This window comes from uncultured Tateyamaria sp., assembly GCF_947503705.1.
Taxonomy (GTDB): domain Bacteria; phylum Pseudomonadota; class Alphaproteobacteria; order Rhodobacterales; family Rhodobacteraceae; genus Tateyamaria.
Genome location: NZ_CANNES010000015.1, coordinates 1 through 56960, shown reverse-complemented (window position 1 = coordinate 56960; position 56960 = coordinate 1). Strand labels below are relative to the sequence as shown.

Annotated in this window: 56 protein-coding genes (1 of these 56 running past the window's edge); 6 read left to right on the top strand and 50 right to left on the bottom strand. The window is 58.3% G+C overall.

Annotated features, from left to right (window positions below; translation table 11 throughout):
* The 32 genes from hypD to Q1A44_RS20840 all read right to left on the bottom strand — a co-directional run.
* On the bottom strand, positions 1-543 hold the start of the coding sequence (gene hypD, locus Q1A44_RS21000) for a hydrogenase formation protein HypD (RefSeq protein WP_299629211.1). 603 nt of this gene lie to the left of the window's left edge; only the first 543 of its 1146 coding nucleotides appear in the window; the start codon lies at positions 541-543; the stop codon falls past the left edge of the window.
* Positions 540-845, bottom strand: a complete 306-nt coding sequence (gene hypC, locus Q1A44_RS20995) for a HypC/HybG/HupF family hydrogenase formation chaperone (protein ID WP_299629209.1) — start codon at positions 843-845, stop codon at positions 540-542. Before hypC ends, hypD begins: the two co-directional genes overlap by 4 nt.
* A 3-nt stretch (positions 846-848) precedes the next feature.
* Positions 849-2327 carry a sigma-54 dependent transcriptional regulator gene (locus Q1A44_RS20990; RefSeq protein WP_299629208.1) on the bottom strand — a complete coding sequence of 493 codons (1479 nt, stop codon included), beginning with the start codon at positions 2325-2327 and terminating at the stop codon, positions 849-851.
* On the bottom strand, positions 2324-3148 hold the full coding sequence (gene hypB / locus Q1A44_RS20985; protein ID WP_299629206.1) for a hydrogenase nickel incorporation protein HypB: 825 nt from the start codon (positions 3146-3148) through the stop codon (positions 2324-2326). Before hypB ends, Q1A44_RS20990 begins: the two co-directional genes overlap by 4 nt.
* A gap of 1 nt (position 3149) precedes the next feature.
* Complete coding sequence (gene hypA, locus Q1A44_RS20980; RefSeq protein WP_299629203.1) at positions 3150-3491, bottom strand: hydrogenase maturation nickel metallochaperone HypA; 342 nt, start codon at positions 3489-3491, stop codon at positions 3150-3152.
* Positions 3484-4350, bottom strand: a complete 867-nt coding sequence (locus Q1A44_RS20975; RefSeq protein ID WP_299629201.1) for a hydrogenase expression/formation protein HupK — start codon at positions 4348-4350, stop codon at positions 3484-3486. Before Q1A44_RS20975 ends, hypA begins: the two co-directional genes overlap by 8 nt.
* A gap of 49 nt (positions 4351-4399) precedes the next feature.
* Positions 4400-5119, bottom strand: a complete 720-nt coding sequence (hybE, locus tag Q1A44_RS20970) for a [NiFe]-hydrogenase assembly chaperone HybE (protein WP_299629227.1) — start codon at positions 5117-5119, stop codon at positions 4400-4402.
* A 68-nt stretch (positions 5120-5187) separates the two neighbouring features.
* Positions 5188-6033 (bottom strand): hydrogenase expression/formation protein, encoded by an 846-nt coding sequence (locus Q1A44_RS20965; RefSeq protein WP_299629199.1) that lies wholly within the window; start codon positions 6031-6033, stop codon positions 5188-5190.
* 12 nt (positions 6034-6045) lie between these two features.
* Positions 6046-6429 (bottom strand): hydrogenase accessory protein, encoded by a 384-nt coding sequence (locus Q1A44_RS20960; protein ID WP_299629197.1) that lies wholly within the window; start codon positions 6427-6429, stop codon positions 6046-6048.
* Between the two features lie 9 nt (positions 6430-6438).
* Complete coding sequence (locus tag Q1A44_RS20955; RefSeq protein ID WP_299629196.1) at positions 6439-6759, bottom strand: HypC/HybG/HupF family hydrogenase formation chaperone; 321 nt, start codon at positions 6757-6759, stop codon at positions 6439-6441.
* Between the two features lie 4 nt (positions 6760-6763).
* Positions 6764-7372 (bottom strand): HyaD/HybD family hydrogenase maturation endopeptidase, encoded by a 609-nt coding sequence (locus Q1A44_RS20950; protein WP_299629193.1) that lies wholly within the window; start codon positions 7370-7372, stop codon positions 6764-6766.
* Positions 7373-7646: 274 nt separating this feature from the next.
* On the bottom strand, positions 7647-8402 hold the full coding sequence (cybH, locus tag Q1A44_RS20945; protein WP_299629191.1) for a Ni/Fe-hydrogenase, b-type cytochrome subunit: 756 nt from the start codon (positions 8400-8402) through the stop codon (positions 7647-7649).
* The gene (locus Q1A44_RS20940; protein ID WP_299629189.1) at positions 8399-8572 is read right to left on the bottom strand and encodes a hypothetical protein; all 174 of its coding nucleotides are present in this window, start codon (positions 8570-8572) and stop codon (positions 8399-8401) included. The genes cybH and Q1A44_RS20940 overlap by 4 nt, the downstream gene beginning before the upstream one ends.
* 13 nt (positions 8573-8585) lie before the next feature.
* Positions 8586-10379: a nickel-dependent hydrogenase large subunit gene (locus Q1A44_RS20935; protein ID WP_299629187.1), complete on the bottom strand. Its 1794-nt coding sequence runs from the start codon at positions 10377-10379 to the stop codon at positions 8586-8588.
* A gap of 2 nt (positions 10380-10381) precedes the next feature.
* Positions 10382-11482, bottom strand: coding sequence for a hydrogenase small subunit (locus Q1A44_RS20930; protein WP_299629185.1), 1101 nt, complete (start codon positions 11480-11482; stop codon positions 10382-10384).
* Positions 11483-11707: 225 nt separating this feature from the next.
* Entirely contained in the window at positions 11708-13978 is a 2271-nt protein-coding gene (hypF, locus tag Q1A44_RS20925; protein ID WP_299629183.1) for a carbamoyltransferase HypF, read from the bottom strand.
* On the bottom strand, positions 13963-15396 hold the full coding sequence (locus Q1A44_RS20920) for a nickel-dependent hydrogenase large subunit (RefSeq protein WP_299629181.1): 1434 nt from the start codon (positions 15394-15396) through the stop codon (positions 13963-13965). The genes hypF and Q1A44_RS20920 overlap by 16 nt, the downstream gene beginning before the upstream one ends.
* Positions 15393-16385 (bottom strand): HupU protein, encoded by a 993-nt coding sequence (locus Q1A44_RS20915; protein WP_299629179.1) that lies wholly within the window; start codon positions 16383-16385, stop codon positions 15393-15395. Before Q1A44_RS20915 ends, Q1A44_RS20920 begins: the two co-directional genes overlap by 4 nt.
* A complete protein-coding gene (locus tag Q1A44_RS20910; RefSeq protein ID WP_299629177.1) occupies positions 16382-17701 on the bottom strand; it encodes an ATP-binding protein in 1320 nt (439 codons plus the stop codon). The genes Q1A44_RS20915 and Q1A44_RS20910 overlap by 4 nt, the downstream gene beginning before the upstream one ends.
* A 51-nt stretch (positions 17702-17752) precedes the next feature.
* A complete protein-coding gene (locus tag Q1A44_RS20905) occupies positions 17753-18100 on the bottom strand; it encodes a YciI family protein (RefSeq protein WP_299629175.1) in 348 nt (115 codons plus the stop codon).
* Between the two features lie 8 nt (positions 18101-18108).
* Positions 18109-20025: a TRAP transporter large permease subunit gene (locus Q1A44_RS20900; protein WP_366942621.1), complete on the bottom strand. Its 1917-nt coding sequence runs from the start codon at positions 20023-20025 to the stop codon at positions 18109-18111.
* Positions 20026-20079: 54 nt separating this feature from the next.
* Positions 20080-21165: a C4-dicarboxylate TRAP transporter substrate-binding protein gene (locus tag Q1A44_RS20890; RefSeq protein ID WP_299629172.1), complete on the bottom strand. Its 1086-nt coding sequence runs from the start codon at positions 21163-21165 to the stop codon at positions 20080-20082.
* 60 nt (positions 21166-21225) lie between these two features.
* Positions 21226-21882: a malonic semialdehyde reductase gene (locus Q1A44_RS20885; protein WP_299629170.1), complete on the bottom strand. Its 657-nt coding sequence runs from the start codon at positions 21880-21882 to the stop codon at positions 21226-21228.
* Positions 21883-21902: 20 nt separating this feature from the next.
* A complete protein-coding gene (locus tag Q1A44_RS20880) occupies positions 21903-22727 on the bottom strand; it encodes a 3-keto-5-aminohexanoate cleavage protein (RefSeq protein ID WP_299629168.1) in 825 nt (274 codons plus the stop codon).
* Positions 22724-23605: an intradiol ring-cleavage dioxygenase gene (locus tag Q1A44_RS20875; RefSeq protein WP_299629166.1), complete on the bottom strand. Its 882-nt coding sequence runs from the start codon at positions 23603-23605 to the stop codon at positions 22724-22726. The genes Q1A44_RS20880 and Q1A44_RS20875 overlap by 4 nt, the downstream gene beginning before the upstream one ends.
* Before the next feature lie 9 nt (positions 23606-23614).
* Positions 23615-25369 (bottom strand): FAD-dependent monooxygenase, encoded by a 1755-nt coding sequence (locus tag Q1A44_RS20870; protein ID WP_299629164.1) that lies wholly within the window; start codon positions 25367-25369, stop codon positions 23615-23617.
* 2 nt (positions 25370-25371) lie between these two features.
* Entirely contained in the window at positions 25372-26427 is a 1056-nt protein-coding gene (locus tag Q1A44_RS20865) for a branched-chain amino acid ABC transporter permease (protein ID WP_299629162.1), read from the bottom strand.
* On the bottom strand, positions 26427-27290 hold the full coding sequence (locus Q1A44_RS20860; RefSeq protein ID WP_299629160.1) for a branched-chain amino acid ABC transporter permease: 864 nt from the start codon (positions 27288-27290) through the stop codon (positions 26427-26429). Before Q1A44_RS20860 ends, Q1A44_RS20865 begins: the two co-directional genes overlap by 1 nt.
* Positions 27287-27994 carry an ABC transporter ATP-binding protein gene (locus Q1A44_RS20855; RefSeq protein ID WP_299629158.1) on the bottom strand — a complete coding sequence of 236 codons (708 nt, stop codon included), beginning with the start codon at positions 27992-27994 and terminating at the stop codon, positions 27287-27289. The genes Q1A44_RS20860 and Q1A44_RS20855 overlap by 4 nt, the downstream gene beginning before the upstream one ends.
* Entirely contained in the window at positions 27994-28764 is a 771-nt protein-coding gene (locus Q1A44_RS20850) for an ABC transporter ATP-binding protein (RefSeq protein WP_366942620.1), read from the bottom strand. The genes Q1A44_RS20855 and Q1A44_RS20850 overlap by 1 nt, the downstream gene beginning before the upstream one ends.
* A gap of 31 nt (positions 28765-28795) precedes the next feature.
* Positions 28796-30070, bottom strand: coding sequence for an ABC transporter substrate-binding protein (locus Q1A44_RS20845; RefSeq protein WP_299629156.1), 1275 nt, complete (start codon positions 30068-30070; stop codon positions 28796-28798).
* 45 nt (positions 30071-30115) lie between these two features.
* Positions 30116-31180: a maleylacetate reductase gene (locus Q1A44_RS20840; RefSeq protein WP_299629154.1), complete on the bottom strand. Its 1065-nt coding sequence runs from the start codon at positions 31178-31180 to the stop codon at positions 30116-30118.
* Positions 31181-31270: 90 nt separating this feature from the next.
* Between Q1A44_RS20840 and Q1A44_RS20835 the strand changes: the two genes are divergently transcribed.
* Positions 31271-32221 carry a LysR family transcriptional regulator gene (locus tag Q1A44_RS20835; RefSeq protein ID WP_299629152.1) on the top strand — a complete coding sequence of 317 codons (951 nt, stop codon included), beginning with the start codon at positions 31271-31273 and terminating at the stop codon, positions 32219-32221.
* A gap of 69 nt (positions 32222-32290) precedes the next feature.
* On the opposite strand, the gene Q1A44_RS20830 is transcribed toward Q1A44_RS20835, so the two are convergent.
* From Q1A44_RS20830 to Q1A44_RS20810, 5 genes are read right to left on the bottom strand one after another with little or no spacing between them, the layout of a single operon-like run.
* Positions 32291-34012, bottom strand: a complete 1722-nt coding sequence (locus Q1A44_RS20830; protein WP_299629149.1) for a carbamoyltransferase C-terminal domain-containing protein — start codon at positions 34010-34012, stop codon at positions 32291-32293.
* 9 nt (positions 34013-34021) lie between these two features.
* Complete coding sequence (locus tag Q1A44_RS20825; RefSeq protein ID WP_299629147.1) at positions 34022-34273, bottom strand: acyl carrier protein; 252 nt, start codon at positions 34271-34273, stop codon at positions 34022-34024.
* Complete coding sequence (locus tag Q1A44_RS20820) at positions 34270-35484, bottom strand: cytochrome P450 (protein ID WP_299629145.1); 1215 nt, start codon at positions 35482-35484, stop codon at positions 34270-34272. Before Q1A44_RS20820 ends, Q1A44_RS20825 begins: the two co-directional genes overlap by 4 nt.
* A 14-nt stretch (positions 35485-35498) precedes the next feature.
* Complete coding sequence (locus Q1A44_RS20815) at positions 35499-37106, bottom strand: AMP-binding protein (protein ID WP_299629143.1); 1608 nt, start codon at positions 37104-37106, stop codon at positions 35499-35501.
* Positions 37103-37798 carry a hypothetical protein gene (locus Q1A44_RS20810; protein ID WP_299629141.1) on the bottom strand — a complete coding sequence of 232 codons (696 nt, stop codon included), beginning with the start codon at positions 37796-37798 and terminating at the stop codon, positions 37103-37105. Before Q1A44_RS20810 ends, Q1A44_RS20815 begins: the two co-directional genes overlap by 4 nt.
* A 330-nt stretch (positions 37799-38128) precedes the next feature.
* Between Q1A44_RS20810 and Q1A44_RS20805 the strand changes: the two genes are divergently transcribed.
* The 4 genes from Q1A44_RS20805 to Q1A44_RS20790 all read left to right on the top strand — a co-directional run bounded on the left by Q1A44_RS20805 (position 38129) and on the right by Q1A44_RS20790 (position 42308).
* A complete protein-coding gene (locus Q1A44_RS20805; RefSeq protein ID WP_299629139.1) occupies positions 38129-39202 on the top strand; it encodes a replication initiator protein A in 1074 nt (357 codons plus the stop codon).
* Positions 39203-39639: 437 nt separating this feature from the next.
* Positions 39640-39984, top strand: a complete 345-nt coding sequence (locus Q1A44_RS20800) for a copper resistance CopC family protein (RefSeq protein WP_299629137.1) — start codon at positions 39640-39642, stop codon at positions 39982-39984.
* 151 nt (positions 39985-40135) lie between these two features.
* Positions 40136-40867 (top strand): CopD family protein, encoded by a 732-nt coding sequence (locus Q1A44_RS20795; RefSeq protein WP_299629135.1) that lies wholly within the window; start codon positions 40136-40138, stop codon positions 40865-40867.
* 13 nt (positions 40868-40880) lie between these two features.
* On the top strand, positions 40881-42308 hold the full coding sequence (locus Q1A44_RS20790) for a multicopper oxidase family protein (protein WP_299629133.1): 1428 nt from the start codon (positions 40881-40883) through the stop codon (positions 42306-42308).
* Positions 42309-42419: 111 nt separating this feature from the next.
* On the opposite strand, the gene Q1A44_RS20785 is transcribed toward Q1A44_RS20790, so the two are convergent.
* The 13 genes from Q1A44_RS20785 to Q1A44_RS20725 form a co-directional block, all read right to left on the bottom strand.
* Positions 42420-43037, bottom strand: coding sequence for a hypothetical protein (locus Q1A44_RS20785; protein WP_299629131.1), 618 nt, complete (start codon positions 43035-43037; stop codon positions 42420-42422).
* Positions 43037-43771 (bottom strand): ParA family protein, encoded by a 735-nt coding sequence (locus Q1A44_RS20780; protein ID WP_299629129.1) that lies wholly within the window; start codon positions 43769-43771, stop codon positions 43037-43039. Before Q1A44_RS20780 ends, Q1A44_RS20785 begins: the two co-directional genes overlap by 1 nt.
* Before the next feature lie 801 nt (positions 43772-44572).
* A complete protein-coding gene (locus Q1A44_RS20775) occupies positions 44573-45589 on the bottom strand; it encodes a nucleotidyl transferase AbiEii/AbiGii toxin family protein (protein WP_299629127.1) in 1017 nt (338 codons plus the stop codon).
* Between the two features lie 2 nt (positions 45590-45591).
* Positions 45592-46188: a DUF6088 family protein gene (locus Q1A44_RS20770; protein ID WP_299629125.1), complete on the bottom strand. Its 597-nt coding sequence runs from the start codon at positions 46186-46188 to the stop codon at positions 45592-45594.
* Positions 46189-46474: 286 nt separating this feature from the next.
* Complete coding sequence (locus Q1A44_RS20765; protein WP_299629123.1) at positions 46475-48091, bottom strand: MFS transporter; 1617 nt, start codon at positions 48089-48091, stop codon at positions 46475-46477.
* Between the two features lie 97 nt (positions 48092-48188).
* Complete coding sequence (locus tag Q1A44_RS20760; protein WP_299629121.1) at positions 48189-50387, bottom strand: molybdopterin cofactor-binding domain-containing protein; 2199 nt, start codon at positions 50385-50387, stop codon at positions 48189-48191.
* A gap of 1 nt (position 50388) precedes the next feature.
* Positions 50389-50841 carry a (2Fe-2S)-binding protein gene (locus tag Q1A44_RS20755; RefSeq protein ID WP_299629119.1) on the bottom strand — a complete coding sequence of 151 codons (453 nt, stop codon included), beginning with the start codon at positions 50839-50841 and terminating at the stop codon, positions 50389-50391.
* A gap of 76 nt (positions 50842-50917) precedes the next feature.
* Entirely contained in the window at positions 50918-51967 is a 1050-nt protein-coding gene (locus tag Q1A44_RS20750) for a porin (RefSeq protein ID WP_299629117.1), read from the bottom strand.
* 16 nt (positions 51968-51983) lie between these two features.
* A complete protein-coding gene (locus tag Q1A44_RS20745) occupies positions 51984-52283 on the bottom strand; it encodes a GNAT family N-acetyltransferase (protein ID WP_299629115.1) in 300 nt (99 codons plus the stop codon).
* A 15-nt stretch (positions 52284-52298) separates the two neighbouring features.
* Positions 52299-54158 (bottom strand): amidohydrolase, encoded by a 1860-nt coding sequence (locus Q1A44_RS20740; protein ID WP_299629112.1) that lies wholly within the window; start codon positions 54156-54158, stop codon positions 52299-52301.
* Between the two features lie 92 nt (positions 54159-54250).
* A complete protein-coding gene (locus Q1A44_RS20735; RefSeq protein ID WP_299629110.1) occupies positions 54251-54943 on the bottom strand; it encodes a hydrolase in 693 nt (230 codons plus the stop codon).
* A 26-nt stretch (positions 54944-54969) separates the two neighbouring features.
* Complete coding sequence (locus Q1A44_RS20730; RefSeq protein WP_299629108.1) at positions 54970-55215, bottom strand: DUF1427 family protein; 246 nt, start codon at positions 55213-55215, stop codon at positions 54970-54972.
* Positions 55212-55916: a pirin-like bicupin family protein gene (locus Q1A44_RS20725; RefSeq protein ID WP_299629105.1), complete on the bottom strand. Its 705-nt coding sequence runs from the start codon at positions 55914-55916 to the stop codon at positions 55212-55214. Before Q1A44_RS20725 ends, Q1A44_RS20730 begins: the two co-directional genes overlap by 4 nt.
* A 119-nt stretch (positions 55917-56035) precedes the next feature.
* On the opposite strand from Q1A44_RS20725, the gene Q1A44_RS20720 reads away from it, so the two are divergent.
* Positions 56036-56960: LysR substrate-binding domain-containing protein (locus Q1A44_RS20720; protein WP_299629103.1), on the top strand; the 925-nt coding region annotated here is incomplete at its 3' end.

Sequence of the window (56960 nt, the reverse complement as noted above, 5' to 3'; positions counted from 1 at the left end):
CGGGGGCGGGACAGTGATGTGATTGCAGAATACGCTGAAATTTCTCAGAGCTTCACGGGAGGCCTGTTGGATCGACAGCGCTGTTGACGGCGTCGTCGTCTCGAACCCCAATCCAAAGAACACTACCTCGCGGTCAGGGTTGCGGCGCGCCAGTTCCAGCGCATCCAGCGGGGAATAGACCATGCGGATATCGGCCCCATCCGCTTTGGCCTGCATCAGCGACTTGCGCGACCCGGGCACCCGCATCGCATCGCCGAAGGTGGCAAAAATCACTTCGGGACGTTCGGCAATTTCCACGCATTCGTCGATCCGGCTCATCGGTAGAACGCAGACCGGGCAGCCGGGACCATGAATGAACTCGATGCCTTCGGGCGTCAGCCGGTCCAGGCCATAACGAAAGATCGCATGGGTGTGGCCGCCACAGATTTCCATGATGTGGATCGGCTTTTCCTTTGTCGCCCCGATTTCGGCTGTGACGTCCTTGATTGCGCGCAAAACGTCCCTGGCAGCGGACGGATCGCGAAATTCCTCGACATATCTCATGATGCTACTCTCTCTGCCGGTGTATGCAGGGCTGCGTCACCCTGGGCCATGGCTTCGAGCGTTTCTTGTGCCTCGCCCAGTCCGCGCAACGCTTCGAGTGTTTTCTCGGCTTCGCCCTCGTCAATCACACTCATGGCAAAGCCCACGTGAATAAGCGCCCATTCCCCGATCAGGTCAGAGAGGTCCGGTGTGGCGACGCAAGCGACAGACACCTCCCGTCGCACACCAGAGATATCTGCAATCGCCATCAATCGGGTGGCATCGGTGATCTCGACGATCTGTCCCGGTATTCCCAGACACATGCCTCAGTCCTCCTGCGTGTTGTCGTGTTTGCTTGGTTGTTCGACACCGTAGCGGTCAAGTTTGGAGCGTAGTCCAACACGGCTCAGGCCCAGTTCCTCGGCGGCGCGGCTCTTGTTCCACTTCAGCCGGGTCAGCGTTTCGCGCAGGATCCGGGCTTCCATCACTTCGATACGGTCTTTGAGCGTCCCTTCGGACGACATGACATCGGCGGCCACGGGGTCGGGTCGCGCGCTGACGGATGGGTCGGCCTGCAGGATGTGCCTGGAAATCAGTTCTGGCCCCAGGCGCACGTCCTGCGTGCGGATCAAAAGGCGCGTCAACTCGTTGGACAGTTCCGGCAAATTGCCGGGCCAGTCATAATTGGCCAGAAACTCAAGGGCCAGATCGGTTAACCCCTCGACAGGTTTGCGATGTTGTTCGGCCAGTTCACCCAACATGTTCTGCGCGAGAATTGGCAAGTCTTCGACACGGGCGCGCAACGCATGCAGGGTCAATTCGGTGGCGGCGAGCGCATAATAGAGGTCCTTGCGAAACGTGCCTCGGGCAACAGCAGCGGCCAGATCGCTATGGCTTCCGGTCAGAAGCCGCGCGTCAGTTGTCAGCGTTTCGGTGCCGCCAACAGGTTCAAAGCTGCCCTCGGTTGCCACCCGCAATAAAGTCAGCTGCATTTGCGGGCTGAGCGCGTCGATCCCGTTCAGAAATACCGTCCCGCGCGACGCCTTTTGCAAAAGCCCGATTTTATTGTTGGGGGTGCCGGGAAGCGCGCCTTTCTTGGCCCCCAAGAGTTCTACCCGCAAAAGATCATCGGGCAGCCCGGCGCAATTGATCTCGTAAAACGCATGTTCAGATCGCAGTGACGCATAGTGCATCGCCCGGGCCATCGTGTCCTTGCCCGTTCCCGCCTCGCCAGAGATCAGGACCGGGACGTCAAAACTTGCGAACTGACGAGCCAGCTCGACCGTCGCATTCATCGGAGAGTTCGCCACGCGCAGGATTTTCTCAAACCCAAATCCTTCGCGCAGTGTGCGGCGTCGTGCTTCGACCTTGTTCTCGGCCGTCTTGCCCATAAAGCGCATTTCAAGGGACAGGCGGTCGTGATCCCGGCTCAGTTGGAATAGTTGTGCTGCATTCTTGGCGGCAATCATCAGTTGATCAGGATGCCAGGGCTTGGTCAGAAACTGGTAGATCCCCGCATCATTGATCGCGGCAATCATATCATTGGTCTCGGTGTAGCCGGTGATGATGATGCGCACCGTTTCCGGCCAGCGGTCGCGCACATCGGACAGAAATTCCACGCCCGTACGACCCGGCATCCGATGGTCGCAAAAGATGGCCTGGACGTAGTTCTCCTCCATGAGCGTCATCGCCTCATCCGCGTTCAGTGCGGTAAGGCAGTCAAAGTCGTCCTCCAGGGCCATGCGCATCGCCGAAAGAGAATGCGCTTCGTCATCGACCAAAAGAAGTGTCGGCAGCCCGCTCATTGCGCAGCCTTTGGCACTGCCTTGTCAGCAAGGTTGTTGCGCAACCAGGTAACCCAAGCCGCCATTCCCTCGCCCGTACGCGCGGACATGTGGAGGATTTCGATGCCCGGGTTCACGCGTCGCAGGTTCGCTTCGTAAAGCGACAGGTCGACATCGCAATGTGGCGCAAGATCAGTCTTGTTCAGGATCGCAAGCCGCGCGGCGGTGAACATGTCGGGATATTTTAGTGGCTTATCCTCGCCCTCGGTGACCGACAGGATCGCTACCTTGCAATCCTCGCCCAGGTCAAAGGCGGCCGGGCAGACAAGGTTCCCGACGTTTTCAATAAAGAGCAGTGCGTTTTCCGGCAGGTTCAGATGCTCCATCGCGTGGCCAACCATATGGCCATCAAGATGGCAGCCTTTGCCGGTGTTGACCTGAACGGCAGGGGCGCCGGTGGCGCGGATGCGGTCGGCGTCGTTTTCGGTCTGCTGATCGCCTTCGATCACCCCAAGGGATACGCTATCCAATGCTTCGATTGTCTTGCACAGCAGTGTCGTCTTGCCGGAACCGGGAGAGGATACAAGGTTGACCGCGAAGGCCCCGTTTTCGGCCAGCCGTTTGCGATTGGCACGCGCATAAAGATCGTTCTTGCTCAGGATATCCGTCTCGATCTCGATCAGCCGTTCCTGAGACATTCCTGGCACCTCGACCCCGGCAGGGCCGTGACCGTAGTGATGATGGTCGTGGGTGTGGTGGTGATGGTGGTCGGCGTGCCCGTGGCTATGGTCGTGCCCATGCACCTTGGTTTCACCTTCGCTGCATCCGCATACAGTACACATCTTATGCAACCTCCAAGTCTTTGATTTTCATTTCATCCCCGCCTTGCGGCATCAGCTTGCCACCGCCGCAGAGCGGACAAGGGTCCAACCGCTCGACGATTTCCACTTCTTTCATGCAGTCATAGCACAGCGCGCGGCCTGGTAGTTCCAGCGTGACCAGTTCGGCCCCTTCGGCCACAGAGCCGCGCATGACCACGTCAAAGGCAAAGTGCAGTGCACTGGTCTCAACCCCGGCAAAGCGCCCGATCTCGACCCGGACCCGCGAAATTTTCGAGACGTTGTGCACCCGCGCTTGATCCTCGATCACGCCGCGCATGCCTTCGCAAAGGGACATCTCATGCATGGGTCACCTCCTCGACCTGATCCCGTTCAAGCCTGATTGGAAAGCACGGATCGAGAATAGACAAGACCACCGGTGCGAGGGCATTTGCGCGGGCCGGTTCCAGTGTCGCGAGGCTGTGTTCCAACATGCCGCCGCGCATCACCAGATGATCCGTTGGTGTGATCCTTTGAAACTGCGTGATCCGGCCATTGGTAAGCTGGGCACAAATTCCGTAAAGGCCGCGGGCCGCAGGTACGACGCTGCGCCCTTGGCGCAGGTCGGCGGTAGGAAGTTTACCTTCCAGGCAGTCCGCAAGATCACAGGTGAGCCCGGTTGCAGACCAAAGTGGCCCACGCCCCCATCGCGTTTCGATTGCGATCATGACGGAATGGACTGCGTGACGCCCGGCGACCGAGTTCTCTTGTGCCATGCGGTCAAAGATGCTGTTCGATGTGGTTAGCGGCAAATCTGCGCGCACGGCGGAAGCAGGTGGAATAACTTGAGCGATGGCCTTTAGAACCGGCCCAATACCTGTGCCGCTGTCGAGAAAGGCCATGAATGCGTCGATAGAGGTCGGCATCCGCTGACCCGGGCCAAAGAGTGCGTCCCGAAGCGCGGGTGCGTCCTGCATCCACCCGATTGGCAGGGCCAGCGGAGGCACAGACAATTGGCCTGGCCATTTTAGGCAAAGCTTCAGAACATGCTCCTTTAGGATTTCGTATCGCAATGCTTGCCGCCAGCCCGGCTCTTGCGGCAACCCGAATGCCGCCCGCGCCGCAACACCTTGTGCAACCCGGCACAGATTAAACAGGCGTGGCAACAGCTCGGCCGCCTCTTCTACCGGCTTGCCCAGAACAAGTTCTGCAATGGGCAAAGGCACTGGCGGTCTGGCCCGCAATCTGGGTGATATGGGTTGCAGCAGCATCGGGTCAGCCCTGCTCTGCCATGCCTGCGGTGATGACGGCGCGGCGCGATGGTGCGTCCCGCAGCATGGGCGGGTCATCACGTTCGGGCGCAAGTTCGGCCTCTCGCGCCGCGCGGATGTCCGCCGCGCGATCAGTTTCGGCGCGGTTGCCTGCATCAAAAAGCGCAACCATCACTGCGGCGGCGACCTCTTGCGCCTGCATCTGGGATTTGAATTCCCCCATTGGTGAGAAGAGCGAACATGCCTTGTATCCGCCGATCTGTTCGCGGGTGTTGTGGATGAACTCGTATTCCCCCGATGGAAAGGCGACCAATTCCTTTTCGCCGGCAACAAGATCGGTCCAATCCTCATCTTCACCCGGCAGTTGGATCAGGTTCATGAACCAAGGCGAGATGAGAACACCCAAGGGGCGGCCGTCCACGATCCGAAACCCGACGGCCTCGACAGTGAGCAACTTGTTGACCATCGGCACGTCGCGCATCTTGGAGTGCCATATTTCGCGAAAATCGGCGACCAGCCGGGCGGTCACGCCATCAAGCTGTGCCGCCTCGGTTGCGGCTTCTGATCCGGGGTCTTCAAGGACCATGAATTGTTCCTTGGGCGCACTGCAATTGGGGCAGGACCAATCATCCGGCAAGTCGGTAAATGCCGTACCGGGTTCGACCTGGCGATAGTCATCCCCCTCCGCCGGATCATAGGGCGACCAACAGACTTTGCATTCCATGATGGCTTGTGCGCTGATCTTGTCGTTGGCCCCTAGAAAGCTGCCTTCGAAGCGGTTGGAAAACTCATTCACTGGATTGCCTCCAACACGCTCAGCAACCGCTTGGCGCTGTCGGCCAGATCTTCGCAGGCGGCCAATGCGACTTCGGGCACGGTTGTGACCTCGAATGTGTCGAGGATTAGGGTGTCCATCGAATTAAAGAACTGCACACGCCAGACATGCGGGAGGGCCGTCGCTGTGACCCGGCAATTGCCGTAGCCGCGCGACAGAATTGTCACCGCCCCTTCGCCCAGGGCCTGATCCAGCCAGACGAGGTCTTCCTCGGTATGTGGCAAAAGGGACAAGTTGATGACATGCATGGGCGCGTCCGGGTCAAAGGCCGCTGATTTGTCACTCAACTCAATCAACATGGGTGGGGCGTTGATGACCCCACTGACCAAGGGGGCGGTGTCGCCCATGGCCGGCCGTTTGGGTGCGAACGGGGCGTGGATGACGCAGGCAGGGATTTCAGCCACTTCGATCACGTCCCCCGCAGTCGACGTGAGCGTCCAGATCCCGGCAAAAACGCTTTCCTGAACAGCGATGGCAGGTATGTTGCGGATTTTAGCGGCCACCTCGCCACTCCCCAAAGTCTCGGCAATCAGATCGCGGTTTGTCTTGTCGAGGCCAGAGAGGGCAAACTGCTGCGTACCGCCGGTCTTTGCGATCCGGTCCGCGGCGGCGGCCACCTCACGCAAGAGCGCTATGGCCGGGGCAATATCGGCAAGATCAAGATCGTCCACTTCGGGCAGGCTGGGCGCATAGGTGCGCATGTCCTGTGGCAGCGGCATGTACTCAAGCTTGTCATCATTGCTGTCCAACGGTTGAGACCCCGGCCCAAAGCCTGTCGGCGGCATCATGAAAGGGTTTGTCATGGGCGTATTTCCTTATTCAGCAGCCATCGGAAGAGCGAGAATTTGGGTGATGCGTTCGATGTATTCCGACCAGTCCCGCACCTTGGGCAGGCCGCCGATCATCTGGTCTTCGCGGTAGAATATAACACTTGGCGTTTTGCGTACCTTGGTCGCCTCGCGCAGCTCGCTTTCGACGCTGTCGGCGGCGACTGCACAATCGAACCGGCCTTGAAACGCCTGACGCAACTCAGGGAGGATGACAGCCACATCAGGCGTCTCAAGATTTCGGGTCACGTCGCCGGGCACGAAAATCGCATGAAAGCCGGGCCTTTCCGTAAAGGTGGCAACATCTGCCATCGTTTCCAGCACCGGATAGTCGAACTCGGTCGTAAGCCGGGTGATCAGGGGATGTGTCATTCTGTATCCTCAACCTGTTGTCGCACCGGCATCCAATGCCGCCTGCAAATGAGCGGGCAATTGCGGCCCATCGTTTTCAAGATCAGCAAAGGCATTGCCCAGCGTTCCGCTCTCCATCAGAGATTGGAGACCTGCGAGGGCCGCCCCGATTTTCTGCGCCTCATCGGCTGTTATGATTTCGCGGGCCGCGCCCAGAAATGTCAGTAGCCAATCGCCGACCACAGCATCCGGCGTCAAAGACAGATCAATAAGCTCGCTGTGATGCCCGTTGGTAGTTGTTGCCGCAATTCCGTCGATCGCGGTGATCTGCATGGGGATGCCGACGCACATCGTTCTATTCCGCTACGGGGAAGAAACGGTCGTCACCAATGCGACAGGCGTCGTGTTCCGACGGGCGCCCCGCCTCATAGGCCTGATGCATGATGGACGCATCGGCAAGAAGATCGCTTTTGGTTTCGCCCGGTTCGGCGACAATCCCCATTTGTGCCAGTTTGGTCAGCGCGACCTCGATGGCGGGTTCGATTTGCGCAGCGACTACATCGCGCAGACCGCCGCCGTAATCCTCCAGTTCTTCCGGCTGGCACCCAATGAGCAGCAGCGTCTTGGGGCAGTATCCCATCAACTGCGCAGTCGCGATCACATCCTGAAAACCGGTCTGGTGTAGCGACATCTTCTTGGCCCCCATAAAGCGGGGCACCTCATCGCCTTCGACAATCTTCAGGGTGCCGGGCGCAAGGCCATAGTCCACAGCGTCGAACACAACGAGGGTGTCGGCCTCTTCCAGGAATGGCAGCAGGTAAAGCCCCTGCGTTCCGCCATCCAGAATTTTCACGGCCGGCGGCAATTTCCAGGATTGTGCCATCCGCTCGACACATCGGACGCCAAAGCCTTCATCGGCCCAAAGGACGTTCCCAATCCCCAGGATCAGTACGTTGTCTGTCATTCGTAGTCTCCTCCACACAGATCGGTTAATTGGTTTCCAATCTGCCGTTGAAGCGAGGCTAGCTTGCCATCTCATCTGAGGTCAAAAAAATGAATGAAATTTCAAGCATCTTACTATCCCTATGAATTTAAAGAGATTAACGGAATACCAGTGTATACAATGGAACTTATTGTGTAATAGTATCTTCCGAATTTGATAGAAACTGATCACTAGTCTTCCAAACGAAAAAAGCGGACGACTCGCGCCCGCCCTTTTGTGTTTTTCGGACCAAAGGTCAGTTGGGATCGTCGTCCTTGAATGTGCGTGTCCCCGAAATCATCGTCGACACCATGGTCTGCCGTGACATGATATCTTCGCGCACGGCGGCGTAGATGTGGATGATGATGAATACCACAATGGCCCACATGCCCAGATGGTGGATCTGGTGCATCATCTGGCTGCCGCCCACCAAGTCGAGCAGAGGGCCAAAGACTGTGTCCAGGATGCCGTCCCGCCCGACCCCTTCGGAATATAGTGCAAAACCTGTCACGATCATGAACGTCATGCCCACCGTCATGAAAAAGAACATCGCGATCTGGGCCAGCGGGTTGTGGCCCACGTATTTCTTGGGCTTCTTCTCTAGAAACATGTACCACCGCGCTTCGCCCCAAACTTCGGCCCACCACTTGCCATTGAACAGCGGCAGCTTGAACATCTGCCGGGCATGCGAATTGCCGACAAACGCCCAGTAGATACGCCCGAAAAAGCCGACGGTCATGATCATTCCGGCGGCGAAATGCGCAAACCGGATGTAGCCAAAGACGAACTGATAAGTTGCCTCGGCGATGATCATCGTCGGCGGTGGTGACCCGATCAGGTAGCCCGTGACACACAGCACAAGGATCGCAAGCGCGTTGATCCAGTGCCAAAGCCGAACAGGCGCTTCGTAGACATAGACCGAGGAATTGCGCGTGATGGTGGCCAGGTCCGCATCGGTCGCATCTCCCGTCAGGGCGATGCCGCTTCCTCTGTCAGTATCAACCGAACTCATGATTTCCACCGCTGATACGCCAGCACAGCAATCGTGCCGATGATCAATGTGGCCCCCAAAACCGGGCCTGTATGACTGACGTTGTGCACAGTGTCCGGAAGCGGTGCGTGACCACCATGGGCAAAAGACATGCCTGGGACCAGTGCGAGAAGTGTTGCGAATTTTTTCATGTCAGGTGCTCCCTCAGCGGACTTTGACGGTTGTAAGCTCATCGCCGTCTGGCGACATCACATGGGTCGAACAGGCCAGGCAGGGGTCGAAACTGTGCAATGTGCGCAGGATTTCCACCGGCTCTTCCGGTCGCTCCATCTTGGTGTTCATCAAGGAGGCTTCGAATGCGCCGATGTTGCCCTGACTGTCCCGAGGCGACCCGTTCCAGGTTGTCGGCACGACGCATTGATAGTTCTCGATCCGTCCGTCCTTGATCTTCACCCAGTGCCCCAGTGCGCCGCGCGGTGCCTCGGTCATGCCGACGCCTTTCGCTTCCGTGGGCCACGTCTTGGGGTCCCACTTGGCCACGTTTGCAGTGCTTTCGTCGCCGTTCTTGATGTTGGTGATCAGCTTGTCGAAGAAGTGTTTTTGCAGCCGTCCGCAGTATTCGGATTCCAACGCGCGCGCTGCCGTGCGGCCCAGGGTCGAGAACAGCGCCTCAACCGGCAGGTCCATCGTCCGCAACAGGCCGTTCACCTGATCGCTGATGTCCTCATGACCCTTGGCATAGCCGACGATATAGCGCGCCAGCGGCCCCACTTCCATTGCATGACCTTTCCAGCGCGGTGCTTTGATCCAGCTATACTTGGCACCTTCGTCGATCTGCTTGATATTGGTGCGGGTGCCCTTGAGGTTCGGACCCAACTCGAACTTCGCCTCAGTCTCTCCGTCCCAGGGATGCAGGCCTTTGCCCTTTTCTGCATATTCATACCAGGAGTGATCCACGAATTCCTGAATTTGCTCGGGATCACGCACATCGACGTCATGCACCGTTGTCAGGTCACCGTTGATGATTGCGCCACGCGGCAGATAAAGTTGCTCTGGCGAAAAGTCGTTCGGGTGTTCGGGTATATCGCCGTAGGCAAGGCAGGCCTGCGAGGAAAGGCCACCGCCATAAAGCCAGTTCTTGTAGAACCCGCCAATCGCAACGACGTCGGGCAGATAGACATTCTGGTTGAACTCGCGGCATTTGTCGATGATCGACGACACAAGGTTCAACCGCTCCATGTTGATGGCCCCGACGGCACCAGTGGAATGCACGTTGATCGGACAGGGCACGCCACCCACTAGCCAATTGGGGTGTGGGTTCTTGCCGCCAAAGATTGTGTGAACCTTGACGACCTCTTTCTGCAAATCAAGCGCTTCAAGGTAGTGGGTGGTCGCCATCAAATCCGCTTCCGGCGGCAGCAGATAGGCGGGATTGTCCCAGTAGCCGTTCTTGAACAGGCCCAATTGACCGCTTTCTACGAATTGTTTGAGCCGGTTTTGCACGTCCCTGAAATAACCGGGGCTGGAGAGCGGGTGGCTGGGTGACACGGCCTGCTGCAATTCGGACGTGGCCTTGGGATCGGCCCGCAATGCGTTGATCGGATTGACCCAGTCCAGCGCATGCAGGTGATAGAAATGTACAATATGATCATGAATCTGCAGGTTTAACTGCATGATATTGCGGATTGAGTTGGCGTTGTCCGGGATCGTGATCCCTAGCGCATCCTCGACCGCACGCACGGAAGTCAGCGCATGGGTGCCGGTGCACACACCGCAGATGCGTTCTGTAAAGGCCCAGGCGTCCCGAGGGTCACGCCCCTTGAGGATCACCTCAAGACCGCGCCACATCGTACCGGTGGACACCGCGTTGCGGATATAGCCTTCGTCATCGACGTTCACTTCACAGCGCATGTGGCCTTCAATCCGGGTCACCGGGTCCACGACGATGCGCTGGCCGGTGTCATCCAGATTGAAGCCGTTAGGTGTTTGGACAACCATGATCAGGCCTCCTCATTCGTGGGGGTTGGGGTCTTTTGTGCTTTGTTCTGAGCAGATTTGAGCGCCGAGATGGCCGCATGGGCTGCCACGCCCGCGCCAACGACGCCCGCGGCTGCAAATCCGATCTGATCGGCATTTGCCTCAACGCCGAACTGGGTGAGGTCCGTCACACGGTCATAGAAGGTGCCTTGATCCCAGAAACCGTCTTCGGAACAGCCGATACAGCCATGGCCGGATTGGATCGGGAAACTGACGCCTTCGTTCCAGCGGATGGTCGAACAGGCGTTGTACGTGGTCGGCCCTTTGCAGCCCATCTTGTAAAGGCAGTAGCCCTTGCGCGCGCCGTCATCATCCCATTCCTCGACAAACTGGCCCGCATCAAAGTGCGGACGTCGGTAGCATTTGTCGTGAATGCGCTGGCCGTAGAACATCGCCGGACGGCCTTGGCGGTCAAGCTCGGGCAGGCGATCAAAAGTCAGCATGTAGGTGATCACGCCGGTCATGACTTCGGCGATGGGCGGGCAGCCGGGCACTTTGATGATCGGCTTGTCGGTGATGACTTTGTGCACCGGGGTGGCCTGTGTCGGGTTTGGTTTGGCCGCCTGCACACAGCCGTAAGAGGCGCATGCCCCCCAGCTGATCACCGCCTTGGCGTCCTTCGCTGCCAGTTTGAGCTTTTCGACAAAGGGTTTGCCGCCACTGATGCAAAACATCCCGTCTTCGTTCAAAGGCGGGTTGCCCTCCACCGCGAGAATATACTGCCCTTTGTATTTCTCGATGGTCTCCATCATCGCCGCTTCGGCGGCGTGGCCTGCGGCGGCCATCAACGTGTCGTCATAATCAAGGCTGATCATCGACAGGATCACATCCTTGGCCAGCGGATGGGCCGAGCGGATGAAACTTTCAGAGCAGCACGTGCATTCAAGCCCATGAACCCAGATCACCGGAGTGCGCGGCTTGGTCTCCATCGCATGGGCAATTTGCGGCACAAATGCCGGGCCCAGGCCCAAGGCGGATGCCGTAAGCGAGCAGTACTTCATAAAGCTACGCCGGGTGATCCCCTGACTGCGCATGACGTCGTAAAATGTTTCTGTATTGGCCAAGGCTGGCTCCCTTCTTGCCCGTGTCGTACACGGCCGCAGCCATACGACGGAGGATGTCCCCGGCAGTATGCGAAGGCATGCGATGCGATTTCCAAGAATTCCGGCGAAAAGTCTAAGAAGGTATTTTTAATTATAATTACAATAACTTACGATATTTTTTTACTTCGGCATAGTTCAGGTAGGTGACTGGCGATTGACCGATAAAGCGGGGCGCTGGCCAATCGCTTACCGGTCACAAACCGCCTGCGCCGCCGCAATCGCCGCCTGCCCCAAGGCCAGGCCACCATCGTTTGCAGGCACTTTATGATGCAGCAAGACCGGGACATCCCCCAGCGCCTGAATGGTCAGATCCAGCAAGAGGGCGTTCTGATAACACCCGCCTGAAAGCGCCACGGCCTTGGCTTTCCCGGTTTCGACCAATCGGCGGGCCCGCCGGGCAAAGCTGACAGCCAACCCCGCATGAAACCGCCACGCCATGACCGCTGGTGCGGCCCCCTGGACGTAGTCCTTGTGCCACGCAGACCAGAGCGGCGCATCATCCAGAGCGCCGCCCATCGCATCGAGACCAAAGGTGTAAGCTGCATCAATGCTTTCAGACGGAGCGCACAGCGCCAACGCCTCCAGCCACATCGCCGCCTCTCCTTCGAAGGTTTGGGCGGCTTCAAATCCCAAGGCTGTCGCGAAGGCATCAAACAAGCGTCCCGCAGAGGAAGACAGGGGCGCATTCATCTGTGCCGCAATTGATTGCCGCATGAGGGCGTGGGGCGCATGCGGCAGCAGCATTTCAGCCACGTCAGGCATTCCCGCGCGATCGAGCCGTGCCAGCAGATTGCGCCAGGGTTCACGATTGGCCGCATCACCACCCGGCAAGGGCGCGGGCGCCAGATGGGCCACCCTCTCAAATCCGGCATAGTCGCCCAGCAAAAGCTCCCCACCCCAGATCGTACCGTCTGACCCCAGCCCCAGACCGTCCAGAACGATCCCGGCCACTGGTCCTGCATCCACGGCCCAACCGTTTTCCACCATACATGCCGCCAGATGCGCATGATGATGCTGAATGTCGATCAGCCGACTACCCTGTGCGCGCACGCGCGCATGCTGAGACGATCGGTACTCAGGATGCAGATCACAGGCAAAGATGCTGGGCACGTGGTCAAAAAGGTCTGCATAGTCAGTGTCCGCCCTGACGAACTCGTCCCAGGTCAGCGCATCGTCCAGATCCCCCAGATGGTGAGAAAGGAGCGCTTGCCCGTTTTTGATCAGACAGATGGCCGATTTTAGATGCGCCCCGAAGGCCACGACCTGCGGCGCGTCGTCAAAACCGTCAGGGAGCGGTAGAGTTTCAGGCACCTGCCCTCTTGCCCGACGCAGGATCATCGGACCGTATGCCGTGTTGCGCAGCACACTGTCATCCAGCCTGCGGGCGATATCGCGGTCATGCATAAGATAGCCATCGACCAATTGGTTCAGCTTTTCGCGCGCTTCGTCGTTGCCGATCACCTGCGGTTCCCCCGAAAGGTTCCCGGACGTCATCACAAGCGGGCGTTCCACCGCCCCCAGCAGGAGGTGATGCAACGGAGTATAGGGTAACATCCAGCCAAGGCGCGGCTGGTTCGGCGCGACTTCGTCCGGGAGCGCAGTTTCCTTATGCAGCAACACGATGGGCGCGGAGGGATCACGCAAGGCTCGCCAATCGACATCGGTTGCATCCGCATAACGCGCGATCTCTTGAACACGGCCCATCAGGGCAAAGGGTTTGCCGGGCCGGTGTTTGCGCCTGCGCAGCTCTGCCACCGCTACCGGATTGGTAGCGTCACAGCACAGATGAAAACCACCCAACCCCTTGACCGCAAGGATCGCACCCCGCCCCAAGCGTTCTGCTGCAGTGGCAATGCCGTCAGGCACGCGCCCCGCCCCATCTTCGAACCACACGGATGGTCCACAGTCGGAACAAGCCACCGGCTGCGCATGAAAACGACGATCCGCCGGGTCTGCATATTCGCGCGCGCAGGCCGGGCACATCTTGAAAGGTGCCATGGTGGTTCTGGCCCGGTCATACGGCAAGCTATGAAGGATCGTGAACCGCGGCCCGCAATGGGTGCAATTGGTAAACGCATATCCGCGCCGGCGCGGATCATCGCCCTCGATATCCGCGATGCAGGCCGCACAGGTTGCAGCGTCCGGTGTCACCCGCGTCTCCGCCCCGCTGCCTTCGCTTTGAACGATGTCGAACCGGGTTGGCGGTTCCCGAAAGGCAAAGTGCTCCACCTCGACCGCATCGACGCGCGACAAGGGCGGAGCGTCATCGTCAAGGGCCGCTATGAAGGCGTCGGGTGTGTCGGTGCACGCGTGTATCAGGACCCCCTCGGGGTCGTTCAACACATTCCCCGTAACTCCGAACCGGCGGGCAAGTTGCCAGACAAACGGGCGAAAGCCGACGCCCTGCACCTGACCGCGCACGCGGATGCGCAGCCCGTCGGTCAATGGACCGTGCACACCATGCAGGGATCAAAGCTGCGCACGATATGCTGGACACTCAATGGCGTGTCCTCGCTGTCGCCTACGGCTGCCCCGACCAAAGCGGCCTCAACCGGGCCTGGCGTTCCGTTCGCGTCGCGCGGGCTGAAGTTCCAGGTGGTTGGCGCGATGATCTGGTATCCGGCGATCTTGCCAGCTTCGATCCTGATCCAATGCCCCAAAGCACCACGTGCGGCTTCGACCAACCCCTCTCCTTCCCCCTCTTGGGGGACGGCGACATCGTCCATGAACCGTGATTCCGGTTTCAGGGCGGCCACCCATTTCTCCAGCAGCATTTGGGTTCTGGCGATTTCCAGCAGGCGGCCAATCACCCGCGCCTGAACATTTGACCCCGCCAAAGCGAGCGCCAAGGCACCTGCATGCCCGCCCACCACCTGGCGGGCAAAGGCACCGGTTTCAACCGTGCGCCCGGCGAGGCGTGGGGCCTTGCACCAGCTGTATCCGGGGTCGCGCATATCCTCATCCGGTACGGTCTGCCCCTGCGAAGGATGCGCGCCCTCACCCAACATCCAGGCATGGCTCAGGTCTTCTCGGATTGTGTCCGTGTCGATCGGCGACAGCACACCATTTTCCCAAAGCCCCGGACCAAAGCTGCGGCCCTCGGGCAGCGGATAGGCTCCAAAGGACATGTAGCGGCCCGGCCCTGCCCCCATCGCGCCGAGGTCCAGATCGGCCGCGATCTCGTTGAACAGACCGGCATCGCCATGGGCCCAACCGCGCAACGCATCCGCCGTGCCCAGATGTGCGAAATCCTCGACGGCTGCGCCAAACAGAACTGTTTCAAGGTAACGGCGGAAGGCCGCAAGCGTTGACATCATTCGAATGCGGTCACGCGCCGTGGGTGCACGTGTGACTCCACCCGGCTGTATCGCCAGCGTATGGGGCCACTTGCCGCCCAGCAGCCCGACAATATGGAGGATTTGTGCTCGCGCATCGACGCTCGCCCGCACAGCAGAGCCTTCCATCGCGGTAAACCGCTCGGTCGCACGGCTGTGCCAGCCTCGGCCAGCATAGGCGGGGCGTGCAAAATCGGCACAGAAGAACAGGTTGAAATGCGTCAGGTGATCGCAAATGTTCTCGATCCCATGCAGGATCGCGGCCACCAGCGCGCCCTGTGGCGCCGGAGGTTTGCCTGCTGCGGCCCCCAATGCGGCGGCCGCGGCCGCAGACTGGCTGATCGAGCAGATGCCGCAGATGCGCGGCGTGATTGTGAGCGCGTCAATCGGGACTTTGCCCAGCATCATCTGCTCAAACCCGCGAAACATTGGAGAGTTGGCATAAGCGTTGGTGACGCGCCCCTCTGCCACCTCAAGCCGGATCTCAAGATCACCTTCCACCCGGTTGAAGGGTCCTACAAGTAGGCTCCGCTGGCTCATTTCTTGCCCGATGTCAGATTTGGCACGACCTTGACCCGGTCTGCGGTTGCGTTCTCGGCCAACCTCTTTGGTGTCGCGGCTTTTGACAGCGATGCAAGCGCCATGAACCAGGCCTTGGGCATGTCTGAAGGCAGACCAACGGGGATGCCCGCAAATTTCGGGGTCTGTGTGAAGGGGTGGCGCGGTTCTTCGAACTCTGGCGCTGTGCAATTGATACAGGGGTATCCCGCGCGCGTGCATGATCCGCCGCCATTCCAGCCTCTGATATTGCAATCACCCGAGGCTTGCGTGCCGACACATCCCAGATGCTCCATCATGCACCCCATCTGGCTCAGTTCCTCGGCGCTGGCCTTGTATTCATAAAACTCATTCTTGGGACAAGCGTGGTGCACGAGGTTTTCGGCATAGAACAGGGGCCGTGCCAATTCGTCCAGATCCGCCGCCGACAGCGCGCCCGCCTTCAACAACAACAGTGTTTCGGTCACCCAATCGGGGTGCGTGGGGCAGCCCGCAACATTGATCACCGGCAGCCCGGATTTGGAGCGGAACGCGACCGGCAAGGCCCCACCGGGCTGGTCGCCATCGTATTGCAATCCAATGGCACCCGCAGGATTACCGCCTGCCGAGGTGACGCCGCCAAAGGTTGCACATGTGCCCACGGCGACCACGTGATGCGCCAGCGGTGCCAGGCTTTGCACCCAATCAAGCATCGACCGCCCTGTCCCCGACAGTATCTGGAACATCCCGGTGCCTTTGGGGCCAGTCAGGATTGACCCTTCGACGCACAGCACGTCCAGGGGACGTTCACCCGTTTCAACCTGTGCCAGAAGGGTGCGGACTTCACCCCCGGATTGCTCGGAAAGTGCGGGATGCCAGAGAAAGCTGATCCCGGCACCGCCCAGCAGGTCAAAGACACCGGGCCCTTCAGCGCAAAGCAAGGACATCGTGCAACCGCCGCACCCTGCTGATTGTAGCCACAAGACATTCATGCCTCACCCTCCGCAGGTAGTCGCAACTCAAAGCATGTCCCTTCCGGGCCGGTCTCAAACAGCGTCAAAGACCCGCCATGCTCTTCCGCGATCTTGTGTGAGATCGACAGGCCCAGACCTGTGCCTTTGCCGACGGATTTGGTGGTAAAGAATGGATCAAAAACCGAATGCGCGGCAGCCTCAGGCACGCCAGGCCCGTTGTCCAAAAGGTGCAATACTATCGCGTTGTCTCGTTCAAAAATCCTCAGGTGTATGGACGGCGCACCAGTGTCCTCAAGCGCATCGACAGCATTCTGCACAAGGTTCATGACAATCTGCTGAACGTGACCAGGGTTGCCCATCGCCGGACGCTGCGTTTGCGCGTCAAAGGTCACCTTCACAGGCGTCTTTGTCCCCCGGATGACCCAATCGGCGGCGGTGCGCGCCGTTGTCATCAAATCAAAGCTCACCACCTCGCCCGAGCCATCGGCGCTGAGCCTGCGCAAGTCTTCAACGATGTCGCGCACCCTTTCGGCACCGTCCTTGGCGCCATCTATAGCGCTGCGCAGGTTCTTGAGCGTCCGGTCAAGATGCAATTCCTGGCGCAGGCCAACAAGCGTGGCCCGGTCGGCGCCGGATTGAACCGCCTCGAAATAAGTCTCAAAGCGTTGCGTGTACTTCTCCAATGCATGGGTATTGGCATAGACAAAGCTGATCGGGTTGTTCAACTCATGCGCAACGCCCGCCACCAGCCGCCCCAGCGAGGCGAGCTTTTCGTTGCGGACCAGATGGCTCTGCGCCTCTTTTAGAGCGATGTGGCTTGTCTCCAGATCAGAATAGGCGCTGCGCAATTCCCCAACCGGGCGTCCTACCAAGACCGACCCACGGCTCCGCCCGCGCTCATCCAGCCGGGGGCCAACACTCAGTTCCAGCGGTGTGGGTCCGCTGTCTGTCGCGACTTCGATCTCAAGCGTTGTCGCCTTGCGCCGCATAATCACGTCATCAATGACCTGCCGCAGCTTTTCACGCTGCTCAGGCACCACCATATCATCGACCAGCGCACCAATGCGTGCCGGGTGATCCTCTCCCAACACCTGCACAACTGAACCGCCTGTACGCTCGATCATGTGATTGCGATCAACAACCAGCAAAACGTCGGACACCGAAGACAGAACCGACGCCATGAAACGCCGCAAATCATCAAGCTCGTTGTTTTGCGCTTCCAGCCGTTCCTGATAGGCCACAAGTTCGGAATAGGTGCGGTCAACGGCGCTGATGACGTCGCTCCACGCGGCGTCACTGAACGTTTCGGTCTGATCACGCGGTGCAGGTGCCATTGATCCCCAATCCTTGGGTTGATCGTATGCGCAATTGCGCGGCAAGGGCAATCACCCCGCGATGTTGCTGTCGTCGTTGGGCAAGGTCGACACGCGTGGCCCGGAAAGGTTGTCCTGTCGGATGATGACCGCATCGACCACAAAGGTTTCCCAAACGTCTGCCCGCTTCAGTGGATCCTTGTTAAAAAGGGCAAGCACGCTCTCCCGATCCGGCGCCTCCAGCAGGAAGAATGACCCGATCATCCCCGTACCCTCATCCTCGATCAAGGGCCCGGACAGCAGCACCTGGACCCCAAACGCGGCGGGCGCTTTGTCCAGATATGCGCGATGTCCCTCCAACGCGGCCATGCGACGCGTGAGCGCATCGGTTTTGTCCTTGGCGTGAACCACAAACCGCATGCCTCCTCCTACTCAAAGACCAGGCTAAGGGCGGGAACCAGGGTCAATATCAGCGTCACGATCGTCATCATGATCACGAACGGAAAAGTGCCGATAAAGATGTCGCCGAGGCTTGTCGACCGGTCCGATATCGTTGCCTTCACCACATAGACCGTCAGCCCGAATGGCGGCGTCAGCAGGCCAATCTCGACCGCGATGACGGTCACGATCCCAAACCAGATCAGATCGCCGCCAAGCCCGCTGACCACAGGCAGGGCCAAGGGCAACAGGATCAGCATGATTGACGTGGAATCGAGGAACATTCCCATGATCACCACCAAAACGAGATAGATCATCATAAAGCCCATCAGCCCGAACCCGGCCTGTGCAAAGAACATCGTGGCTTCTTGAGGGATCGTCGACAGAGACAGCATGCGCGAATACATTGATGCCGCGATGATCAGCAGCAGGATCGAGACCGAGACCAGCCCTGTGTCCACCAGAACCCGCCATAGCCGCGACCACGTCAGGCTCCCTTTCAGCAACGCCACGACGATCGCGGCTGCCGCACCGGCTGCACCCGCTTCGGTTGGTGTGAAAACACCCGAATAGATGCCGCCCAGGACGATGACGACCAGCGCGGTGATGGGCGTGAGTTTGATCAACGCGCTTTGCCATGTCTCACCCTCAATCACGGTGGGTTTGTCGGACTGCATCACCATCTTGGGCCGTAACCGGGCCATCAGATAGATGCCGGTGCCAAAGACAAAGGCCAGCAGTGCACCGGGGACAATCGCCGCGAGGAACAAGGCGCCGACCGATTGCTCGGCCAGAACACCATAGATGATCAGCAGCAGGCTTGGCGGGATCAACATGCCCAACACGGACGACCCCGCAACAACCCCAAGCGCAAAGCGGTTGTTATATCCGTTCGCCACCATCTGAGGCACCGCCACGCGCGAGAAGACCGCAGCTGAGGCAATCGAAATCCCGGTGATCGAAGCAAAAACGGCATTCGCAGCAACCGTCGCGATGCCAAGCCCGCCGCGAATGCGTTGCAGCATCCACGCCGCGACCCGGTACGCATCGCGCCCGATATCGGCAATATCGACGACAAGCCCCATCAAAACGAACAAAGGTACGACACCGAACAGATAGCGGTTGATCGCCCCGTCTGCCGCCAACGCAAGCGAGCGCACCGCAACCGTCGGGTTGTCGCGAATGAGCCAAATGCCGAGAAAGCTGAGCAGGATCAGAACGACTGCAATATGCGCGCCTGACAGGATCAACACGAGCATGAATGCAATTGCGGCAAGGCCAACGCCGATGCGGTCCAATTCCGCAAAGACCAGCGCATAGCCGACCGCGAGAACCGCCGCGAACACAATCAGCACCGGCCATCCCCGCGGCGTCGTCAATACAGTGTGCCGGACGCGCAATGGCGCGGCACGGTTATGTGCAAGTAGCTCTTTGAGATCGACAAGGGCTTGCGTGGCAAAGGCCAGACAAGTCAGCAGCGATCCACCAAACAGACAGGCCTTTATCGGCCAGACGGGTGCCGTGAAAACGCCTTGAGCACCGAAAAATTCGTTTTCGACCCAAGCATCAACCAGCTTTGGCCATGTGCCCTGCGCGATGAGGGCAAAGACAACGATGCCCGCGATATGAAAGACAAGACGCATGACCGCTGCCGCAAAGGGCCTGTGTGCCTCAAGCGGTCCGATCAGAATGTCGGTCCGCGTCATGCGCCCACTCATCAGAGTGTGTGCGGCCTGAAGAAAGACAATTGCGACGATAGAATTTGCGACCATCTCAGACACGCCCTGGATCGGCGCGTTGAACAACGTCCGCCCCAGAATATCGCCGCATATCAGCAGCATCAGGCAGAATATCCAGATCGAAGCCGCGCCGCTGATAACGCCGGTGAGCGCGGAAACCCCGCTCACCGTTTGGTCTACACCTCGCCGAAAAAGCTGGTTGGACACATTCATGATGGCCCCCTACTCGCGCGCTGACCAGTCAATGCGGGTCTCAAGGTTCGCGGCTTTGACTTTGTCCATATACGCGTTCAGCACAGCCCCTGCACCGTCGGCGGCGTTTGCATCAACCCAGTCTTGCGCGAGGTTTGGCAAACCATCGACCCAGGCCTGGATGTCGGCAGCGGGCAGCTCTGATACCGTGGCCCCAACCTCGGGCAATTTTGCCAGGAAGTTGTCGTAGCGCGCCATGACCTCTTCGGCATGTGCAACGGTGTACTCTTCGCCCAGTTCGGTCAGAACGGCGCGGACATCATCGGACAGCCCATCCCAGACATCCTTGTTGATCCCAAGGCCACCCGTCATCTGAGCGCCCAACCCAACAAGCGTCACGTAAGGTGCGACCTCATAATGCTTGTTCGGAAATGCCCCGGTGATGATCACCACAACACCATCAGCCACGCCTGTCTGGATCTGGTTATAATACGTCGGCAAAGCGCCATTTACGGGCACCGCCCCCACTGATTTGATCCAATTGGCCGAGGGCCCAGGCGCAATGATCTTGCGCCCATCCAGATCGGCCAGCGAATTGACCGGAAAGTTCGTGAAGAGGTGATAGGTTTCGACCCCGCTGGCCCCCAGAAAGACAACATTCTGATCTTCCCACGCCGCCTGAAGTTCAGGCATCTCGCGGTGCAGAGTGTTCATGATCTTGAGCGTTTCGACCAGGTCATCGGACACGAAAGGCGTGAAGTAGGTGATGTTCTGCAACGGCATCTTTGAGCCTTCCCAGAGCGTGCCTACCCAGCCCGCATCGGTCAGCCCATCGCCCACCGCCTCAAGCGTATCCTTAAATCCGTAAAGCGCCCCGCCATAGGTTTCAGTCCACTCGATACGGTCCGCCGAACCCATCGCCTCAAGGCGTTCGTTGGATTTGGCCACGACCGTGGTCGACAATTGCCCGACCCACGGCAAAACTGTCGGGTGGCTGGACGCCATGGTCAGATTATAGGTTTCAGACATCGCCGGCGTGGCGATCATCAGGCCCAGGGCCGCTGCAGACAGCAGACCTTTGCAGAATGTTTGCTTTTTGACTGTGGTATTGGTCATTTTTGGTTCTCCTCCCAGTTCAAATGATGTGCTTTGGCACAACAGTGGATTTTCAGTGCTTCAAAGCGTTTCGCAGACTTCGTCAAAGGTCATGCGGGGCAGTCGCCGGAAAATCTTGGACGTGTCGGCGTAGCCAAGGTTCACAAGGAAATTCGATTTGATCGACGTGCCGTGGAAAAACTCTTCGTCGAGTTTCGCGTTGTCAAAGCCTGACATTGCCCCGACATCCAGACCCACCGCTCGGGCCGCCAGCATGAAATATGCACCCTGAAGCGTGCTATTGCGGAATCCATTGATCTGCGCGGCCGTCGCGTTGTTCTTGAAGATATCCTGTGCGGCCGGATTGGGTGGAAACAGGCGCGGCAGTTCCTCCCAGAAATTCAGATCATAGGCGATGATGGCCGTTACGGGGGCTTGGCGCATCTTGGCCCGGTTACCTTCCAACAGCGCGGGTTCGAGGCGGTCCTTGGCGGTTTCAGAGCGAATGAAAATCACGCGCATAGGCTGCTGGTTCATGGACGTCGGACCCATGCGCGCAATCTCGAACAGCTCTTTGAGAGTGTCTTCTGAGACATCTTTGTCCTGCCACCCGTAATGGGTGCGCGCCTCGCCAAAGAGAAGGCGCAATGTGTTTTCATCCGCTGTCAGCGCCTCGGCCTGAAAGGCTGCGGCGGCTGCGCGCGCTGCGTCGTCAGCAACAAGGTTGGGATCGGTCATATGTTGTCCTCCTTCTTTCGTCACAGGCCCAGGATTTCGCGGGCCTGCGCAACTGTTGCCACAGGGCGCTCATGTTGCGCGCAGATCTCGGTGACGCGTTGGACAAGGGCGGCGTTGGACGGTGCCAGGCTGTCCTTGGACAGTCTCACGTTGTCTTCCAGACCTGTGCGCGCATGTCCGCCCGCGCCGACAGACCATTCGTTCAGCACGATCTGTGCCGGGCCAATTCCAGCTGCGCACCACGGTGCGTCATCTCCGAAAAACCGTTTCACGGTTTCGACGTAAAAGTCGAAAACCTGCCTGTCCGCGGGCATCGCGTTTTTGACCCCCATGACGAACTGCACATAAGGCACCCCGTTCAACTGCCCTTTTTTGTGCATCTCGGCGCATTTCAGAATGTGAGACAGGTCAAAGGCCTCGATTTCAGGTTTGACGCCATAGGTTTGCATTTCGGACGCCAGCCAATCCACAAGATCGGGCGGGTTCTCGTACACCCGTGTCGGAAAATTGTTCGATCCCACTGACAAGGACGCCATGTCAGGACGCAGCGGCAGCATTCCGCCCCGTGTCTTGCCCGCGCCTGATCTGCCTCCGGTCGAAAACTGGATGATCATTCCGGGGCAATGCGCCTCGATCCCTTCCTTGAGGGCCGCAAACTTATCGGGATCGCTCGAAGGGCTTTCATCATCGTTACGCACATGGGCATGGACGATTGTTGCCCCCGCTTCGAACGCCTCCTGCGTGCTTTCGATTTGTTCCGCGACCGTGATCGGTACAGCCGGGTTATTGGCCTTGCGCGGCAAGCTGCCGGTGATGGCCACACAGATGATGCAGGGCTTTGTCATGATGCAGGCGCCAAGACAAAGTCGTGCACCACTTCATAGAACGGCCCCTCTGCCCCTTCTGCTGCGATACGGTCGGGATCATCAATCAGGTCGAACTTGGCCAGAAGGCTTTCCTTGACGCCAAAGACCGCATCGGAATGGATATATTTGTCGTCTGGGTCAAAGATGTGGGTAACGAGGGTCTCGTAGCCGTCGGCCTCAAGAATGTAGTGCAGGTGCGCGGGCCGGTATGGGTGGCGACCCAGGTTGCCCAACAACTTGCCGACCGGACCGTCATCGGGGATCGGGTAAAACCGCGGTTTTGCCCCCCAGAATGTATAGTTTCCGTCGGGCCCCGTCCGAAACACGCCGCGCAGGTTGAAATCAGGCTGGATTCCCTTTTGCTGCACGTCATAGAACCCGTCATCATTGGTTTGCCACACGTCGATCTTGACGTTGTCGATGGGTGCGCCTTTGGTATTCAGGATGCGCCCTTTGATCAGCATGGGATGGCCTTTGCCATCGAGACAGATGTTGGAGCCCATCGGAGATTCCGGCACATCAGGCACATGGAACGGACCCAGCACAGTGGATTCTGACGCTCCGCTGGGTTTGCGGTTGTTGATCGCGTCCACCAGCATCGAGACGCCAAAGATGTCACTAAGCAGGATGTATTCCTGGCGCCAATCGTCTGACATGTGGCCGGTTTCCGTCAGGAATTTGATCGCGGTCAGCCATTCCTCCTGAGTGGGTTCAATCTCTTTCACCGCTGCATGCAGGTGCCGGGTGATCACCCCGATGACCTCGGCCAGGCGCGGGTCAGTTGTGTCGGCAATCCGGCTGATAACAACCTCGGCCGAGTTCTCTTCGGTAAAGTAGCCTTGTTCGTGATTTGTCATGATCGCCTCCTAGCGTGCCAAGATGGATGTCAAAACGCGGGTCAGTTCCGCACGGGGATCATCGGCGAGTGCATCGTTGCGCCAGCACACGTGCTGGTCGGGGCGGGTCAGGATGCAGCCTGCATCACCGACTTCACGGGCGCGGGCCCAGTCACCGGTATGATCCACGTATTCCTGCCGTGGGCCGATCACGTGCGCCTCTAGTTTAATGCCCAGATCGGCGGCCACTTGTGTCGCGGCCTCGGCCCAGGCTTGACCGCCAAGGCCCGTGAACAGAGTAAAGGCGCCGCCGCCTGCCAGATCGAGGGTCGAGTGTTTTTCGCCCGCCGCATCAAAAAGCCAGGCATGCGGAATACGCGCGCCGGGCCAGGTGGTTGGCTGGTAATGCAGATCGGCGTCCAGGGTGAAAGCGGGCTCAACCTGGCCATCGGTCACCGTCGCATCCGACCGGTAACGTTGGTTCATTTCGACGCCGTGGGCATCGAACTCGTATTTCTTGAACGCGATTGCCGCATTCAGGGCCGCCCGTTGCGCCTCGGCCTCTGGTGTGGTGCCACAGCGGGCGTCCATGTTGGCCTTGATTTGCGCAATATCCGAACCGCCGGTCATGCCGAGCGCTTCAAAGATCGGGCCGAATTCGCCGATGGATTGGTTGGCACGGGTCACGATCTGTTTGGCGACCGGCGCGCGTTCTTCGGAATAGGTGTCTAGCAGGGCCTCGCCCGCCTGCCCCTTGACCACAGCAGCGATTTTCCAGGCCAGATTGAATGCGTCCTGGATCGACGTATTCGACCCCAACCCGTTGGAGGGCGGGTGCCGATGCGCCGCGTCGCCCATGATGTGAACACGGCCCTTGGACATTTGCGTGGCGTAGCAATCGTTGACCGTCCAGGTGTTGGCGCTGATCAGGTCGATCTCAAGCTCGGGGTCGCCCACCAGCTGCCGCGCCACATCCGTGGCCATCGCCTCGTCCACCACGGGGGCCGCTTCATTGATGTCATAGCCCCAGACGATCAACCACTCGTTCCACGGCCGAATGCAGCGGACAAGCCCCATGCCAATCCCGCCCACATTGGCGCCCGGCTGCATCACCCAATAAAGTACCGAAGGACGGTGAGCGACGTATTTGGACAGATCCGCCCGGAAATAGATGTTCATCGAACCGCCGACACCCATCTTTCCCTCGAACGGCAGGTCCTCGTTTTCAGCCACGAGGGAATTACCGCCATCCGCCCCGATCAGGTACTTGGACCGGATCGTGATCTCTTTGCCTGTCATCCGGTCCAGACAGGTGGTTGTGACACCATCTGCATCCTGAACGTGGGACTTGTATTCTGTACTCATCCGGGCGCGAGTGCCGCGTTTGCAGGCGGTCTTGAAGAGGATGGGCTCCATAAAGGTTTGCGGCAGATCGTTCATCAAACTGGGCGAGGACAGAAGATGTTCGGCCTTGGACAGCGGATGCGTGCCCCAGGATTTCATGCGGCCGATCTCTTCGCCCGCGAGGCTTTCGCAAAAGACGTTTTCGCCCATCAGGCTTTGGTCCATCGCGTTGAGATACACCTCGTCCTCGACTTCCCGGCCCAAATCGCGCAGCACCTCCATCGTGCGTTGGTTGGTGATGTGGGCGCGGGGCGTGTTGGCCAGCCAGTGATAGCGGTTGATGACGATGTTCTCGACGCCATAGCTGGACAGCAGGGCCGCACTTGTGGAACCTGCAGGCCCGGTTCCGATGATCAGCACGTCAGTTGTAATATCCGCCATGTTTAGTCCTCCGATGATGTCAGTTTGCCGCCCGACAAGGTGCGGCGAATGGGGAAAAGGTGCAGGCCGGTCCGCTCTGACACGAGGCCCCAGAGACCGCGTGGGGCGACCAGCATGATGACGATGGCCAGCACACCAAGCGTCATCAGGTACCAGCTGCCAAAGTCGGCCAGCAGCGATTGCAGGGCAAAGAAGACAAGCACGCCCAGGATGGGCCCTTCGATGGTGCCGATGCCGCCGATCACGACGATAAAGATCACGTAGGCTGTCCAGTCGGTGACGCTGAAGGCGGCATCGGGGCTGATCCGCGCCTTTTGCATATAGATCAGCGCACCGGCGAGCCCGGTGCCAAAGGCGGAAGTGAGAAACACGATCCACTTCATCCGGCCCGCATCTACCCCAACGGATTTCGCGGCTTCGGTGTTGTCGCGCACCGCCGCGAGCGCCAAGCCCCGCCGCGTGCGTAGCAACCAATAGATGCCGCCGATTGTGGCGAGTGCAAGGATCAACGCCAGCCAATAGGCCAGGATATCGCGCGCCGCAGCCGAGCGGACGCCCAGCATGTCCTGGATCAACTCGACAAACCACATGTCGCGCGTTGCATCACGGGGTAATGATGTACCGGTGCCGCCTCCCAGTGTTTTCCATTGGGCAACCAACAGGCGCACCACTTCGGCGATGACCCAAGTGCCGATGGCGAAATAAGCCCCGTTCAGGCGAAAGGCGAAAAAGGCTGTGGGCACGGCAACGATCAGCGCAGCAACGCCACCGAGCAGGATTGAGGGCACGGGGTCAAAACCCATGAGGATCACCACGCCGAACATCGCATAAGCGCCCATGCCCACAAAAGCCTGCTGCCCGATGCTGACCAGACCGCCATAGCCGGCCAGCAGGTTCCAGAATTGCGCCAGCACCAGCATCGTCAGAATAAAAAACATGTCTTGGATCGTGCCGCGCCCGGCAAAGAAAGGCAGGGCAATGAGAACGACGATCCCGATGGCGCCGGCGATGGCCGCAACGCGCGAGGCAGAGGTTTGGGTTGTGACGGTATAGGACATCAGTCATTCGCTCTCGGAAACAGGCCGCGTGGGCGGACTAGCAGGACAATCAGGAAGGCGACATGGCCCGCCAGGATCTGCCATTCGGGGTTGATTGCGGCCCCCACGGTCTGGGCGACACCAATAATGATCCCGCCCAACAACGTCCCCCAAAGAGAGCCGAGGCCGCCGATGATCACCGCCTCAAAGGCGTAGATCAGGCGCGCAGGGCCGATGTTGGGATCAAAATTCGCCCGCAAACCCAGATAGAGCGCAGCGATAGTGACGATAACCAGCGCGATGCCTGTGGCCGTGGCAAAGATATTGGCGGGTTTGATTCCCATCAGGCTCGCCGTGGTCGCATCATCCGACGTGGCGCGAAAGGCGCGGCCCAATTCGGTGCGGTAAAACAACTGGTTGAGGCCCACGATCACGAGAACGGCGGAGGCGAAGGTCAGCAACGGCATAACGCCAAGAGCAATCGGCCCCACATCGACCGAGGCCGTGGTCAGCGCGTTGGTTGGAAGCCGCTGACTGTCCGCAGAGAACCCTTCGAGCAGCGCGTTTTGCAGCGCAATGGACAGACCAAAGGTCACCAGCAGCGGCGGCAGGATGTCGTCCTCCAACGTCCGGTTCAGAAGGAACTTTTGCAGCCCCCAGCCAATCCCGAACATCACCGGCATTGCGGTCAGGACGGCGACGAAGGGCGACAGACCCAGCAAGGTCACAAGCACCAGGATCAGGTACGCGGCCATCACGATCAGATCGCCATGGGCCAGGTTCACCAGCCGCATGATCCCGAAAACGAGGCTGAGCCCCGAGGCAAAGAGCGCATATAGGCCACCCAGAAGGATGCCTTGCAGCAGCGTGTCGACCCAGATCAATGGCTTGCTCCGAAATAGGCGTTGTGAATGTCGTCGCGGCTGAGCGTGTCGGGGGTGCCAGACAGGGTGACCCGCCCCTCCATCATGCAATAGACGCGGTCGGCGACGGCCATGGCCTGGGCGATGTCCTGTTCCACCACGATCATCGAGGCGCCTGCCGCCTTGATCTGTGGAATGGCCTTATAGATGTCCTTGATCACGACAGGGGCGAGGCCAAGGCTGATCTCGTCACAGAGCAGGACGCGTGGATTGCTCATCAGCGCCCGGCCAATGGCCACCATCTGCTGTTGCCCGCCCGACAGGGCCGTGCCCGGATTGTGCCGCCGCTCGCCCAAGATGGGAAAGAGGTCATAGACGGTGTTGAGGTTCCAGTGCCCCTCGACCTTGCGGCCATAGGTGCCGATCAGCAGGTTTTCCTCGACGCTGAGCGAGGGGAAAAGCTTGCGCCCCTCGGGCACCATCGCAACGCCTTGGGCCATGATCTCGTCGGCGGGGTGCGCCCCGATGGGCGTGCCGTCATATGTCACCGCTTGGGCCGCGTTGCGCAATACGCCCGCGATGGATCGCATGAGCGTCGTTTTTCCCGCGCCATTGGCCCCGATGATCGCGACGGTTTCAGCCTCGTTCAGAGCGATATCCACACCAAAGAGCGCCTGAAAGTCACCATAATGGGCGACAAGACCTTGGGTTTGCAGCAGTGCCATCAGACTTCGATCCCCAAATAAATCTCCTGCACCTCGCGGCTGGCCATGATCTCGTCCGGTTCGCCAAGGCCAATGACCTTGCCAAAGTCGAGGACCAAGAGCCGTTCCACCACCGAGGTCAGAGCGTGCAGCACATGTTCGATCCAGATGATCGTGACGCCTTGGGCGTGAATGTCTTTGATGGTGCGGATCAGTGCCTGGCATTCCCCTTCGGTCAACCCCCCCGCGATTTCATCGAGAAGCAGCAGCTTGGGCTGGGTCGCCATGGCGCGGGCCAGTTCCAGCCGCTTGCGTTCAAGCAGTGACAATTGTCCGGCGGGCGTGTTGGCACGGCGCAACAGCTCGGTGCGCTCCAGCACGTCAGCGCAATCGTCGCGCACCGCGCGTTCCGACAGGTTCCGCCCATGGGTCGCAGCAACAAGAAGGTTTTCGTAAACGGTCAGTTTTTCAAAAGGTTGCGGGATCTGGAAAGACCGCCCAATGCCGGTCAGGCACCGCTCCATCGCTGACACTCTGGTCACATCTCGGCCTTCAAAATGAATGCTGCCCGCATCTGATCGAAGGTTGCCGGTGATCAGGTTGAACAGGGTCGACTTGCCCGCCCCGTTAGGTCCGATGATCCCCAGCGCCTGACCTTGGGGTACATCGAAACTGGCGTCATCAGTCACGGTCAGGGCACCGAAACTTTTGGACACAGATTGCAACGAGAGGATCGACATGACGGTTTCCTTGGCCCGACTGCGCAGACCGTAAAGAGAGGGAGCGCGCACCCCGCAACCAGTGCGGGGTGCGAAGGGTGGGTCAGGAAATTTCTTCCATCGTGCCACCCGTCGGGATGTTCGGATGGTCAGAATTGTCCACGATCACCAGGTCATAGCCGCCACCGTCCTTGAGCCGCCATTGCCCGCCGACCAGCGGCGTTTTGGCTACGTTGGCCGCCGCAAAGGGCGGCAGCCCCGCGCCGTCAAAGGCGATGCGGCCGACCATGCTGTCGAGCTGTGTCGCCGCGATGGCTGATGTGACTTCGTCGGGGTCACGGCTGTCTTCGACCCGGGCCATAACGTTCGCGGCCATCTCAAAGAGGGCGTGAGCAAAGCCGATGGGTTGGGTCCACTGCTTGCCTGTCGCGGCGGTATAGCCCGAGGCCAGTTCAGCCGCGGATTGTCCCGTGAGCGAAGAGGCAAAGGGATGGCTGGGCGACCACCAGACCTCGGAGCTGAGATTGTGGCCTTGATCACCCAACGCCTCGACGGCTTGGGGAAAGAGGATGGCCTTGCCGATGCTCGCGGCCTTGGGCGTAAACCCCTGCTGCTTGGCCTGGGTCCAGAACGTGGTGAAATCGGGGGGGATCGGCACGCCGGTCACGATCTCACAATTGGCCGCCTTGAAGGCGTTGATCTGCGCGCTGAAATCATCCGTCAGGTTCTGATAGCGGCCCGTATCGGTCAGCGTATAACCCTGGGCATCCAGAACAGGCGGGAAGCCCACGTTCGGATCGCCCCACGCGTTGCCATCCCCATCATTTGGGAAGATCGCACCGACGGATTTGTTGGTATCCAGCTGATTCCACATGGCCGTAAAGGTTGAAATGACGTCTTCCAAGCCCCAGAAAAAGTGAAAGCTGAAATCGAAGGGGCGCCAACTGGCAGGATCGCCGGGGTTGCCTTGCTGGCCGATAAAGTAAGGCTGCCAAGGGGCAACAGTCGAGATCACGGGGATCTCTTCGGCCTCGCAGGTGGTGGCGACGGGGTTTGTGGTTTCGGGGGTCGAGGCCACAAGCATCATGTCGATTTCATCGTCGATGATGAGTTCCTTGGCGACTTCGGCGGCCCGGTTGGGGTTGGACTGGCTGTCCTTGACGATGACTTCGAAATTTGCACCGACCTCGGATTGCAGGAACCCGTCGATGATGTACTGATCCGCGTCTGAGAATGCCGCCAGCGGCCCTGATTGTGGGCTGACATAACCGAGGCGGATTTTGGCACCTTGTGCCAAAGCAGGCGCGGCAAGGCCCCCAGCCGCCAGTGTCAGTCCCGTTGCGGCGGTCGATTTAAGTAGTGTGCGGCGTGTGATCATGATGTCCTCCCTGACCTCAATCAATCCTTGGTGTTTGGTGGTTTCTCAGTGATGCGGCGCGTACCCTGCCCACGCAGCCTGAAGCAGCGCGCGGATGTCATCGCGGGTCACCGGTTGCGGGTTTGGATACGGTTTGGTGGTCGCCAATTCGGCGGCTCGATCCAGATCGCTTTCCTGCAAGCCGAAATCGCGCAGTGCGAGCGGTGCATTCATGCGTTGGGCAAACTTGTGCAAGGCTGCGCCCGCATTGGCGCCGCCCAGCAGATCGCAGATTGGTTGCAGTTCCGTCGCGGCTGCACGCGCGTTGTAAGCGATAGCATGTGGCAACACGACGGCGTGGGTCTGCGCGTGGGGCAGGTCAAACGTACCACCCAGCGTGTGACAAAGCTTGTGATGCAGGGCCATGCCCACTTGGCCTAGAACGGTTCCGCAGGCCCAAGCGCCGCGCAGCGTCGCCTCGCGGGCCGCCAAGTCTTCGGGCGACGCGACCACACCGGGAAGCCCATCGACCATCGCACGCAGCCCCTCCATGGCAAGGGCATCGGTCTCGGCTGTTCTGTCGGTGGCATAAAGCGCCTCGGCGGCATGCGCCATTGCATTGAGTGCCGACGTCACCGTCATCTCGACCGGCAGACTTACCACCAGTTCCGGATCATAAAGAATGACCTCGGGTAGAACCTTGGGGTCTGTCAGGGTTGTCTTGATGGCATTCTCGGTCTGCCCGAGGATTGGAGTGGCCTCACTACCGGCGTAAGTCGTTGGGATGACGATCTGGGGAAGGTCGGTGCGATATGCGATAGCCTTGCCAAGCCCGGTGGTTGACCCACCCCCGATGGAGACGATGCAATCCGCCTGCACGTCTTTTGCGTGCGCGACGGCTTCTTCCGTTACCTCGACGGGCGTGTGCATGGCAGCCCTGCAAAAGACACCCGCGGCATATGTCCCAAGGGTCTCCGCCATTTCCATCGCCGCGTCCGACTGTTGCGGGGTCGAAAGGACAAGCGCCCTTGCGCATCCCAACCGGTCAACTTCGTCACGAACCGAATGCCGGATCGACGCGCCGAACAGGGTTCGAACTGTACTGGCTTCAATTGTCGCGACGTTCACCATAAGGCCCCTCCCACAGGTCGTTGAGCCTTTGATAACCTTCCAAAATCGATCAGTTGATCGAATCTACAACAGTCAATATAACTTTGGGTTATGAAGATTGATCCAAACCACCTGCAACTGCTTGCCGCAATCGTCGATGCGGGCGGCCTGAGTGACGGCGCGAGGATTGTCGGCAAATCGCAGCCCAGTGTGTCGCGGACCATCATGATGATGGAAGCGCGTTTGGGATCGCGGTTATTCGAGAAGGGTAAGCGCCCCTTGCGCCCGACAGAGCTTTGCCTCTCGCTTGCCCTGCAAGGCCGGGTCATTGCAGAGGCCGCGCAAAGGGCGGAAACGGCTGCCGATCTTTACAATGGCGGCAAGTCAGGAACTGCACGGCTCGCCGGCACGCCGATCTTTATGGATGGCGTTATCGCCAGCATGATTGCCTCATTCCAGACCGCTTTTCCCGAAGTCGCCATTCACCAATCCTATGGATATCTTGCGGATCTGACAGAGCAGCTGAATGTCGGAAATATTGATATCGCGATCTGCCCCGTGCGCCGCGACAATGTTCCACCCGGCCTGAATTTCAAACCCATCCTCAAGGGCAGAAACGTGATTGCCTGCGCGCCCTCCCACCCGTTGGCGCGCAAGTCTTCGCTGAAGCTGGCCGAAATCGCGGACTTTCCCTGGATCGCCCCGCCAGCCGACAGCCCGCTTTACGAGGACCTGCTGCTGGCGCTCCGATCTATCGGTATCAAAGACTTCAAAGTAAGTTTCACGGGTGGGTCACTGGCATCAATCGTCAGTATTCTAGGCGGGTCTGACGCACTGACGGTACTGCCTTTTTCGGTTGTCTTCATGCAAAGGCACAGCAAGGCGGTGGCATCCCTGCCGATCAAGATCGAACATCCCGACCGGGAATTGGGCCTGCTTTGGCGCGAGGACCGACAGCCACGGCCCGCCGTCAAACGATTCAGCAATTACATAGAATCCGAATTCTCCGGCCTCGGGCAGCACATCAGCCAAAGCGGGCGAGATGAGGTTTGGCGGGCGTAAACCCGTCGCAGTTGCTGAACTGTGACAGCACGCGAGACAGTGTGATTGCGGCTCGCCGTCACACGGCCCTCAACTTGCCTTTTCAATCAGAGTGTCGCCCAAAATCACAGCGTCCAGGCCGCTGGTCGCGAACACGGCAAGCGCGTCTTCCACCGTATGAACAATGGGCTTTCCCATGACATTGAAGCTGGTATTCAGCACGACCGGCACCCCAGTGCGTTCCCCCACAGCACTGACCACATCATGCATCCACGGCGCGCTCTTGGGGGTAACAGTCTGTAACCTGCCGGTCCCATCCTCGTGCACGGTCGCTGGCACCTGCGCGCGTTTGTCGGCACGCCAGGGCAGGGTCATCGACATGTACGGCGATGCTTGGGGTCGTTCGAACCATTGGCTGATGTCGTCCATGCGAATAACCGGCGCGAATGGTCTGTAAGCCTCGCGCCCTTTCACGTCGCGGTTTATCCGGTCTTTCATGTCAGCGGCACATGGGCTGGCAAGGATCGAACGATGTCCAAGCGCGCGCGGCCCCCATTCTGCGCGGCCCCGCATCACGCCAATGATCCGCCCCGCAGCAAGCAAATCCGCCACAGCGTCGGCCCCCCGACCGGTGATATCCGTGACCCGGCAACCAAGACGCGATCCATTGAGGCCCTTGACGCTTTGCAGGTTCGGCTGGCTCCCAAGATATGGTGACCCGTCGTGCTGTGGAATTTTGGTGCTTCCGGTTTCCTCCATCCAGGACAGCAAAGCGGCCCCGATCGCATTGCCGTCATCCCCAGGCGCCGGAGGGACAAAAACAGGGTCGAAGGTCAGACGATTTGCGATTGTCCCGTTATACGCCGAGTTCAGCGCACATCCGCCCGTCAGGATCAGTGGCGTCGGTTCATCGCGTATCTGAGCGGCCGCGAGGACTTGATCCGCAAGCTGCGCAAAGGCAGCTTGGCCACTGGCCGCAAGATCGGCAGCCGTCATCACGGGGTCATGCGGATCACGCGCATGCACCGCCAGCCTTGATTTCGCCGATGCCAGAACGGTGTGGTCAGCCAGTTCCAATCGACCTTTGTTGATGCGCAACACACGCGCAATCGTATCCCGCAGGTCCGGTTGAACCGTGCCATAAGCCGCCAGGCCCATGACTTTCCATTCTTCACCAGCCACCCAGTCAAACCCGCACAGTTCGGTAATCCATGCGTACAAAACGCCGAGGCTACCCGGACCCCAGGACCGCGACCGAAAAGAAAGCGTGCGATCCGTCAGGGCAAAAGTGGAAACCGCACCCACCTCCCCTGCCCCGTCCAACACGACACAGGCCGCGTCTGAAACAGGCGCAAAGGCGCAAGCGGCGACGGCATGGCACAAATGATGATCAAAGCGGCGCGGCTCGGGCGTGCTGTCGGTCAGACCCAAACGCATCAGGGCGACACCTGCACCTTGCTGCAGGCCTGCATGGATCACAGACAACCACGCCGCTCCGCCAGCCTCCAGAAAACTGGCCCCCAGAAAGGCGTTTGTCGTCAGATCAGACTTGTCCGACCGCGAAGACGGCTTTGCAGCGGCGGTACGACGCCAGGTCGTCGCAACGCGCAACTCATCGTGCACCGCATCAAATCCGGAAGCGGCCAAAGCGTGTCGGACGTGCCCAAGGTGATCCGGCGGCGCGCCCCACGCTCTTTTGTCCTGCAAGACACGCTCTGTTGCTTCGGCAAACAAAATTGTCCCATCCGGGCCCACAACCGCAAGTGCCGGATCGTGACCCGAGGTAGACAAGCCGAGGTGAAAGACAGGCATGAGCGATGTTTATCCTATCTCATTGCCACGACCGGATGCGATGGCGGCGAGGGCCTCCCGAATACTTTCGAATTCAAGGAAAATCTCGGGCGATACAGGTTGGCCAAGAGCTTCTTCAACCTCAAACGCAAGCGACACCATGTCGACGGAATCGACGCCAAGTTCATCATAGCGTCGATCAAGATCTGCGGGCGTTACAGGGCGTTTCAGGTAAGCGGCCAAACGGTCAAGCGCGAGCGCGGTAAGGTCAATGGTAGTCATGGTTCAGGAACGATCCTTATCGGGAGGTGTTCATAGCGGTGCACGGTCAGACATGCGGCCAATTGGCGTCCGGGGCGGGCCTCGATCCGGCCTATCGTGGCGAGATGGCGAAAGGTGATGGCGAGCGTTTTGCGGACAAGGGGCATGGCAGTACACAAATGACGCGCGCCCCCAAAGGCCACATGCCCACGGCGTCCATCTTTGAGCATATGCGGACATGGGAACGCCTTGGGATCGAAATTTGCGGCCTGAAAGGACAGCGTAACATTCTCTCCCTTGGCAATCGCATGGCCGCAAATCATCGTATCCTCGGTTGCATAGCGCGCTGAATTCTTGACGGGGGACGCAATGCGCAACACCTCGTCCACCAGGCTTTGCCCCTTCGGCAGCCCATTGTCAGCCGCATCCAGGCAAAGCGCACCATCGCAGGCGTCGAGCATACTTGCCAAACCCACGGTAAGTGCACCGGCCTGTGTGTCGTCCCCAAGCACAATCAGGGCCACGATGCATTCGCTGCGGGAGGTTGGCGTATCTTCAAGGCCCGTTTGGCGAAGCGCATCACCCACCTTTTCCAGAAAGGGTGATGATTGCCCTGACGATATCAATGCATGCACAGTTTCAAGGATAGCGGCCAACTGCGTGTTCGCATCCCGGATTTCTCGGACCGATGCGTTGTTTAAGATAAACCCATCCAGTGCAGTGTGGCAGGCCAGCTTTTGGCGCTCGGACGGCGGAACGCCTATGAAACGCCCCACGATTTCCAGATGGAGGCGGTCGGCATAGCCCGTGGCAAAGTCACCCTGTTCCGCAACGCGCATTTTTTCGAGAAGCTCTGAAGACACATCTTCGTAGGCTTTCAGATAATCGGCGGTTATACTGGTCAGCAATCTGCCAAAAGCTTCCCTGAGATCACTGTGCCGCGCGCCGTCATGCGAAAAGGGAATCCAGTTCAAGACGCTAGACAAAGCCGCAAGGTTCAAGCCAACCTGATCCTCAAGCCGAAGTGCCATGTCGCGCCGTTTCAGAACCTGTAGGCTCGAATTGCGCAGTGTTTCCATCGCCGCCGGTTGAGACAGGACAAGCCAGCGATTTAGCTTGGGCAGCCAAACAACGTCACCGTATTCTCGGAACGGATCGAGCAGTGCCTGCGGCGTTTCGCTTACGGCACGATGATTATAATCCAAAGTGACCGGAGTGCCCCAAAGCGTCATCCCTTGGTACTCATCTATTGCTGCGCCATTTTCAGAAACAGATCCCGCGACGCTCCGCGACGGATCTTGCCACTGGTGGTGCGCACAAGCGACCCACGCGGCACGACCTGAACCTTTTCACATTTGATATCAAGCTGTGCGCCCAACTGTGCAAAAAAGGCCCGTTCGTCGAAGGGCTGCGTGTCGGCTTTGCGCTCGACCAGAACATACAAGACTTCGGTCCCGTTCTGGGGCACACCAAAGGCTGCGACACTTTCCGCCGCTGTCTGCTCGGGTTGGGACGCATAGACGATCGCCTCGACATCCTCGGCCAGAATGTTGCGTCCGCGCAGAATGATGCGGTCGGAATCCCGGCCAGCGATATAGAGTTCGCCGTCGGACATCATGCCCCAGTCACCCGTCCTGATTTCGCCCTTGTCGCGTGCATCACGCCAGGATGCACCGTGTGGAATAACGCGCCCGCACCCCGGGCCATTGATCCAGACCTCGCCAAAGACGCCGTCCTGAACGGGTGCGCCTGATTGCGGATCTCTCACTTCGACCTCGATGCCGCCGCCGGGCACACCGAGACACGCCAGCGCGTTGCCGGACTCGCCCTTTCGAAATACAGGGCCATCTGCCTTCTGCCCCGATGAAATCATCAAAACCGCCTCGGCCATACCATAGGACGGCGCGATGGCTGCCTTTGACAACCTATGGCGGCCAAGCCTGTCTGCGAGACGCTCCATCGTCTCTTGCCGCACCGGTTCGCCCCCACACACGATGGTGCGCAGGTTGCTCAAATCCCAACTCACATCCTGCCGGGCATCGACCTTGTTCAACAGCGTCTCAAACGCAAAATTTGGACTGCTGGTCAGAGTTGCACGCCACCGATCCATATGGTTCAGCCATTCAAGCGGGGCCTGGATAAAGACGCTTGGCCGAAGCAATACCGACGGCTGGCCGGCATAAAGATGCGTCAGGACGCTGCCGATCAGACCCATATCGTGGTACAGTGGCAGCCAATGGACGCTCGTACCTGTGCGGTCGATCCCATACGTGTCGCAGCTGTGTTGAGCATTGCGCACAATATCTTCTTGCGTCAGCAAAACCGCCTTGGCCGCGTTGGTAGAACCCGAGGTAAACTGGAGTAATTGGCCGACGTTCAAATTATGGATATCGACGTCAAACGGGTCTTGGTGCGGGGCCGTTCCAATATTTGAAATGTCCAAAGTCCGGGCATTCCGGGCAAGGCTTTTCAGCTCTGTCGCACGCGCCTCGTTCAGGTCGTGCAGAATGACATCTGGTTGCGCTGTGGCGATTACATGGCGGTTGCGCTCGGCGAGGCCCGCCGTCATGCCACCCGTTGCCGGGATCACTGTCGCTCCCCGCATCCAGACTGCCATCATAGCCGTGATAAAAAGGCGCGCTTCGCGGCAAAACAGCATGACACCGGTCTGTGCCGTATAGTCGATGTCAGGCAAGGCCCCCGCCAGAACGCTGGCATCCTGCCACAATTGGCTGACGCTGAGGCTCTCACCCTCATCTTCCGGACGGCGCACAAAATGAAAGGCCATGTGGTTGGGGTCTGCCTTTATATGGACGTGTAACGCCTCAAGTACTGAGTGTGCTTCCATGCTCATTGGCCGCCCCCCTGCCCTACCTTGCCAATGGCACCAATGATAACTTTCGCAAGGCTGTCAATTCCCGGTGCCCGGAAAAACTGTCCATGGGCTCCAGGGATTTCGTGATGGGCATGACTTGCGAACTGCAGGTTCCAGATCGGCAAGGGATCTTTGCCCTGCAAGAATGGGTTGTAGAGTTCGCTTTGTGCCCCGAACACGATATCAATATGGCCCGGAAACGCGAAACGCGGCGTGTATTCCAACACGACCAAAGGCTGAGCGGAAAGCGTTCGCACCATTATGTCTTGCGCAACAATTTCCATGACCCCTGCGCCCTGGCAATTGCCACCTAGCACGAACCCTTTGTCACCGATTCTCTCAAGTATGCCGTCGCGGTAAATGTCGATGATCGAATGAAAATAGGTCTCTTTGCCCTCAAAGGCGTCGATTACTTTTTCAAGAGAATGCATGGCGACCACCGGTTGATCAGGCCCCAAAACACGTGCAAGCGCTATGGCCTCGACCCAGCTATTAAAGCACCAAAACAACGGGGGGTTCTGCCCGTCTTCGTTAAAGTGAACAAAAACATCATCGGCGCGCCATTGCCACGGCGGCAAGGTTTCAATATTCGCCCTCAGCCGTGCATCAAGATCGTGGGACAGACCGGCCCTTGCAGCAAGCGCGTCTTCGAGCTTTTGCTTTACGCTCATATCCAGACACTCCTTGTGGTCGTCCGTCGGGCACAATGCCAGATGTTTATCATGGCGTCGGTTCCGTGGTTGGTGGATAGGCCCTTTCAAACGGGCCGACAACAGAATTGAACAGTTCCTTTACCCAGAGGCAATCGGGCGCAGATCTTGCGTCACTTGGTGTTCGCGCATTGATCTATTTTCTCTACGTTTTTGCAAAGAACTCTCAAAATTCGGGCACATTTGTGTCTGATAGCATCCAGACCGCAACATATTGAAAAAATCGGTACATCGGGAACGCCAAACTCGGTATAACGGGAACATGAGAGATTCGGTACATTAGGAACAAACGTGGCAGGCAAACAGGTAGATCTTTTCTTGGACCAGCTCGCCGACGCCCCTGTCAAAGACGAGCGTGCTTTGATGGAGTTCCCGTTTTTCTCCCTTCAAAAGCGGCCCCGCATGACGCCTTTCATCTTTGATGACGGAACCGTCAAGATCGAGATCCAGCCGGGGCACAAGGGGATCGCGACAATCTGGGATAAAGACATCCTTATCTATCTGACCTCCTTGGTGAATGAGCGGATCGAACGGGGCCAATTTGACGCCGAAACATCCAGCACGATCCAGGATCGCACGATCACCTTCTCTGCCTATGATTTCCTGAAGGTGACGGGGCGCAGTTCAGGCAAACGTGCATACGAGCTTTTTCTCGACGCCCTGGACCGTTTACGCTCAACAAATATCCTGACCAACATCACTGCCGGAGACGAGCGCGAGCGTCGCGGCTTTGGCTGGATCGAGGACTGGCGCGTCATTGAGCGCACCAACCGCAACGGCAAGCGGGTCATGGGTGCCGTCGAAGTGACGATGAACCGATGGATGTTCAATGCGATTGTAAAAGACCGCCGCGTCCTCACGATCAACAGAGACTATTTTCGCCTCTCAAAAGGGTTGGAACGTCGGCTTTACGAGCTTGCCCGCAAGCACGTCGGTCGACAGCCGGAATGGTACATCGGGATCAAGCGCCTGGCAGAAAAATGCGGGTCCATTGATACGGAGCGCAAATTCAAGTTTCGGATCAACGAGATCTGCGAAGCCGGGACAATCCCTGATTATCACGTCGAGATCGTTGATCCGACCGAAGTGTCAACACCCTTTAAAACAAAGGGAAAGCAAGCACTTGTCAGGTTTCAACCAAAATTCGGCGACCTCATTGTTCCTGATGTACCGAATCTGCCGGAACTTGACGTCGCACACTCTGTTCTTGTCGAGGTCAAACACGCAAATCCCGAATATGATGTGAACTACATCCTCGAAGCTTGGCGCGACTGGGCCATCAAGAAGGACGAACCGATAAAAAACACCAATGCAGCCTTCCGCGCGTTTGCGAAAAAATACATCGAAGCCAACCCTATCTGGTGACTCGGTACATCGGGAACAAAAGCTCGGTACATCAGGAACATCGTCCTCGGTACAATGGGAACAGTTTTTCGGTACATCGGGAACGCCAATTCGGTACAACGGGAACAGCATTTGGTGTTAAGACAATGATTTTCTGAGGAAATTACTAAAGCCTAACATTCTAACAAACTTAACCATATTTCTAACAGAAATAACTCGTAGGGTCCCAAAATTCTCTGGCATGACACCATAGAGCAAGCCACTCATTGGCTTAGAAAAGCTGGCGCTCAGTGCATCAGATGTTCCTGATATACCGAAGATGTACCTATTCTGATGGTAAGTCCTAAGCCTATGCAGGGTCTGGACGGTACATCGAACATGCTACTCTATGACAAGGTACTTGGGCACCATCAGCAAGAGACGATTCGAAGTCGCAAGACCAAAAACGGGAGATCGCAATGAAACAGACCTTGGTTGCACTGATGGCTTTTGGCCTGATGACAACAGTTGCGTTTGCCCATTCGAAAACGGAACAGACCACGCCCGCGAACAACGCAACAGTTGAAGCGGTAAAGATTTTGGAAATGCGGTTTGATGACCCGATGCGGGTAACCGCGATTTCCATGACAGGCCCGGACGGGGCGGTCGATATCGAACGGCAAACGGGTATGGATGCAGTGACCGAATTCCGCGCTCTGCCACCCGCCGATCTGACCCATGGCCACTATACGGTAGATTGGCGCGGTTTGTCGGCAGACGGGCACCCCATGCAAGGAAGCTTTGGCTTTACCTTGTCAAACTAAGCGGATGGATGGCCTGGCACCCATAGATGGTTGGGCAATAGCGGCCGTTTTTGCCAAAGCTGCGGGATACGGGGCCGCACTTCTCGCGATAGGTGGCCCGCTTTTTATCGCGGCACTCCCGATCGCGTCACGCGGCGTTTGCAGGCTTGCCATGAAGGTCGCTGCAATCGCCGCTTTGGCAACCATCGCCGTACTGGCTTTACAGTTCGGCATCCGGGCAGCCCGCATCTCTGGAATGGGAGTGTCGGGGGCTTTTGACCCGATCATGCTTGGTTTCGTCTGGGACAGCCCGCTTGGGACGGCAGCGGTGTTTCGTGTTTCCGGGGCACTGATGGTCATCGCCGCGCTTTTTGGCGGGATGCTTGGGCGAGGCGCAGGATTGGTCGGAGCGGTGCTGATTGCAGTGTCGTACAGCTTTGTCGGTCATTCGCTAGGTGACCCGCGGTGGCTCTTGGCTTCTTTGTTGACGCTACACCTCCTTACGGCCGCATTCTGGGTGGGGGCGCTCATCCCTTTGCGACATGCGGCGGATAAACCCGATGGCACAGCAGTTCTTCACCGGTTTGGGCAATGCGCCAGCTTTTCGGTTGCTATGCTGGTGGTTGTGGGTGTCATCCTCGCCGCTTTGATGTCCGGCTCACTTACTGCGCTGATGACGACGGCCTATGGCTGGACGCTGCTTGCCAAGCTGGGCGTTGTGTCCGGTTTGATGGGCCTTGCCGCGCTCAATAAATGGCGCCTTGTCCCTGCTCTTGCTTCCGGCACTCCGTCAGCCGCACAACATCTGCACCGTTCAATTCAGGTCGAAATCTTCGCCGTCGTGCTTATCCTCTTGGCAACTGCTACGCTTACCTCAGTCACCACGCCCCCTGTGAATATTTGAAAGGACACCGCTCATGTCACTTCTGTCCAGACGATCCGCTTTGAAGGGAGCCGCCGCGATGGGCGGGTCGGTTCTTTTGGCGCGTTCTGGATTGGCCGAGGCAGACCTGCCGACACTCCGAGCGGCACCAGCATCCGCCCAACTTGCGCCTGCGGGATACCCTGCAACTCCGGTCTGGGCTTACGCGGCAGAGGGCGCGGGCATTGTCCCAGGGCCGGAAATCAGACTGCGGGCGGGTGAACGTATACGGCGCAGATTGGTGAACGCCTTGCCGCAAGCGACCGCAGTTCATTGGCACGGCATTCGAATTGAAAACTCCATGGATGGTGCGGCACCGCTGACGCAAGCACCTGTGCCGCCCGGCGCAGAATTCGACTATGATTTTGTCGTGCCTGATCCCGGCACCTATTGGTACCATTCTCACAACCGCAGTACAGAACAGGTGGCCCGAGGCCTCGCGGGCCCATTGATTGTCGAAGATCGGGAGCCTTGGTTGGGACAGAGTGGGGCCGCGACACGGGAACTGGTTCTTGTTCTGGATGATTGGTTGCTGAACGGCGATGCCACCATCGTTGAGGACAGGTGGGATGACCTGCACGCGGCGTCACATGCCGGGCGCATGGGAAACACTGTCACGGTGAATGGATCGGCCTATCCGGAGTTGCCTATACGACCCGGTGAGCGTGTCCGCTTGCGGATCATCAACACCGCTACGGACCGGATTATGCAGTTGGCCCTGCCGGACCTCGGGGCGCAGGTGATTGCGTTGGATGGTCACCCGATTTTGCCCCGAACGATTGAGACCATCGTGATGGCCCCTGCCCAGCGAGCCGACGTGGTGATTGACGGTGGTCAAAACAGGGGCGCGCGTGCTGGTTTGATGCTTGACCCCGGAAACGGGGAATGGGTCGAGATTGCAAGCTTTGTCCATGCGGGCGAACCGGTCAGCTCCCCCGATGGTGACTTGCGGCCATTGCCGGCATGGAACACGCTGCCACCGCTTGATTTGTCAAACCCGCAACGCGAAAGCCTGCTGATGGAAGGCGGGGCCATGCGCGGCATGAGTGAGGCGCGCTTCAATGGCGAAGTGATGGGGTTCCGCGAACTTGTTTCCAACGGCATGGTTTGGGCGTTTAACGGTGTCGCCAATGGCATGAATGCACCGATGTTCCGGTCGCCCACGGGGCGGACGGTTTATCTGGAAATGACCAACCGGACGGCGTTCGCGCATGCTGTCCACCTGCATGGTCATCACTTTACCATCCAGTCCCAAAGCGGGTCGGCCAATAGACCGGGCGACGTGCGTGACACCGTCCTGATAGGAGCGGGCGAGAGCATTCAGATCGCATTTGTGGCGGACAACCCCGGCGCTTGGATGATTCATTGCCATATGCTGTCACATCAAAAGTCAGGCATGATGGGATGGTTTGAAGTGGTCTGAACGCCGATCCGAACAGGATTGGGTTGACCTCGCGGCACGTTCAACGCCTGGCCCCTGCCCTGTCCCGGGTTTCTTGCCAGGACACTGCCAAGATTGCGTCTGTTGTCCGGCTCAGGAATACTTTTTGCGCAGTTCTTTAATCAGGCTTGTGAGTTCTGACCAGAATATAGGCTCCAACTGACCCTGGATAACAGCCGCGTCCGAGCGAAGCCGGAGGGGATCGGCCTGATCGCGGAGCTTGTCGAGGACATGGGCATCAAGAGTCTTCATGGTGCGAAAGCTCATATTGCTCGGAAGGCGTTCCGCGTCCGCCGGGGCCACGTATTTCGGGGACAAGTCGAATTTCTCAATGGCGCGCTTGCCTGCAAGGCGGATCACATCCGACGCTGGCAGGCCCGCAGTTTCGAGTATGTCAAGGCCGGGCCCATGTTCTTTTTTGGGTGCCGCGCGAACGTGCACGGCACGTGTTTTGGGCTTTTTGGGTGTCTTGGGTTGCGGATCGGTTTTGGGCTCCGGCGCTTTTGAAGTGACCGGTTTGTTTGAGGTCTTCTTTGGCGGTGCATCCGGGGCCGCCTGGGCTTTGGGTGCTGCAGTCGCGGCTTCAACAGCTTTCTCCTGTGGCGAAGGTTCTTCCACCTTGGCCGGAGCTGCTGGTTTCGGCGTTTCGCCGAACTGCTTGCTATAGACCGGATCGTCGCCGAGCAGGGAGGTAATCTTTTTGCGCGCCATTATTCAGCCTCCAGCACCAGTGCGAGAATTTCGCGAGCCTCGTCTAACGCCTCGTCATACAACCGGGCGTGCGTACGCATCAGCGGGTTGGCATTTTCGACCCGCCATTTTGAGATTTGATGAAAAAGACCTTCCCGATCCACATCGGCGTGCTGTTTGCGGTCCATGAACAGTTCTTCGATCACGGGGAACTTTGCGTTGGCTTCGCGGGCCATCGCACGCATGGCGTTCGATGGGCTTTTATCCACGCGTGATAGAACCACCGAGAGTTTCGGTAGGGCAGTTGGGTCCTGGGCACGCTCGAACAGGCCCTGGTACCAATCGTAAGTGTCAGTGGCGATCCGCATGTCGGTGTCCGATAGCATCATGGGCAATACGATGTGGTCGCTGTGAATGGCCAGGTCGTCCGCCCACTGGCCCCCTGCCCCCATGGTGTCGATGATCACAAAATCTGCCGTGTCATTCTCATAGGCGGTCTCGATAATGGTCTCTAGTTCGGATGGGCTTTCGATGCCGATCACGTTTAGCCCGGGAGCCGTCGATGCGACCTCTGGATTTTCGGTGGTGACGCTATCCCACCAGCGAAACAAGGCCTGCTGCGGGTCGGCGTCAATTGCGATGCACCGTTTCCCATCTGCGATGATGGCGCTCATGAGGGCGCGCGCGAGTGCCGTTTTTCCCGCACCCCCTTTGCGCGTCATGATAGCGATGACTTTCAACTGCTCATTCGGCATGATCCTGTATCCTCAGGTCTTAAGCTGTGATTGTGGATGTACCATACGACAGAACAGATTTGTCAGCAAGCATGACAGATAGGGGATGATGTATTTGCCATAAGGCATAATGCATAACTGAGAAGGGATTTATGAAAAACGATATGAAATTTTGGATTTATGAGATGGCAGGGAGCCGAGAGGCGCTCGGGCAGGGCGCAGTCCTGAGTTTATATGATTTTCGCATGCTGAGGGTTGCCGATGTAGGATAGCAGATAATGCATTTGCCATAAAACATATTCAATACCTCAAAGATGATACTGCAATTGTGAGGAATCCGGGAAGAAAAGCCTGAGCCCGTGTCAAGCGGGCAAGTGTCCTGTGACGGAATGCGGCTACGAGCGGCGCAGAGGGGCCTTGCAGCCCGTTAAGCTAAATCATTGAGGTTGTAGTGGTCAGCGCCGCAAAACGCTTCTCAGCGGCCATTTTGGAAACACGAAGAATCTAGGCGCCTCACAAAGAACATACAAAAAATCAGCTGAGAAGACATGCGACCTGTACTTCGATCGTTTTCAATCCAACTTATCAGTCTGCTGGAAGACAGACATCGAGATTTGGATAGAAGGGCAGGGGGCCTCACATCTGAGAGGGGAAATCCGGGAAACTTAAGTTCGTATACGGGTCTTGTTTGAACAATGGCCTAGCCTTCAACGGTGGTCGGCGACAAGAACAAACGCTCTTGCGCGCTCGACATGACCAAACATTATTACCGATTGAATTCCAGATAAGAGGGCAGGGGGGATGCGCGACTAGCAGACAAAGCTAAGTCAGTTGCCCGTTGATCTCAGCCTCCAGCGCCGCAATCCCGCTCAACACGTCGTCGAAATGGGGCGCGTCGCCGATGATCATTTCCCGCATGCCAAAGTAATCACGCCGCAGCATTGCCTCAAGCTTGGCGTTCGGAGCAAGTCGCAAAGAGCCTGGCTTGGCGTCTTCGTACCGTGCCCATGCCGCTTTGAAGAATACAGATTTGTGGTGCCCGACCTCGCCCAACAGATCGAGGTTGCTCAATGCCTGGTCCTTGGCATCATGCGCGATCAGTTGCGCCATGTCGTAATAGTGGCGGGACATCCTGTCACCAAGCGGTTTGGCCGTGTCCTGATGGTAGAGCATGTGAAGGATCGTGGCCTTCTCCCAGAACGTGCGGGCGACCCCAAGCGTTCGGACGTCGACATGGTTTAATCCTGCGAGGGTGGGGAAGGCTTGCTGGACATAGGTATGGACCCGTCGTTGCTCTGCCGGGAGTTGTGCGCCCCTAGCCCCAAATTCGAAACGAATGATGGGTTTGATGTAACTGGAGTAGTTTTTGTCCATCGAGGGGTAGGCAAACAGCAACGTCTGCGGATCGTCGGGGTCAATGACGAGTGAGTAGGGCTGTTCCAGATTTGCAGAGAAAGCGGCATTGACCTCGTCAAGCAGAGACCCCGCCACGGTTCTCACGGCTTCCTCCTGAAGCTCATGCAGCAGGGACTTGCGTTTGCCGCCACTGAGGGCTGGATTCTCAGGGTCGCGATCTTCGCCAAAGCCAAGGTGCGCGCGGTCCAGCGACAGATCAACATCTTCGGAGAAGCGGTTGATGACGTTGTAGGCCTTGGACAGCGACGTGCCGCCCTTGAAAATCATGTGACTGCCAAAAGAGGGCAGGGCGAACAAACGTTGCAGCGACCAGCACACCCAAAAGTCTTTTTCCACAATTGCCTTGGCAAACCCCAACTGAGCGGCGGCTTGCTGAAAGGCTTCGTCACGGTTTTCCGGTGTGTCGTTAGCGAACAGATCCATTCTCAGGCGTGCGCCGCAATTTGTCGGATGACGGGATGCATCCACGCCGGGATATGCTTGCTTTGTTTGACGAGTTGCGCGCGATCCTTTGCATCAAGTGCCCGAGCGATCTTGTCGATCACCTGATCGTCCACGCTGTCCTTGCCGACATAACGCAGCGCCTGAAAAACCGTGCCAGCCATCTGACCCGCCCCAACCAGTGTTTTTGGCGACGCGTTCCGAAACTGGATAACCTGCTGCCCGATCTGTTTTGTGCGCGTAGGACCGTCTGTCATATAGGTGGGATTGGATGGCACTTGGGTGGACAAACCCAACTGATTGGCGGCCATGGCAGGGGAGGGTTGCAGAACCTGATTGTCCTTTCGCGCAACAGCCCGCGCAATGTCGTCCGCGGATGGCGTCAGTGGTCCGAAACGTGCACTTTGCTTGGGATAGTCATAAAGCCCACGCATCAAACGCCGGATCACGCCCTGATCCGCCAATCGCGACAGGGCCTGATCCACGCTTGCGCGTGTTCCGATATCCAGGAAGTCTGACGGCGCAAATATAGCGCCTCGACCTTTACCCGCAATGCGTTGCTTAATCTTGGACGTGATCATACCCTATCTCCTTGTCAGAAAATATGGTATGTTTTTCTGATAGTCAATGTTGCAGGTATTACCGTGGGTCTTTTATGGTGGATGCACTGACCGGGTCACCGCTGAAACGGACGGAAACCTCCTTAAAGCCCGGCCTTGATGCTGCCCATCGACAGACTGCCGAAATGGGCGCCAAGGATTTGCAATGCAGTTTGCTTGACACCATTCCTTTGTAGGGCAGGGATGTCCCACAGCCCTATACAGGTCTCGTTCTCAATTTGTGGCGTGGGTAATCTGTATTATGTAATTATTCGCCGGGTTCCGCCGACACAAAGTGACGCACGACTGGACCGGATGCGCGCATATCAAAGGTACGCAATTCAGCCTGCAAATCGGCGTCATCCTTGGTCACGCGTTCATGCTGCTCAAGGTGCTCGGACCAACTTGGCAGATGAAAGGTTTCCAACCACGTCCCTGGGGCTTCAACGCTTTCGTGAACGAACCAGCGCGTCGCGCCATCGCGAAACCTTTCCTTGGCAAATGCATGAAGCTTGGCCAGGAATGCGTCGCGGTGCTGTTCCGCGACTTGGTATTCGATCGTCACCATAGCCTTTTGATGTGTGGCCTGACTGGTGCTCAGGCTTGGCGCTTCCGGCCAAACCGATGCTGGGGTCAGGTTTGACGTTTCACCTTTGCCCACCTTGAACTTTCGGGTGACGACAATACCAAGGCCCAGGCCTGCCGTCGCAATCAACAACGCAACCTGGACTGATGACGCGTTGGCCACCTGTCCCCAAATGATGGACCCCAACGCCATCGAACCGAAGAACACCATCAGAAAGACGGCCAGCCCGCGCGCGCGCACCCAATCGGGCAGTGCCATCTGGGCCGATACGTTGAACGAAGTCAAAACCGCTATCCAGGAAAATCCACCCAGGAATGCCGCGATCATCAAAGCGGGCGGTGTAGCCGAGATTGCCATCGCACACAGCGCAATCATGGTGCCTACCGTTCCCAGGCGAACAGTCATGTCCGACGATATTGTCTTTCCAAAGCGAGGTAGGAGCAGCGCGCCTGTCACTGCTCCGGTCCCGATCAGCGCCATCAAGATGCCGTAGAGTTCGGAACCGCCCCCTTCGGCTTGCCGCGCGATCAAAGGCAGCAAGGACCAATAGGCAGACGCAAAGATGAAAAACGCCATTGACCGATACGCCGTTTCCTTCAGCGCATCATTGTATCGCACATGTCGCAAGCCGGTTGCCATGTCGCTGAGGATCGGGCCGTGATAGCTCTTTTTCTTGGCGACCGGCGGTTTCCACAGAACGAGCGCCAGGATGATCACAACGTGGCTGGCGGCATTGAGGGCAAAGGGCGCTGCCAAGCCGACGCTGGCGATCAGAACGCCTGCAAGTGCGGGGCCGATGGCGCGGCTGATGTTGATCCCCATCGAATTCAGCGCAATGGCAGGTTTCAGTTTTTCGCGGGGTACCAGTTGCGGGACAACCGCCTGCCAGGCTGGCGCCATGAACGCGGCACCCGTCCCCATTGCAAATGTGAACAGGATCAGCAGGACGGGCGTCATCACTTCTTGCCACACCATCACGGTCAGCAAGACAGCGACGCCAGTCACAATGACATTGATCGTGATCAGCATGCGCCGCTTGTCCAATCTGTCCGCCAAAGTCCCCGCAAAAAGTGCAAAGAGGAAGACGGGCAAAGTTGTCGCCGCCTGAACAAGTGTTACCACCGCAGGGCTGGAATTGAGCGTGGTCATCAACCAGCCCGCGCCGACGTCGTGCATCCAGGTGCCCACATTCGAAATCAGCGTCGCAGTCCAGAGCAGGGCAAAAGCCACATGCCCGAACGGTGAAAAAGCGCCTGGGGCAGACGACGTTGCCGCGGGATTTTCAGATGTATGTGGCATGTTCCGTAACTCTCTTGGGTTGATCGAAGTTCAAAGACTGGCCGCGACGCACAGGGCGGTCGCAGCCAATCGGCCATCGTTAACGCAGTCGCTGTGTTCAGCTGTTCAATGCGTCAAGGACGCGATCCCGGGTAAAGGGCATGTGCCGCAACCTTTTGCCTGTGACGGCATGGAACGCGTTGGCAATTGCCGGAGGCACAAAGGGCAGGCCCAACTCGCCAACGCCTGTGGGATGTTCGTTCACCTGCGCCATGTAGATTTCAATTGGCGGCACCTGATACGCGCGAGTAATGTCATAGTCCCAGAAGTTGTTCTGCATGACCTCACCCGCCTCGATATCGATCCGTTCGGACAGGGCGCAGGAAATTCCGAATACAGCCGCCCCCTCGATCTGGTTGTGGGCGTTGTCTGGCGACACGATCAACCCTGCATCAGCAGCGATCCACATATTCTCCAGCGCGATTTCACCGCTATCCTGATCCAGGTTGATTTCAACAACGCCAGCGGCCATCGACGAATGGTATCCCGCAAAGGCAAGGCCCATGGCTCGATCACCGCGATTACGCCAGCCGGACATCTCGGCTACTTTTTCCAACAGATGACGTCCGCGTGGATTGCCCTCGACCAGGTCCAGCCGAAAATCCAGAGGGTCGCGGCCAGCCGCCTCGGCCAGCTCGTCCATAAAGGCTTCGGCGGCGAAACCAGTATAGGCGGCACCAATGCCCCGATAGGGTGACAGCCGGGCCTGCCGTTGTGTGATCACGTGATCGGCCAAAAAGTCAGGGATCGCGTAAAACTTGCTTTCTGCCCCACGCATCGAGATCACATCATTTGGCTTTACTGCATTCCAGCGCCCCGGATTGAAGAACCCGATGACAGTTGGCGTGGCGACCCGATGATGAAAACCCGTCAGCTTACCATCAGAAGACACTCCGCCAGACATCCGTTGCACGGCCAGCGGCCGGAATACGCCGTTCTTAACGTCATCCTCTCGGGTCCAGATCACCTTGACGGGCTTGCCCACCGACTTTGAACACAACAGCGCATCACGGACATAATCCTGCACAAAAGCGGTGCGCCGCCCAAAACCACCGCCCATCGTCATCATGTTCAGCCTGACCCGATCCTGGGTTGTATCCAGCACCTCCATGACCGTGTTCGTCGTCCAGGATTGGGTCTGCGTTCCTGCCCAAACCTCGGCCCCTTTGCCGTCGGCATCCACATGGGCAACGGCGGCCATCGGCTCAATCTGGGCGTGATAGGCATAATCTGAAAGATAGGCGTGCGTCAGGTTTGTATCGGCTTGGGAAATCGCGGCCAACGCGTCACCGTTTTCGGCCCAAACCGCTGGGGTCTGCGACGGGCTTTCCGCCTCTCTGGCATACAGGTTCATTGTGTTTTCGCTGCTGTAGGCTCGAAACGGCGACGTTTCCGACCATGTGATGTCCAGCGTGCCGCGCGCTATCAGCGCGGTCCAATAGGTTTCCGCAACTACCGCAACCGCATCGGGCAAGAGAACAACGTCGAGCACACCGGGCATCGCGCGCACTTCGGCGTCGTTCACCGAAACGGGGCTTTCGCCTTCGACCGGCGCGCGCTGGATGCAGGCAAAGGCCATGCCAGGCAGGGTCACGTCAATTGCATAGACGGCCTTGCCGGTACTTTTACCCGGAACATCACGACGCGGGATGTCGTGGCCGATGATCCGAAAGGCGTCGAAGGATTTCAATGGTACATCGTCGGCCTTGGGAATTTGAACGCCGTCGGTGCCCGCGGTGGCCAAAGCGCCATAGCTGATGCGGGTGCCATCGGGCGCCACCACGGCGCTGGGTTCGGTGATCAGCGTTTCCTTATCAACACCCATCTCGCGCGCCGCAATCTGCAACAGTACATCGCGCGCCTGTGCGCCCGCCTTGCGCATAGGGTCGAAATATCCCTCAACACCGGTGCTGCCGGCGGTATAAAGGACACCGCCAAACGCCGGGTTGCCAAAGGTGCGGTCATCTTCGTTCAGCTGTTCGATGATGACGTCGCCCCAGTCTGCATCCAATTCTTCGGCCAGGATCTGGGGGAGGGTGGAATAGCTGCTTTGCCCCATCTCGGTTGATGGAAAAATGATGGAGATCGTGCCATCGGCGCGGATCGTCATCCAGGGGTTCACATCCAGAGCAGGTGAACCGGCGGCTTGCGTTTCAATGGCAATGAGCCCACCCGCACCCACCATAAAGGACAGCCCGACTGATGCCTTCAAGAACCCACGGCGGGAAAGTTTTGCATGTGTCTTTTGGGGGGTCATGTCACACCTCCTGCGCGGCCCGTTCGACCGCCTTGAAAATCCGGTTGTAGGTGCCGCAGCGGCACAGATTAGCGCTCATGTAGTCGACGATTTCTTCGCGCGACGGTTTGGGATTTTCCGACAGCAGCGCCGCAGCCCGCATGATCTGCCCCGATTGGCAATAGCCGCACTGCGGCACCTGTTCCGCCACCCAGGCTTTCTGAAGCGGGTGGCTCCCGTCTTCGGACAACCCTTCGATTGTGGTGATGTCCGCGCCTTCCACATCCCCAACAGACAGCTGGCAGGCGAAACTTGCCTCGCCATCCACGTGGACGGTGCATGCGCCGCACATGGCAGCGCCGCAGCCATATTTGGTGCCCTTCAGGCCGATCCCGTCGCGAATGACAAGCAGCAGCAGTTCTTCGGGCGGGTTGTCCACTTCTACGGGTTGGCCATTCAACGTGAATTTTGTCATGTTCGGTTCCTCTCGTTCGGCAGGTTTCAGGTCGGAAAAGGCAGTTCAGGCGGCGCCAACGCCGATGGATTTCGCATCAGAAACGCCACCTTGCGCCCAAAAGGGTTGCGTCGATGTCTTGAAAGTTTTCGGCGTCTCCGGCCAAGGCAAAGGTCCGGTGAGCCAGGAAAAGGTCCATGTTCCACGGATCGATTTTCTGCACTACGCCGATGGACATTGCCTTGGAGGCGGAACCAACAAAGGCGATATTGCGACCATCATAATAATCAACCGAAACGGCGGTAGATCCGACCGCAAAAATGTCGCGGATAATGCCCAGTTTGAGATAAGCATATCGCCCCGGTCCTATCTGTTCACGACCTGTGGCAAATGCGGCGTTAAGCCCCGTTGGTTTGTGCAGAACAGCCGCTGAGAACACGAGGTTTTCCTCAATCGAGCCGACCCACTCGTAAGTGAGTTTTGCTTCTGCAGTGAAAGGCTCGGTATCACCGGAATAGCTGAAAGCAACGTCGTAGTAGTCGTTGTCGTTTCCGCGGCGCAGCACTTCCTGGCCGTAGGCCGCACTGGCCTGGAACCCGTTCAATATCGGGCTGTCATATCGAACCCGAAACCGCCGCAGTCCGTCCAGAGCCGAAAAAGCGTCATCAATCGTCGTGCCCGAAGGCGTCCCATTGGTCCGCAAGAGCGCGGTGCCGCCCCCGGTGTCAGCCACGGCCACCTGATGCGCGAGGCCCGTGCCTGACAGATCTGCGCCAGCAGATCCGTCAGAGGCCATGCTACCTTGTCCAAGTGACAAACGACCGGCGGCGGGCATATCGACAATCATTTCGAATTTCCGGAGCGCTCGTCGCGAAATTTCAACATCCAGACTTTTGTCATGCTTGGAAAAACCGCTGGACCCGGTCATCCCGAACCCGGCTTCAAGGTTAAAACTGAGCTGCGCACCGGCATCAACGGGCGTTCTGAACCAAACCCCGATCCGGCCGGGTACATTGCTGTTCTCACCCAAGAAGGCATCGGTTGATGCTCCATCGGCGACTGATAAGGCTCCAAGATTGATCTGCCCGTAGGTATCCCACTGTCCTACGCTCTGCGCGCAGGCGGGCATCGCAACCAGGGCAGACATGGCGATGCCCATCAGGTTACCACTGAATGACATCGCTCAACTCGTCTTTGTGTTTCTCGGAATATGCCCGAACGAACGGGCACAAAGGCACAATGCGCTGTTTCTTCTCCCGCGCATCCGCGATCAGACGCTGGATCAGCGCCATGGCCGAACCCTTGCCCCGCAAGGTCTCTGGCACAAAGGTGTGGTCGGCGATGATCAGCTGCGGTGTGGCTTTGGAAATGGTAAGCTCGGCTTCGCCCGGTACGCCCTCGATCTCCGATGAATATCGGCCTTTGGTATCGCTTTCGACGTATCGTATCGTGAGGTCGGTCACCACATGTGCCTCCAATCAAGCCATGAAACAGGAACAGCCCAAAGCGCCCCAGAAGGCCGTCTTGTCGCGCACGGGAACTGGGTTGGCCCAGGCGATCTGGTGGTTGTGACCATGCATGCCGCATCCAGAGGCACAGCCATCTGCACAGGCCCGCATCTGCATCGGAGCAGGGGCCTGCGGCACGTCACGCATGGCCGGTGTCGCAAAGGTCGCGGTACTGCCCCAATCCGGGCTGGCCGGGGGAAGTGGTGGCGAAAGGTCGGCATAGTCGCCCGCGCCATGGACTACCTTGCCATCCACCATGGTCAGAACCGAGGTAATCCCGCGGATTTTATCTTCGGTGACGCTCATCAGATCGTCCGACAAGACGGCAAGATCGGCATACATGCCACTGGCCAAGGTGCCTTTTACATCGGCCTCGCCTGAGAACCAGGCTGATCCCGTCGTCCAGATTGATACCGCCTCTTCGCGGGTCAGGAGGTTGTCATCGCCATAAAGCTGTAGACCACCCATCGTCTTGCCGGTGGTTAGCCAGTATATCGCCACCCATGGGTCATAGCTGGCCACGCGGGTCGCATCGGTCCCGCCCCCCACGGGCAGGCCGGTTTTCAGCATGTCGCGCAGCGGTGGCGTGGCTTTAGCGGCATCTGCGCCGTAGCGATCGGCAAAGTATTCGCCTTGAAATGCCATGCGGTGCTGCGTGGCAATCCCGCCCCCCAGCGCCTTGATCCGGTCAATGTTTTTCTGGCTGATCGTTTCTGCGTGGTCGATGATGAAGCGGGTCTTGAACGGCGTGCGGCCATTCACACGCTCGAACACGTTCAGGAACCGATCAATTGTCTCGTCATAAGTGGCGTGGATGCGGAACGGCCATTCGCGGTCCGCCAGCAGCTCCACTATCTTTTCCAGTTCTGCTTCCATGACCGGTGCGAGATCAGGACGCGGTTCCAGGAAATTTTCGAAATCGGCCGCTGACCAGGTCAGGTTTTCACCGGCCCCGTTCATCCGCAGCATTGCGTCACCTGCGCCTGGTTCAGTGATCTCGACCCATTTTTCATAATCGCTGAGTTCTGAACCCGCTTTCTGGGCAAAGAGGTTGTAGGCGATGCGGACAGTCAGGTGGCCATCCTCATTCAGCTTGGACACGACGTCGTAATCATCCGGGTAATTCTGGCCGCCGCCGCCAGCGTCAATCACCGAAGTTACGCCAAGCCGGTTCAGCTCGCGCATGAAATGGCGTGTCGAATTGATCTGATCTTCGGGCGGTAGTTTGGGGCCTTGCGACAGGGTCGAATAGAGGATCAAGGCGGACGGTTTGGCCACCAACATACCCGTCGGATTGCCTTTGGCGTCCCGTTCGATGACGCCGCCCGGAGGGTTCGGCGTTTCCCTGGTCATGCCGATTGCTTTCAGCGCGGCGCGGTTCAGCAGGGCCGACCCGTAAAGATGCAGTATGAAGACCGGCGTATCGGGTGCCGCGTCATTGATTTCGTCAAGCGTCGGCATCCGACGCTCGGCGAACTGGAATTCGCTCCAGCCACCTACGACACGAACCCATTGCGGCGCAGGCGTCACAGCAGCCTGCTTGCGCAGCATCGCAAGTGCATCCGAAACCGACGGCACGTTTTCCCAACGCAGCTCCATGTTAAAGCTCAGCCCGCCGCGGATCAGGTGCGTGTGGCTGTCATTCAGGCCCGGAATGACACGGCGACCGCCAAGGTCGATCACCTGAGTATCGCTGTCTTTCAGCATCTGGATTTCGCGATCGGATCCGGCCCGCAGGACTTTGCCATCTGCAATTGCGATGGCCGTCGCGTCCGGGGTGTTGGGATCCAACGTGGTGATTTTACCGTTAAAGAGGATGGTGTCGGTCATTCGAGCCTCGGGTGGTTTGTTCAGCGTGATTTGGCTTCCCCGGTTTTGGGATCGGGAAGTGACGGGGAAGCCGTTGCTTAGCGCGCGCGCAATCAGCCTTTGGCAGGCACTGGATCGAGGGTTTGGCCCGTATGGGCGCTGCGCGACGGAGCGTCGTGGACCATGGTATAGGCGTAGTCGACACCCATGCCGTATGCGCCGGAATGGTCTTTGACCAAGGCCATGACGGCGTCGTACGTATCGCGGTGCGCCCAGTCGCGTTGCCATTCCAGCAGAACCTGTTGCCAGGTCATAGGCACGACACCCGCTTGCACCATTCGATCCATCGAATAGTCATGCGCCTCTTTCGAAGTACCGCCCGAAGCATCAGCGACCATGTAAATCTCATAGTCCGTGTCGTTCATGCAGGAGAGCGCAAATGTCGTGTTGCACACCTCGGTCCAAAGCCCGGCCACCACAACTTTCTTGCGTCCGTCCGCCGCGTTCTGAGCCAGCGCATCGCGTACTTTCTGGTCATCCCAGGAATTCATCGACGAACGTTCCAGTAGAGGTGCGTCGGGGAAGACATCCAGTATCTCCGGATACGTATGGCCCGAGAACGCCTTGGTCTCGACAGTCGTGATTGTTGTAGGAACATCGAAGATTTTGGCGGCTTTGGTCAGGCCAACAACGTTGTTCTTCAGTGACTGTCGGTCCATCGACTGAACGCCAAAAGCCATCTGCGGCTGGTGATCAATGATGATCAACTGGCTGTTTCCCGGTGTGAGAACTTCTGTTTTCGACATGTTGATAGTCTCCTTGTTTATGTCGCTCAGGATGATTTGTCAGAGGTGTGTGTCTCGGCCTCAGTCACAGCGAAGGACTTGAGATGCAGTGCGTGGGCAACGACATCGGAATGGCCGCGGAACCACTGGACAGTGGCCTCTCCGGCCAGCATTCCAAGCAGGCCAATCAAGGCGATGATGGGTGGTGCGGGGCTGCGGACGGCGATCAGGCCATAGATGACGCCAACGCCAATTCCGGCAGCCAAAGACAACAGGTAGGGTGTCCAACTCATGCCTGGGGTTCCTTTCTTGTAAGAGGCATTTCAAAAAGCAGTGCCGCGCCTTTTGAGGTCCACGACATCTCGATGCCTTCGGCGGCTGGGATCTGAAGGGCATCACCGGCACTGAGCGTTTCGCCTTCTGCACGGGCCATCCCGTCCACCAAGTGCAGGAACTTCAGCGTGCCGGGGTCGCTTGGGATTGCGAGCACATCGCCATCTTCAAACCGCAAATGCGTGACGGAACTGCCTGACCGAAGCGGAACAAGCCCGCCCTGAGTCGCTGCGAGGACGGTTCGCTGTCCCAAGGGAATGGACGCCTGGGCATAGGTCGGCTGACCGCCGAATACGTCAGGGATTAGCCATATCTGCAAGAACCGGGCCGAATGCGCAGGGGACGCATTGAACTCGGAATGGCGCACGCCAGTGCCCGCTGACATCAATTGGATTTCACCAACGCCGATACGGGATTGGTTGCCCTGATCATCCTTATGTTCCAGCGCTCCGCTCAACACGATGGTCAGGATGTCCATGTCGCGATGGTCGTGAGGTGCAAAACCGGACCCCGGCGCAATCGTATCTTCATTCAGGACGCGCAGGTTTCCGAAACCCATTCTTGTAGGATCATTGAACGACCCAAAGGAAAACGTGTGAAAGCTGTTCAACCAGCCCGTCTTCGTCCGGCCTCGGGTCGCCTTTTCATGCAGTTTGATCATTCTGATCCGTTCCAAGCAGAGCGTGTCTGTTGGGTTTGGAGATGATCTCAACTCCCTCATCGACAAACGATAAGTTCTCTTCTAAAGAGATAGGTGAGCTAAACTATCAAGATGCTTAAATGGCGCGTACCCGTCTTCCCTCACCCAAAGCACTTGTTGCTTTCGAGGCAGCCGCAAGGTTGTTGTCCTTCAAGCAGGCAGCGGATGAATTGGCAGTTACGCCGGGGGCAATCAGCCAGCAAATTCGGGCACTTGAGGAAATTCTGGGCACTGCCTTGTTTCATCGCAAGGCACGATCTGTCACGCTCACGCAAAGCGGCGAGACGCTAAGCAAGAGCGTATCAGAAAGCTTTCGAAGTATTCAGGAAACGCTGGGCGCGATCACCGCACAGGCGGACACACGGCTTTGCATAAACACCAACCCATCCATCGTCGCAAAGTTTTTGCTCCCCCGTATCAACACGTTTTCTGATCGTTTTCCGAGCATTGATATTGATATCGATACGCAGATTGGCCTGAACCCGATGGAAATTGACGGACCGGACGTCGTGATCCGAACGACGAATGCACCGCCACCCCATCTGCATCACGTGCTTTTGCACCGAGAGTTGCTGTTGCCTGTGGCGAGCCCCGATTTCATTAAGCGGCACAATCTGGTTGCGCCGGGCGACGCCGCTCAGACCCCGCTGCTGCGTGATATGAGTCTGGCAAAGTTCAACGGCACCCCTGATTGGAGCGATTGGTTCAAGAAAGCCGGTTTGACTTGCGCAATGCCGTCAGAGCGTGTGCGTTTCGCCAACAGCGGTGCCGATTTTCTGGTGGATATGGCGATTTCCGGCGATGGCTTGCTGCTCGGTCGCTCATCGCTGGTTTACACCGCCCTGTCAGCCGGACAATTGTCCTGTCCGTTTGGCCCGATCTTGCAGACCGACGTCAGCATCTATGCGATGTGTCGACAGGAAAAAAGAAGCGACCCGGGCGTGCGGGCCTTCCTTGGTTGGATAAAGGAAGAAGCGGCGCTGCTTTCGACAATCAATGCCTTGC

What these genes read in the sequence shown, in the direction of transcription:
- hypC (WP_299629209.1), bottom strand. Translation starts at nt 845, where the DNA reads ATGTGTCTGGGAATACCGGGACAGATCGTCGAGATCACCGATGCCACC.
- Q1A44_RS20990 (WP_299629208.1), bottom strand. Translation starts at nt 2,327, where the DNA reads ATGAGCGGGCTGCCGACACTTCTTTTGGTCGATGACGAAGCGCATTCT.
- hypB (WP_299629206.1), bottom strand. Translation starts at nt 3,148, where the DNA reads ATGTGTACTGTATGCGGATGCAGCGAAGGTGAAACCAAGGTGCATGGG.
- hypA (WP_299629203.1), bottom strand. Translation starts at nt 3,491, where the DNA reads ATGCATGAGATGTCCCTTTGCGAAGGCATGCGCGGCGTGATCGAGGAT.
- hybE (WP_299629227.1), bottom strand. Translation starts at nt 5,119, where the DNA reads ATGGAATGCAAAGTCTGTTGGTCGCCCTATGATCCGGCGGAGGGGGAT.
- Q1A44_RS20965 (WP_299629199.1), bottom strand. Translation starts at nt 6,033, where the DNA reads ATGACAAACCCTTTCATGATGCCGCCGACAGGCTTTGGGCCGGGGTCT.
- Q1A44_RS20960 (WP_299629197.1), bottom strand. Translation starts at nt 6,429, where the DNA reads ATGACACATCCCCTGATCACCCGGCTTACGACCGAGTTCGACTATCCG.
- Q1A44_RS20955 (WP_299629196.1), bottom strand. Translation starts at nt 6,759, where the DNA reads ATGTGCGTCGGCATCCCCATGCAGATCACCGCGATCGACGGAATTGCG.
- Q1A44_RS20950 (WP_299629193.1), bottom strand. Translation starts at nt 7,372, where the DNA reads ATGACAGACAACGTACTGATCCTGGGGATTGGGAACGTCCTTTGGGCC.
- cybH (WP_299629191.1), bottom strand. Translation starts at nt 8,402, where the DNA reads ATGAGTTCGGTTGATACTGACAGAGGAAGCGGCATCGCCCTGACGGGA.
- Q1A44_RS20940 (WP_299629189.1), bottom strand. Translation starts at nt 8,572, where the DNA reads ATGAAAAAATTCGCAACACTTCTCGCACTGGTCCCAGGCATGTCTTTT.
- Q1A44_RS20935 (WP_299629187.1), bottom strand. Translation starts at nt 10,379, where the DNA reads ATGGTTGTCCAAACACCTAACGGCTTCAATCTGGATGACACCGGCCAG.
- Q1A44_RS20920 (WP_299629181.1), bottom strand. Translation starts at nt 15,396, where the DNA reads ATGAGCCAGCGGAGCCTACTTGTAGGACCCTTCAACCGGGTGGAAGGT.
- Q1A44_RS20915 (WP_299629179.1), bottom strand. Translation starts at nt 16,385, where the DNA reads ATGAATGTCTTGTGGCTACAATCAGCAGGGTGCGGCGGTTGCACGATG.
- Q1A44_RS20910 (WP_299629177.1), bottom strand. Translation starts at nt 17,701, where the DNA reads ATGGCACCTGCACCGCGTGATCAGACCGAAACGTTCAGTGACGCCGCG.
- Q1A44_RS20905 (WP_299629175.1), bottom strand. Translation starts at nt 18,100, where the DNA reads ATGCGGTTTGTGGTTCACGCCAAGGACAAAACCGATGCGCTCACGCGT.
- Q1A44_RS20890 (WP_299629172.1), bottom strand. Translation starts at nt 21,165, where the DNA reads ATGACCAATACCACAGTCAAAAAGCAAACATTCTGCAAAGGTCTGCTG.
- Q1A44_RS20885 (WP_299629170.1), bottom strand. Translation starts at nt 21,882, where the DNA reads ATGACCGATCCCAACCTTGTTGCTGACGACGCAGCGCGCGCAGCCGCC.
- Q1A44_RS20880 (WP_299629168.1), bottom strand. Translation starts at nt 22,727, where the DNA reads ATGACAAAGCCCTGCATCATCTGTGTGGCCATCACCGGCAGCTTGCCG.
- Q1A44_RS20875 (WP_299629166.1), bottom strand. Translation starts at nt 23,605, where the DNA reads ATGACAAATCACGAACAAGGCTACTTTACCGAAGAGAACTCGGCCGAG.
- Q1A44_RS20870 (WP_299629164.1), bottom strand. Translation starts at nt 25,369, where the DNA reads ATGGCGGATATTACAACTGACGTGCTGATCATCGGAACCGGGCCTGCA.
- Q1A44_RS20865 (WP_299629162.1), bottom strand. Translation starts at nt 26,427, where the DNA reads ATGTCCTATACCGTCACAACCCAAACCTCTGCCTCGCGCGTTGCGGCC.
- Q1A44_RS20855 (WP_299629158.1), bottom strand. Translation starts at nt 27,994, where the DNA reads ATGGCACTGCTGCAAACCCAAGGTCTTGTCGCCCATTATGGTGACTTT.
- Q1A44_RS20845 (WP_299629156.1), bottom strand. Translation starts at nt 30,070, where the DNA reads ATGATCACACGCCGCACACTACTTAAATCGACCGCCGCAACGGGACTG.
- Q1A44_RS20840 (WP_299629154.1), bottom strand. Translation starts at nt 31,180, where the DNA reads ATGGTGAACGTCGCGACAATTGAAGCCAGTACAGTTCGAACCCTGTTC.
- Q1A44_RS20835 (WP_299629152.1), top strand. Translation starts at nt 31,271, where the DNA reads ATGAAGATTGATCCAAACCACCTGCAACTGCTTGCCGCAATCGTCGAT.
- Q1A44_RS20830 (WP_299629149.1), bottom strand. Translation starts at nt 34,012, where the DNA reads ATGCCTGTCTTTCACCTCGGCTTGTCTACCTCGGGTCACGATCCGGCA.
- Q1A44_RS20825 (WP_299629147.1), bottom strand. Translation starts at nt 34,273, where the DNA reads ATGACTACCATTGACCTTACCGCGCTCGCGCTTGACCGTTTGGCCGCT.
- Q1A44_RS20820 (WP_299629145.1), bottom strand. Translation starts at nt 35,484, where the DNA reads ATGACGCTTTGGGGCACTCCGGTCACTTTGGATTATAATCATCGTGCC.
- Q1A44_RS20815 (WP_299629143.1), bottom strand. Translation starts at nt 37,106, where the DNA reads ATGAGCATGGAAGCACACTCAGTACTTGAGGCGTTACACGTCCATATA.
- Q1A44_RS20810 (WP_299629141.1), bottom strand. Translation starts at nt 37,798, where the DNA reads ATGAGCGTAAAGCAAAAGCTCGAAGACGCGCTTGCTGCAAGGGCCGGT.
- Q1A44_RS20800 (WP_299629137.1), top strand. Translation starts at nt 39,640, where the DNA reads ATGAAACAGACCTTGGTTGCACTGATGGCTTTTGGCCTGATGACAACA.
- Q1A44_RS20795 (WP_299629135.1), top strand. Translation starts at nt 40,136, where the DNA reads ATGAAGGTCGCTGCAATCGCCGCTTTGGCAACCATCGCCGTACTGGCT.
- Q1A44_RS20790 (WP_299629133.1), top strand. Translation starts at nt 40,881, where the DNA reads ATGTCACTTCTGTCCAGACGATCCGCTTTGAAGGGAGCCGCCGCGATG.
- Q1A44_RS20785 (WP_299629131.1), bottom strand. Translation starts at nt 43,037, where the DNA reads ATGGCGCGCAAAAAGATTACCTCCCTGCTCGGCGACGATCCGGTCTAT.
- Q1A44_RS20780 (WP_299629129.1), bottom strand. Translation starts at nt 43,771, where the DNA reads ATGCCGAATGAGCAGTTGAAAGTCATCGCTATCATGACGCGCAAAGGG.
- Q1A44_RS20775 (WP_299629127.1), bottom strand. Translation starts at nt 45,589, where the DNA reads ATGGATCTGTTCGCTAACGACACACCGGAAAACCGTGACGAAGCCTTT.
- Q1A44_RS20770 (WP_299629125.1), bottom strand. Translation starts at nt 46,188, where the DNA reads ATGATCACGTCCAAGATTAAGCAACGCATTGCGGGTAAAGGTCGAGGC.
- Q1A44_RS20765 (WP_299629123.1), bottom strand. Translation starts at nt 48,091, where the DNA reads ATGCCACATACATCTGAAAATCCCGCGGCAACGTCGTCTGCCCCAGGC.
- Q1A44_RS20760 (WP_299629121.1), bottom strand. Translation starts at nt 50,387, where the DNA reads ATGACCCCCCAAAAGACACATGCAAAACTTTCCCGCCGTGGGTTCTTG.
- Q1A44_RS20755 (WP_299629119.1), bottom strand. Translation starts at nt 50,841, where the DNA reads ATGACAAAATTCACGTTGAATGGCCAACCCGTAGAAGTGGACAACCCG.
- Q1A44_RS20750 (WP_299629117.1), bottom strand. Translation starts at nt 51,967, where the DNA reads ATGTCTGCCCTGGTTGCGATGCCCGCCTGCGCGCAGAGCGTAGGACAG.
- Q1A44_RS20740 (WP_299629112.1), bottom strand. Translation starts at nt 54,158, where the DNA reads ATGACCGACACCATCCTCTTTAACGGTAAAATCACCACGTTGGATCCC.
- Q1A44_RS20735 (WP_299629110.1), bottom strand. Translation starts at nt 54,943, where the DNA reads ATGTCGAAAACAGAAGTTCTCACACCGGGAAACAGCCAGTTGATCATC.
- Q1A44_RS20730 (WP_299629108.1), bottom strand. Translation starts at nt 55,215, where the DNA reads ATGAGTTGGACACCCTACCTGTTGTCTTTGGCTGCCGGAATTGGCGTT.
- Q1A44_RS20725 (WP_299629105.1), bottom strand. Translation starts at nt 55,916, where the DNA reads ATGATCAAACTGCATGAAAAGGCGACCCGAGGCCGGACGAAGACGGGC.